Source organism: Paenibacillus sp. FSL R5-0713, assembly GCF_037973325.1.
GTDB lineage: Bacteria > Bacillota > Bacilli > Paenibacillales > Paenibacillaceae > Paenibacillus.
Map to the genome: position 1 here is coordinate 3,056,589 of NZ_CP150229.1, position 57,671 is coordinate 3,114,259.

General features: G+C 45.2%; 46 protein-coding genes (2 of these 46 cut by a window edge). 36 read left to right on the plus strand and 10 right to left on the minus strand.

What is annotated here, in order from left to right:
• Nucleotides 1-2,146 carry the 3' portion of an alpha-L-arabinofuranosidase C-terminal domain-containing protein gene (locus MKZ12_RS13765; RefSeq protein ID WP_339260918.1) on the plus strand. The gene continues 1,592 nt to the left of window position 1, outside the view, so the window shows 2,146 of its 3,738 coding nt (coding positions 1,593-3,738); its start codon lies off the left edge, out of view; its stop codon occupies nt 2,144-2,146.
• Between the two features lie 135 nt (nt 2,147-2,281).
• Here the strand turns inward: MKZ12_RS13765 and MKZ12_RS13770 are convergent, their stop codons facing one another.
• Both MKZ12_RS13770 and MKZ12_RS13775 read right to left on the minus strand, forming a co-directional pair.
• Nucleotides 2,282-3,679, minus strand: a complete 1,398-nt coding sequence (locus MKZ12_RS13770; RefSeq protein WP_339260919.1) for a TrkH family potassium uptake protein — start codon at nt 3,677-3,679, stop codon at nt 2,282-2,284.
• Nucleotides 3,663-4,328, minus strand: coding sequence for a TrkA family potassium uptake protein (locus MKZ12_RS13775; RefSeq protein ID WP_237175555.1), 666 nt, complete (start codon nt 4,326-4,328; stop codon nt 3,663-3,665). Before MKZ12_RS13775 ends, MKZ12_RS13770 begins: the two co-directional genes overlap by 17 nt.
• A gap of 311 nt (nt 4,329-4,639) precedes the next feature.
• Here MKZ12_RS13775 and MKZ12_RS13780 point away from each other — a divergent pair, with 311 nt between their 5' ends.
• The 5 genes from MKZ12_RS13780 (at nt 4,640) to MKZ12_RS13800 (ending at nt 11,743) form a co-directional block, all read left to right on the plus strand.
• Complete coding sequence (locus MKZ12_RS13780) at nt 4,640-5,545, plus strand: ABC transporter permease subunit (RefSeq protein ID WP_339260921.1); 906 nt, start codon at nt 4,640-4,642, stop codon at nt 5,543-5,545.
• 15 nt (nt 5,546-5,560) lie between these two features.
• Nucleotides 5,561-6,451 (plus strand): carbohydrate ABC transporter permease, encoded by an 891-nt coding sequence (locus MKZ12_RS13785; protein WP_339242341.1) that lies wholly within the window; start codon nt 5,561-5,563, stop codon nt 6,449-6,451.
• A gap of 96 nt (nt 6,452-6,547) precedes the next feature.
• Nucleotides 6,548-8,296, plus strand: a complete 1,749-nt coding sequence (locus MKZ12_RS13790; RefSeq protein ID WP_339260923.1) for a histidine kinase — start codon at nt 6,548-6,550, stop codon at nt 8,294-8,296.
• A 4-nt stretch (nt 8,297-8,300) separates the two neighbouring features.
• Nucleotides 8,301-9,980, plus strand: a complete 1,680-nt coding sequence (locus MKZ12_RS13795) for a response regulator (protein ID WP_339260924.1) — start codon at nt 8,301-8,303, stop codon at nt 9,978-9,980.
• A 119-nt stretch (nt 9,981-10,099) separates the two neighbouring features.
• On the plus strand, nt 10,100-11,743 hold the full coding sequence (locus MKZ12_RS13800; protein WP_339242350.1) for an extracellular solute-binding protein: 1,644 nt from the start codon (nt 10,100-10,102) through the stop codon (nt 11,741-11,743).
• Between the two features lie 81 nt (nt 11,744-11,824).
• Here MKZ12_RS13800 and MKZ12_RS13805 read toward each other — a convergent pair whose 3' ends face one another.
• Nucleotides 11,825-12,085: a hypothetical protein gene (locus tag MKZ12_RS13805; RefSeq protein ID WP_339260925.1), complete on the minus strand. Its 261-nt coding sequence runs from the start codon at nt 12,083-12,085 to the stop codon at nt 11,825-11,827.
• 95 nt (nt 12,086-12,180) lie between these two features.
• Nucleotides 12,181-12,309 carry a DUF4023 family protein gene (locus tag MKZ12_RS13810; RefSeq protein ID WP_047842809.1) on the minus strand — a complete coding sequence of 43 codons (129 nt, stop codon included), beginning with the start codon at nt 12,307-12,309 and terminating at the stop codon, nt 12,181-12,183.
• 204 nt (nt 12,310-12,513) lie between these two features.
• Here MKZ12_RS13810 and MKZ12_RS13815 point away from each other — a divergent pair, with 204 nt between their 5' ends.
• From MKZ12_RS13815 to MKZ12_RS13830, 4 genes are all read left to right on the plus strand, one after another.
• Complete coding sequence (locus MKZ12_RS13815; RefSeq protein ID WP_339260927.1) at nt 12,514-13,266, plus strand: helix-turn-helix domain-containing protein; 753 nt, start codon at nt 12,514-12,516, stop codon at nt 13,264-13,266.
• 123 nt (nt 13,267-13,389) lie between these two features.
• The gene (locus tag MKZ12_RS13820; protein WP_339260929.1) at nt 13,390-14,553 is read left to right on the plus strand and encodes an MFS transporter; all 1,164 of its coding nucleotides are present in this window, start codon (nt 13,390-13,392) and stop codon (nt 14,551-14,553) included.
• 218 nt (nt 14,554-14,771) lie between these two features.
• Complete coding sequence (locus tag MKZ12_RS13825) at nt 14,772-15,338, plus strand: sugar O-acetyltransferase (RefSeq protein ID WP_339260931.1); 567 nt, start codon at nt 14,772-14,774, stop codon at nt 15,336-15,338.
• A 38-nt stretch (nt 15,339-15,376) separates the two neighbouring features.
• Complete coding sequence (locus MKZ12_RS13830; RefSeq protein WP_339261410.1) at nt 15,377-15,964, plus strand: sugar O-acetyltransferase; 588 nt, start codon at nt 15,377-15,379, stop codon at nt 15,962-15,964.
• 199 nt (nt 15,965-16,163) lie between these two features.
• On the opposite strand, the gene MKZ12_RS13835 is transcribed toward MKZ12_RS13830, so the two are convergent.
• Nucleotides 16,164-17,597 (minus strand): glycoside hydrolase family 1 protein, encoded by a 1,434-nt coding sequence (locus tag MKZ12_RS13835; RefSeq protein ID WP_339242358.1) that lies wholly within the window; start codon nt 17,595-17,597, stop codon nt 16,164-16,166.
• 529 nt (nt 17,598-18,126) lie between these two features.
• Between MKZ12_RS13835 and MKZ12_RS13840 the strand changes: the two genes are divergently transcribed.
• On the plus strand, nt 18,127-19,095 hold the full coding sequence (locus tag MKZ12_RS13840; RefSeq protein ID WP_339260933.1) for a LacI family DNA-binding transcriptional regulator: 969 nt from the start codon (nt 18,127-18,129) through the stop codon (nt 19,093-19,095).
• Between the two features lie 211 nt (nt 19,096-19,306).
• Nucleotides 19,307-19,600 carry a DUF3817 domain-containing protein gene (locus MKZ12_RS13845; RefSeq protein ID WP_339242362.1) on the plus strand — a complete coding sequence of 98 codons (294 nt, stop codon included), beginning with the start codon at nt 19,307-19,309 and terminating at the stop codon, nt 19,598-19,600.
• A 100-nt stretch (nt 19,601-19,700) separates the two neighbouring features.
• On the opposite strand, the gene MKZ12_RS13850 is transcribed toward MKZ12_RS13845, so the two are convergent.
• Nucleotides 19,701-19,838, minus strand: a complete 138-nt coding sequence (locus MKZ12_RS13850; RefSeq protein ID WP_339242363.1) for a hypothetical protein — start codon at nt 19,836-19,838, stop codon at nt 19,701-19,703.
• A gap of 119 nt (nt 19,839-19,957) precedes the next feature.
• Between MKZ12_RS13850 and MKZ12_RS13855 the strand changes: the two genes are divergently transcribed.
• The 6 genes from MKZ12_RS13855 (at nt 19,958) to MKZ12_RS13880 (ending at nt 26,533) form a co-directional block, all read left to right on the plus strand.
• Complete coding sequence (locus tag MKZ12_RS13855; RefSeq protein ID WP_339260935.1) at nt 19,958-20,302, plus strand: thioredoxin family protein; 345 nt, start codon at nt 19,958-19,960, stop codon at nt 20,300-20,302.
• Nucleotides 20,303-20,437: 135 nt separating this feature from the next.
• Complete coding sequence (locus MKZ12_RS13860; protein ID WP_339260937.1) at nt 20,438-21,460, plus strand: LacI family DNA-binding transcriptional regulator; 1,023 nt, start codon at nt 20,438-20,440, stop codon at nt 21,458-21,460.
• A 116-nt stretch (nt 21,461-21,576) separates the two neighbouring features.
• Nucleotides 21,577-22,566, plus strand: coding sequence for an ABC transporter permease subunit (locus tag MKZ12_RS13865; RefSeq protein ID WP_339260939.1), 990 nt, complete (start codon nt 21,577-21,579; stop codon nt 22,564-22,566).
• A gap of 15 nt (nt 22,567-22,581) precedes the next feature.
• The gene (locus MKZ12_RS13870; RefSeq protein ID WP_017688674.1) at nt 22,582-23,469 is read left to right on the plus strand and encodes a carbohydrate ABC transporter permease; all 888 of its coding nucleotides are present in this window, start codon (nt 22,582-22,584) and stop codon (nt 23,467-23,469) included.
• A 37-nt stretch (nt 23,470-23,506) separates the two neighbouring features.
• Nucleotides 23,507-25,150, plus strand: coding sequence for a sugar ABC transporter substrate-binding protein (locus MKZ12_RS13875; RefSeq protein ID WP_339242370.1), 1,644 nt, complete (start codon nt 23,507-23,509; stop codon nt 25,148-25,150).
• Nucleotides 25,151-25,186: 36 nt separating this feature from the next.
• Complete coding sequence (locus MKZ12_RS13880) at nt 25,187-26,533, plus strand: glycoside hydrolase family 30 beta sandwich domain-containing protein (protein ID WP_339260941.1); 1,347 nt, start codon at nt 25,187-25,189, stop codon at nt 26,531-26,533.
• Between the two features lie 113 nt (nt 26,534-26,646).
• Here MKZ12_RS13880 and MKZ12_RS13885 read toward each other — a convergent pair whose 3' ends face one another.
• On the minus strand, nt 26,647-27,054 hold the full coding sequence (locus tag MKZ12_RS13885) for a hypothetical protein (protein WP_244660886.1): 408 nt from the start codon (nt 27,052-27,054) through the stop codon (nt 26,647-26,649).
• 307 nt (nt 27,055-27,361) lie between these two features.
• Here MKZ12_RS13885 and MKZ12_RS13890 point away from each other — a divergent pair, with 307 nt between their 5' ends.
• Nucleotides 27,362-28,351, plus strand: a complete 990-nt coding sequence (locus MKZ12_RS13890) for a hypothetical protein (RefSeq protein ID WP_339260943.1) — start codon at nt 27,362-27,364, stop codon at nt 28,349-28,351.
• 56 nt (nt 28,352-28,407) lie between these two features.
• The gene (locus MKZ12_RS13895) at nt 28,408-29,496 is read left to right on the plus strand and encodes a glycoside hydrolase family 99-like domain-containing protein (RefSeq protein ID WP_339260945.1); all 1,089 of its coding nucleotides are present in this window, start codon (nt 28,408-28,410) and stop codon (nt 29,494-29,496) included.
• A gap of 26 nt (nt 29,497-29,522) precedes the next feature.
• On the opposite strand, the gene MKZ12_RS13900 is transcribed toward MKZ12_RS13895, so the two are convergent.
• Nucleotides 29,523-30,368 (minus strand): AraC family transcriptional regulator, encoded by an 846-nt coding sequence (locus MKZ12_RS13900; protein WP_339260947.1) that lies wholly within the window; start codon nt 30,366-30,368, stop codon nt 29,523-29,525.
• Nucleotides 30,369-30,490: 122 nt separating this feature from the next.
• Between MKZ12_RS13900 and MKZ12_RS13905 the strand changes: the two genes are divergently transcribed.
• The gene (locus tag MKZ12_RS13905) at nt 30,491-31,948 is read left to right on the plus strand and encodes an alpha-L-fucosidase (RefSeq protein WP_339260949.1); all 1,458 of its coding nucleotides are present in this window, start codon (nt 30,491-30,493) and stop codon (nt 31,946-31,948) included.
• A 122-nt stretch (nt 31,949-32,070) separates the two neighbouring features.
• Here MKZ12_RS13905 and MKZ12_RS13910 read toward each other — a convergent pair whose 3' ends face one another.
• A complete protein-coding gene (locus MKZ12_RS13910) occupies nt 32,071-33,000 on the minus strand; it encodes a ChbG/HpnK family deacetylase (protein WP_339260951.1) in 930 nt (309 codons plus the stop codon).
• A gap of 360 nt (nt 33,001-33,360) precedes the next feature.
• On the opposite strand from MKZ12_RS13910, the gene MKZ12_RS13915 reads away from it, so the two are divergent.
• Complete coding sequence (locus MKZ12_RS13915; protein WP_339260953.1) at nt 33,361-34,746, plus strand: exosporium glycoprotein BclB-related protein; 1,386 nt, start codon at nt 33,361-33,363, stop codon at nt 34,744-34,746.
• Nucleotides 34,747-34,876: 130 nt separating this feature from the next.
• On the opposite strand, the gene MKZ12_RS13920 is transcribed toward MKZ12_RS13915, so the two are convergent.
• Nucleotides 34,877-35,311 (minus strand): hypothetical protein, encoded by a 435-nt coding sequence (locus tag MKZ12_RS13920; RefSeq protein ID WP_339260955.1) that lies wholly within the window; start codon nt 35,309-35,311, stop codon nt 34,877-34,879.
• 1,002 nt (nt 35,312-36,313) lie between these two features.
• Between MKZ12_RS13920 and MKZ12_RS13925 the strand changes: the two genes are divergently transcribed.
• The 14 genes from MKZ12_RS13925 to MKZ12_RS13990 all read left to right on the plus strand — a co-directional run.
• Nucleotides 36,314-41,563, plus strand: coding sequence for a S8 family serine peptidase (locus MKZ12_RS13925; protein ID WP_339260958.1), 5,250 nt, complete (start codon nt 36,314-36,316; stop codon nt 41,561-41,563).
• 201 nt (nt 41,564-41,764) lie between these two features.
• Nucleotides 41,765-42,526 (plus strand): YheC/YheD family protein, encoded by a 762-nt coding sequence (locus MKZ12_RS13930; RefSeq protein ID WP_339260960.1) that lies wholly within the window; start codon nt 41,765-41,767, stop codon nt 42,524-42,526.
• A gap of 187 nt (nt 42,527-42,713) precedes the next feature.
• Nucleotides 42,714-43,886, plus strand: a complete 1,173-nt coding sequence (locus MKZ12_RS13935) for a GntR family transcriptional regulator (protein ID WP_339261411.1) — start codon at nt 42,714-42,716, stop codon at nt 43,884-43,886.
• A 222-nt stretch (nt 43,887-44,108) separates the two neighbouring features.
• Nucleotides 44,109-45,410 (plus strand): glycoside hydrolase family 125 protein, encoded by a 1,302-nt coding sequence (locus MKZ12_RS13940; protein ID WP_339260962.1) that lies wholly within the window; start codon nt 44,109-44,111, stop codon nt 45,408-45,410.
• A 96-nt stretch (nt 45,411-45,506) separates the two neighbouring features.
• On the plus strand, nt 45,507-46,886 hold the full coding sequence (locus MKZ12_RS13945; RefSeq protein ID WP_339242392.1) for an extracellular solute-binding protein: 1,380 nt from the start codon (nt 45,507-45,509) through the stop codon (nt 46,884-46,886).
• A 67-nt stretch (nt 46,887-46,953) separates the two neighbouring features.
• A complete protein-coding gene (locus tag MKZ12_RS13950) occupies nt 46,954-47,820 on the plus strand; it encodes a sugar ABC transporter permease (RefSeq protein WP_339260964.1) in 867 nt (288 codons plus the stop codon).
• A 22-nt stretch (nt 47,821-47,842) separates the two neighbouring features.
• Nucleotides 47,843-48,667 (plus strand): carbohydrate ABC transporter permease, encoded by an 825-nt coding sequence (locus MKZ12_RS13955; RefSeq protein WP_339260966.1) that lies wholly within the window; start codon nt 47,843-47,845, stop codon nt 48,665-48,667.
• 18 nt (nt 48,668-48,685) lie between these two features.
• Complete coding sequence (locus MKZ12_RS13960; RefSeq protein ID WP_339260969.1) at nt 48,686-51,478, plus strand: alpha-mannosidase; 2,793 nt, start codon at nt 48,686-48,688, stop codon at nt 51,476-51,478.
• Between the two features lie 247 nt (nt 51,479-51,725).
• Nucleotides 51,726-52,730 (plus strand): Gfo/Idh/MocA family oxidoreductase, encoded by a 1,005-nt coding sequence (locus tag MKZ12_RS13965; protein WP_339260971.1) that lies wholly within the window; start codon nt 51,726-51,728, stop codon nt 52,728-52,730.
• A gap of 24 nt (nt 52,731-52,754) precedes the next feature.
• Complete coding sequence (locus MKZ12_RS13970) at nt 52,755-53,678, plus strand: AraC family transcriptional regulator (protein WP_339260973.1); 924 nt, start codon at nt 52,755-52,757, stop codon at nt 53,676-53,678.
• Between the two features lie 12 nt (nt 53,679-53,690).
• Nucleotides 53,691-54,788, plus strand: a complete 1,098-nt coding sequence (locus tag MKZ12_RS13975) for a Gfo/Idh/MocA family oxidoreductase (RefSeq protein WP_339260975.1) — start codon at nt 53,691-53,693, stop codon at nt 54,786-54,788.
• A 158-nt stretch (nt 54,789-54,946) separates the two neighbouring features.
• Entirely contained in the window at nt 54,947-55,660 is a 714-nt protein-coding gene (locus MKZ12_RS13980) for a glycosyltransferase family A protein (RefSeq protein ID WP_339260977.1), read from the plus strand.
• A gap of 388 nt (nt 55,661-56,048) precedes the next feature.
• On the plus strand, nt 56,049-56,801 hold the full coding sequence (locus MKZ12_RS13985) for an FCD domain-containing protein (protein WP_339242408.1): 753 nt from the start codon (nt 56,049-56,051) through the stop codon (nt 56,799-56,801).
• On the plus strand, nt 56,798-57,671 hold the 5' portion of the coding sequence (locus MKZ12_RS13990) for a M20 family metallopeptidase (RefSeq protein ID WP_339260979.1). 332 nt of this gene lie beyond the right edge of the window; only the first 874 of its 1,206 coding nucleotides appear in the window; it begins with the start codon at nt 56,798-56,800; the stop codon falls past the right edge of the window. The genes MKZ12_RS13985 and MKZ12_RS13990 overlap by 4 nt, the downstream gene beginning before the upstream one ends.

Sequence of the window (57,671 nt, forward strand, 5' to 3'; positions counted from 1 at the left end):
TATGGTGTCTTTAGTGCCTCAGAATGTATGGGGAGCTGATCCGACAGAAGAAGGAATATCCGCTACAGCACATGCCAACTACACAGGTAATCCGAACTATCGATTGAGAAAAGATCTAATTCAGGCACTCGCAGATCTGCATCCAAAGTTCCTGCGTTTTCCGGGAGGATGTATCTCGGAAGGGTCCTTCATATGGGACAACGTATACGATTGGAAGGATTCTGTAGGACCCGTTGAGCTGCGCAAAGAGAATTATAATGTCTGGGGTTACATGATGACGATGGGGCTTGGTTATATGGAGTACTTCCAGTTGGCGGAGGATCTGAATGCTGCTCCGGTTCCGGTGATGGCTTGCGGTGTGTTATGTCAGGCACGTTCGGATTATGCTCACCCTGCGGGTGGCGCATTAAGGGAATATTATATCCGCAACTTCACCGACCTGATCGACTTTGCACTCAGTACAGATGTTGAACACAACGAATGGTCGGCGGTACGAAGCCAGATGGGACATCCTGAACCGTTCGATCTTCGTTATCTGGGTGTAGGTAATGAGAACTGGGGCACTGAATTTTTTGCCAATTTCGAAGTATTCAAAAGCTCGATAGATGAGTACATGAAACGGAATTATCCGGATCATGAGCTGCACATTATCTCGACGGTTGGTGCTCAGGCGGATGATGATGCGTATCAGGAAGGATGGAAGTTCCTCAGCGGAAATCTGACCGGATCAGCCCAAGTTGCTTTTGCAGATGGTACAGAGGTCATTGAGGAGACCGTAACCTGGTATGAGAATCAGGACAATTATATGGACACCATCGCAGATGAGCACTACTATCGATCCAATGAATATTTGCTGAATAACGTGGATCGTTACAACTACTATGACCGGGCCTATCATGAAGACGGAAGTGTCGACTGGAAAGAAACATCCAAAGTGTTTGTGGGAGAGTATGCTTCCACGGACAAAAATACACTGGCAGGTGCGGTTGCGGAAGCTGCGATCATGACCGGCTTTGAAAATAATGCGGACGTTGTTCGTCTGGCTGCCTATGCGCCATTGTTCAACAAAGTACTAACGGACGGGACCTACCGCTGGACGCCGGACTGCATTTGGTTTGATGATGAAACGGTGTGGTACACACCGAATTATTATGTGCAGCAGCTTTTTGCAAAATATATAGGGGATCAGGTCCTTGCGACTTCGTTCTCCACATATAGCAAAGGCAAACCGCTGAATCTCATTCCACGTGGCGGCATCGAGATTGCGACAGGGAATGCAGACATCGTGGTGAAACGAGTCACCGTCACGTCCAATGTGGATGGCAGCTTGATATTTGAAGAAGATTTCAGGGAAGGTACAGAGCTTAGTGAGGCATGGAGCCAGATTCCCGGATCGGAAGGATACATGTTAACCGCAGGAAAAGGGCTCATCTTGAGAGCACAAACTACTGGATTAAATGGACTGTACCTGCTGAATGGCGAATGGACCAACTACAAGGTGCACGTTGAGGCGGAGAGAATTTCGGGTGAGGATGGTTTTTACATCGGCGTGGGATTGACGGATATCTCACCTGAGAACAAGGATGTCATCGAGTACGCAATCAGTTACGACGGGAACGCAACAGGCGTGAAGGTGTACAAACAAGGGGTCGAGGGTTATACACTGGGAGATTACTCATCCAGTTCAGCAGCAGGTAATCTGAGAGCGGCCAATTATGAACCAATCGAGAATGGGACCGATTATAGGATTACGGTTAACTATGGTGGGGATACAGGAAAGAATCTGATCTGCTCGTATACAGATGGTCTCCATCCCAGCAAAGTTCTGGATTACAAGCTGGAAGCCTACAACCGGGAAGTATTCCAATCCGTTACGAAGGACGCACGGCATGTGTATGTGAAGCTGGTGAATGCAGATGATGTGGATAAATCAATCCGGATTTGCCTTCAGGATCTGAATGTGGAAGCTTCAGCCAGACTGCTCACGCTTACCGGAGAAGATCATTTGGTGCATATTCCAAATGTGAATCAGAAGAATGATGAGAAAGTGGTTCCCCAAGAACAGGAGATAAAATTGAATGGTGAATCAGTGATTGTTGATTTGTCAGCTCATTCGGTAAATGTTCTTATTATGGATCTTCAGTAAGAAAATATATAAACAAAGGCCCCTTTATGTAGACATCAGTTGTCTCCGATAAGGGGGCCTTTTGCTATTGAACTTGTTTTGACATAAAAAGCAATTAACTTTCGCAATAGGATTAACATGTCGTAGTCCGGTATGTTAACCAATAAGGACATGGTCCTCTGCATAACCGATTTTGGATGTGCGTTTCTTCTGAGCCAGTGCAAAAGCCAGAGTTAATGGTCCCAATCGTCCTGCAAACATCGTAATAGAGACTATAATTTTACCGGCAACACTCAACTCACTCGTCAGACCCATCGAGAGTCCTGTGGTGCTAAATGCTGAAGTAGCTTCAAACAAAACATCCAGAAAATGATTTTCTAGAATGCCTTCGGATATGGATAGCAGAATGGAAATCCCAAGCACAAAGGCGAGAGAACTTAAGACAACAGCGAGTGCACGCATTACTGTTTCTTCTGCAATTTTACGCTCAAAAGCATGAATCTGTCCGCCGCCCCGAAATGTTTGTATGGTCGCAAGAATAAGGACCACAAAAGTATTGATTTTAATTCCTCCACCTGTTCCGCCGGAAGAAGCCCCAATGAACATTAGGATAATAATGAAAAATTGGGATGTGGCCAACATACTTCCAATGTCAATGGTATTGAATCCAGAGCTTCGAGGAGCAGTACCCTGAAACAGAGAAGCCCATATACGTTCACTGTAAGATAAATCAGCAAACGTAGAAGGGTTCCAACTCTCGAGTAAAAAAATAGTGAGAAATCCAAACAAGTACAGAGAAAAACTACCGATTAACACAATTTTTGAATGAAGGGAGAGCTTTCTCCATGAACGTTTGCGGAATACATCCACAACCACAATGTAACCCAAGCCGCCAATGATAAAGAGCGTAATGACTGTGAGATTAACAATCGGGTCACCAACAAATGGGGTAAGGCTATCACTCCAAAGAGAGAAACCCGCATTATTGAAGGCAGAGATGGAATGGAATATGGCGTAATAGAAAGCTTGTCCCCATCCCAAATCACTCTGCCAGCGCAATGTAAGAACCACCGTAGCCAGAGCTTCAAAAGCAAAGGCTATAAGTACAATATACATGGATAACTTAACCAGACCTTGAGCAGAGGAGGTGTTGGTGGCTTGTTGAATAAGAAGCCTCTGTTTTAAACCAATCCGTTTCCCCAGAATAATGGCAACCATTACACCTAGTGTCATAAACCCCAGTCCACCAACCTGAATCAAAATCATGATGATGACCTGTCCGAATGTTGAAAAGACACTCCCTGTATCCAGTACGATAAGCCCGTTTACACAGATTGCAGAAGTAGCTGTAAACAGAGCATCAATTAACCCGATTGATTTTCCGTTACTGGAAGATACCGGTAGTGCTAACAATATGGCTCCGATCCAGATAAGGGTGAAGAAGATGATCATGATCAGTTGAGGAGGGCTCATATTATTTTTTAGCTTGTTCACAATGGATTCAATCTTATCTAGCGGCGAGTTTCCATGTGTGCTTTTATTTCTTTGGTTCATAGTCACTCTCCAGATTCCGAATGTCATCGTTACTGCCTATTAACAGGAGCATATCTCCCGCACGGACTATGTCTTCTGCCATGGGTGAGATATTCAGGTTATTCCCCGTTTTGATGGCGATAACGGTACATCCATATTCTGCCCGAATGTTGAGTTCCAGAAGTGTCTTCTGATTCATACTTAAGGGTGCTTTGATTTCAACCAGATTATAATCTGAAGACAATTCAATGGAATCAATAATGTTGTCGGAGCTAAGCTGATTCCCCAGCCTTGTGGCCATGTCACGTTCAGGATAAACGATCTGATCCGCACCAATCTTGCTAAGCACACTGCCATGGTTATCATTTTTTGCTTTGGCTGTTACTTTGGGTACATTAAGTTCTTTCAATAACAGAGTGGTCAGTATGCTTGCTTGCAGATCTTCGCCAATCGCGACAATGGCGTGTGAAAAATTGCTTGCTCCAAGCTCCATAAGGACTGATTTGTCAGTGCAATCTGCTTGTACCGCATGGGTTGCCACCGTTGAAATCTCCTGAACAAGAGTTTCGCTTTTGTCTACAGCGAGCACTTCATGCCCATTTTTAATGAGTGTGTGTGTCAAGCTTGAACCGAATCGTCCAAGACCAAGTACCATAAATTGTTTTTTCATAATATCCCTCATTGTAATCAAAATAAATAACAGTTTACTCTACACCCTAATGGTAAATATTACATTACGTACGCTGGAATGTAAGGTTTCATATCGTAGTTGCAAATTCCTTCCACCATATCTATGTCTAAGCATATCTCAAAAGAGTTCATTCTAATGGCTTAACAATAGAATTGCAACTGATTCGTTTCTTTTTTGGTATGGCTATTGAACTGTGGAAAGCAGTCAACAAAAGATACCTAAAGTAAATAGCCCACACTGTTGCGGTGAAAGGGCTGCTCCTATAATAAACGTTGAAGGAGGAGTCAGCTATGCGTTCCAACTACAAACAATTCATCCGAAACGTTCCGCTTCATCTTATGATTCTACCCGGACTGCTGATTATTATTGTATTCGGTTACATTCCGATGGCGGGGCTCTCTATTGCCTTTCAGAATTTCTCTCCCATTGCCGGATTCAAAAACATGAACTGGGTGGGGTGGGATAATTTCAGGTATCTGTTCGATCTGCCCGGTTTCTCGCAAGTTGTATGGAATACGGTGTTTATATCAACGATGAAAATTGTGTCCGGCTTGTTTATTCCGGTACTTGTAGCCTTATTACTCAACGAGGTTCGCAAGACAGGTTTCAAAAGAACGATTCAGACTGTAATTTATATGCCTCACTTTTTCTCTTGGGTTATTCTGGCGGGAATCATCGTGGATGTGTTATCTCCCAGCACAGGGATCGTTAATATGTTGCTAAAAGCCCTCGGAATTGACCCAATTCAATTCCTGGCCAGTAACGAGTGGTTTCCATACATACTCGTCATCACAGACCAATGGAAAGAATTCGGATTTGGTACGATTATCTATCTTGCTGCCCTCACGAATATTGATAAGTCACTCTACGAGGCCTCTGTTATGGATGGAGCGGGAAGATGGAAACAGACATGGCATATCACACTGCCCGGCATTCGCCCAATCGTAATTTTGATGGTAACACTTAGTCTGGGGAATGTACTCAACGGCGGTTTTGATCAAGTGTTCAACCTCTATAATCCATTGGTATACGAATCAGGAGATATTCTCGATACGATGATCTATCGGATCGGATTGCAGGATGCACAGTATTCTGTATCCACAGCGTTGGGGCTGATCAAATCTGTCGTTTCGTTCATTTTTATCGGACTTGGTTATTTCTTGGCCTATCGGTTCGCGAATTATCGGATATTCTAGAAAGGAGGCAGAGTCATGCACCACGCTTCAAGAGCCTATCGGTGGTTCCTAGGGTTTAACTACGTCATCCTGACGATTCTTGCCTTGTTATGCCTGTTCCCGATTGTGAATATATTAGCGATTTCATTTAGTTCAAGTGATGCGGTCAAAGCGGGGAGCGTCACATTCTGGCCTGTGGATTTTACATTGTCCTCCTATCAATACATTCTGGAAAATCAGCAATTCCTGAACTCATTCGGCACGAGCCTGCTACGTGTCATTCTGGGGGTTACGACCAATCTGATCTTCACAATTCTGGTAGCTTATCCGCTCTCCAAAGAGGCTGCCAAATTCCGTTCAAGAACAGTCTATGCCTGGATATTCGTATTCACCATGTTATTCAGTGGAGGATTGATCCCGGGTTACCTGGTGGTTAAGGAAGCGGGCTTGTTGGATTCCATCTGGGCTCTAATTTTGCCGGGTGCTGTTCCGATCTTTAATGTACTTCTAATGCTTAATTTCTTCCGGGGATTGCCGAAGGAACTTGAAGAGGCCTCCTGGATGGATGGGGCAGGACATTTCCGCACGCTATGCAGCATCTATCTTCCTATTTCACTTCCCAGTATTGCGACCATCACGCTGTTCGCCATGGTGGGACACTGGAACGCCTGGTTCGATGGCATGATCTACATGAAAAGTCCGGAAGGTTATCCGCTTGCTACATATCTTCAGTCCATGTTACAGCAGGTGACGATGATTCAGAGCGAGATGATGACGCTGGAGGATGCGACACTCTTAAGTCAGGTATCGGATAGAACTACCCAAGCTTCCCAGATCTTTTTGTCCGTTATTCCGATTCTACTTGTGTATCCGTTCCTGCAGCGATATTTCGTTCATGGGCTTGTCGTCGGAAGTGTAAAGGGATAAGATCGGTAGGAGGAAAACCAATCGATTGAGGAGCCGATTTCTGGCTCCTTTTTTTGCTATTGAGGTGAGAAGAAAGAGGAGAGGAGAGATGGAGCATTGAGATTCATTTGGGGGAGATGGAGAGAGTCATCCATTGTCGTCAAACTGATGATTGCTTTTATACTGGTCATTCTGCCCCTGTACGGGATAAGCATTATGATTACACAACTCAGCTCCAAACAAATGCAGACGGAGGTGGAGAAGGCCCATGAGTCCAAATTGTACTTCTACCATAATCATCTGCAATTCGAATTGGAGCGGATGAGTGCGCTGGTTACTGAATTTTCATTTGATGAACCCATGTCCACGCTAAGTACAAGGGCTGCGATTATGAGTAGCTATGAAATCACGTCCAGCCTGAACAACATTCACAATAAGTTGGGTCAGATCATGGTGACGAGTCCTTATATTAGTGATGTTGTGTATTACGTTCCCGCTCTGCATAAACGAGTCAGTGCGGCGGACGGGATTCGGGATGTAGAGGATACCGAGTGGAAGAATCTGCTCGCGACAATGGGGAATCTGAATGGCGAATTATCGCATTCCAATAACGTTCTCTATTTCCTGAAAAGCAATCCGTATAACATGAACCATGAGGAGCCACCCAATTTCATATTAGGAATACGCTTGTCTGCTGAAGAACTGAAACATCGTTTGCAGCAACTGTCGGAAACGGGTGAAAGTGAGATTACACTGAGTTTTGGTGAACACCATAATGTAGTCATCTCTTCTTCAGAGCAGGCAGCACCTGTAAAACCGATTCGAACAGTTCCGCCTGAACCGTCTGAGTCCATGCAAGTTACAAAGTTCCAATCTGATTCATATCTCTATTATTCTTTACACGATAAAGATCATTCGTTCACGCTGACAGCCACTATTCCGCAGGATGTGCTGAGCGCACCACTGGAACAATATAACGTATGGTTATGGATGGTGACCTTCATGTCAGTTGTAATTATTATTGTCTTCTCTTTTTCGATCTATAGATCGATTCACCAACCTTTATCGTTGCTCATCCGAGGATTTAGAATGGCTGAACAGGGCCAGACAAGTGTATATATTCCTTCATCCAGAAGGGATGAATTCGGTTATTTGTACTCCCGATTCAACCATATGATAGAACGCTTACATATTTTGATCGATGAGAATTATGTTGCGCGCATTCGAACAAGTGAGGCGGAACTCAAACATCTGCAATCCCAGATTCAACCTCACTTTCTATACAACAGTCTGTTCAGCATCAAGCAAATGGCTGAGGTGGAGAATGTGGAGCTCATTCAGGAATTCACCGACTACCTGGGTCAATATTTCAGGTATATGTCTCGGGATTCTCATACGGAGGTATCGTTGGGGGCTGAGATTGACCATGCGCTGGTCTATGCATCCATTCAAAAAATCCGGTTTGGTTCGAGGATTCAATTGGAATTAGAGGGTCTGGACGCAAGATACAGAGTCATTTCCGTTCCCAGAGTCATGATTCAGCCGATCGTAGAGAATGTGTTTGAGCATGCACTAGCCAAACGCAGCGAAGGAGGTATCCTACAGATCTCGTACCAAAAGGGCCTGGACAATCTGTCCATTCGCATTGAGGATGATGGGGATCAGTTAAGTGATGAAACATTGATTTATCTGCAATCTGCATTTGAGGAAACAGAGCGGAAACATGGAAACGAAGAGATAACCGGGCTCATCAATGTGAATCAGCGATTAAGAATCAAATTCGGGGCTGGTTATGGTCTTACAGCGCAGCGAAGTGAGCTCGGTGGGTTGTGCATTATAGTGAAGATTCCATGGGAGGGGGAGTAACGTCATGCAGAGAATGCTCATAGTAGATGATGAACCCGTTATTCTGGACGGACTGTATGCGTTTTTTCAAAAAGCAAATCTTCAGGACATGGAGATAATCAAGGCATACTCGGCCTATGAAGCTATCGATTGGCTGAACTTGGTAAAGGTTGATATTGTACTCAGTGATATCTGTATGCCTGGCATGGACGGCATGGAATTAATTGAACAGATTATGGATCGGTGGCCACGATGCAAAGTCCTCTTGCTGACAGGTCATAACGAATTTGATTATGCACACCAAGCTATTCGGAATCCTTGCGTTGTTGATTACCTGTTAAAGACAGAGGGCATGAATCACATTCGTGCTGCGGTAGAACGGGCATTAACACAAATCTCCGAAGAGAATGATTTTCGCTACCAAGCTGCATGGTTTCGGAGTAAATTGCCCCGAGCGCTGCCCCAGTTGCAGCGTCAATTGCTGCTGGATGTGCTTAAGCGAACGGAAAGCCATGATAACATTTCACTTCAGGAAGAACTTGATGCTGTACAGCTACCTTTCGAATCCGATCAACTCGTTATTCCAGTAATCATCCGGGTAGAAGAATGGAACAACTATCAGTCCCAGGCCGATCGCAGCCTAATCCGCTATGCCGTTGCCAATGTTGCAGAGGAACTGCTGCAGGACAAGGCCAAGGTGAAGGCAATTGATCTGGACACTCAGGTCATCGCTTGCTTTATTCAATCGCAGGGGGTGCATCCGCCCCACGTATCTAATACTGAAGGGGAGCGAGGAAGTCAGCTGGATAACTGGCAACAAACTCTTCGTTTTGTCTATGGCACACTGGAGTCTGTGCAGCAATCCTGTGCGGACTGTTTGAACCTGTCCGTATCCATCATGGTTAGTGAGCAGGCGGTAGAATGGAACAGGGTTAATCAGGCTATTGCGCAGTTGCGTCTATCGATTCATGAGAGTCCGGGGCTGGGGATGGAGAAGCTGCTGCGTGTCAAAATCCAGGATAAATTGCCTTACACTCCTAGCATGATGAATCAACAGGGTGTCGTAGTTCTGCATCTGGAGCACATCAAACAGCGAATAACAGCAGGTGACCGGGAGTGGATGGAGTCCTTCCATAAATGGACCGAGGCTGCGAAGAAAGGACTTCAAGATCCGTTCTTTCGAATGAAAACCTATACTGGCGCAGCCAATGTGTTCATTGAAGTCCTGCACGAATTAGGGCTGTATGAATCGGCAATGGAAGAGATAGCGCTGTCCCGAATGCTGCATTTTGACATCCATACCGCATGGTCCGAACTGGTTATCTTTTATCAATCTGCATACGAATGGATGATCTCCAAACGAAGCAATGCTCGTCTGAATGACCAATCACAGATTCTGATCACGATCCATCATTATATCAAGCACCATCTGGAGGACGACCTCTCACTCACACGGATCGCACAGGAAGTCTCTCTTAACCCTTCTTATCTGTCACGTTGGTACAAACGGATTACAGGCAAAGGCATATCCGACTACATCCATGACCTTAGAGTGGAGCGAAGCAAAGAGTTGCTTCTGGGTTCGACCTGTAAGATGCATGAAATATCTGCGAGGGTTGGGTTTAGCGATCAGCATTATTTTTATCGTTTCTTCAAAAAAGCGACAGGCTGCACCCCTCAAGAGTATCGGGATCAGAAAAGTTAGAGGATTTCTCAAAGGGTAAATCAAAGATACTAGATGTAAACGGGGTACACTCGAAGTGATAGCGCTTCCTTTGTAATATAAAATTATACCTCACGGGAGGAGAAAAAAGGGGGATTCGCATGAATATATCATTCAAGAAGTTCTCATTATTAACATTAACCATGGTACTAGCCACCACACTTGCAGCCTGTTCGTCCGGTGCGGGAAGTGCCGAGAATGAAGCTGAGCCAAACACACAGCAGGATGCGGGAGGACCACTTACGAAATACGACCCACCCATTAAATTAACTTCTACCATGAATGAAACGGGGAAAGAATCGCTAGCCGAAGGAGATACACACGCCAATAACATCTGGACCAGAGGGTATAAGGATGAACTCGGTATTGATGTATCGTACGAATGGATTGTTCCGGATGCCAATTATAACGATAAGATGAATGTTACGCTCGCGAGTGGTGATCTGCCGGATGTACTGAAAGTGAGCGCTGTGCAATTCGAACAACTGCATGAAGCGGGAATGCTGGAGGATCTGACCGAAGTATATGACAAGTATGCATCCGAACTGGTGAAGGAGTTCATGTCTGCTGAAGATGGAGCAGGTTTGAAGCCGGTAACCAAGGATGGAAAAATATACGCCATGGTTAGCTTCCCAGGTTCGTTGGATTCCTCGGATATGATCTGGATTCGTCAGGATTGGCTGAAAAAGGTTGGGCTTGAGGCACCTAAAACCATGCAGGATGTCATCCAAATTGCGGAAGCCTTTACCTTCGAAGATCCAGACGGAAATGGCAAAGATGATACGTACGGCATTGCCTTAAACAAGGATTTACCTATCAACGCGTTCTTGCTCGGCTATCATGGTTATCTCGAAACCTGGATTAAGGATGCTTCAGGTCAAGTCGTGAATGGAACGATCCAACCGGAAGTGAAAGAAGGATTGCGTGAGCTCCAGACTCTGTATCAGAAGGGCGTTCTTGATCCCGAATTTGGCGTTAAAGATTTTGCTAAAATGATGGAGGATGTGAATGCTGGCAAGTCAGGCATGTTCTTCCTGCCACAATGGGCACCTTTCCAGGTTAGCAGTATGATTAAGAAAGACAAGAACATCGACTGGATGCCTTACCCGGTTCAATCGATTGATGATCAGCCAGCAAAAACACAGAACCATCTTAGTCTGGGCGGCATATTTGCTGTTCGCAAAGGTTACGAGCATCCCGAAGCGTTAATTAAATTGCTCAATTTCCAGGCTGAAAAAATGTTTGGTGAGTCTGCGCAGGAAGAACGGGCTGCTTACTTAAATGGACTGACAGGTCTTGGTTTTCATAATGCGACGGTTTCTAACCTGCCAGCCAACAAAAATGTGAAGGCGCAGGACGAAGTGGAGCAGGCGCTTCAAACAGGAGATACGTCCGGATTGGAACTCGAAGCGAAGCTGTTCTATGATGATATTATGGATTATCGGAATGGTAATCTCGACAAGTGGCATATGGAGCGGATATTTGGCCCAGAGAGTTCGCAAGGTGTGATTAAATATTATCGGGATAATGACCTGATTGTCATGAATGAATTCATCTATGCACCAACGAGAACAATGAATACCAAGCAAGCTACGCTGGATAAATTGAGAGCCGAGACGTTCCTGAAAATCATCTATGGTAACCTGTCGATTGACGAGTTCGATAACTTTGTTGCCAATTGGAAGAAACTCGGCGGTGATGAGATTACACAGGAAGTGAATGAAACAATCGCTGCTAATCAATAAAGGATTAATTGTTATAATCCAAGAATGAAAAATGAGAAAATGGTGCTCTCCTAAAGGGAGCACCATTTTTTTCGGGTCTGATTATCTGTGTTTCAATAACAGAACTCCACTGATGGCTGATGTTTTCTGGCGGTATACCACTTTGAATCCAATATCGTTGTCCAACAAACAGTTTAATGCATTGATCAATAATGCCCCGGGAACTAATGTAAATGTACACGGAGCGGTGTTTCCAATCACACGTACGCTTTGAATTCTGCGCGCAGAACCAGGCACGAGCGGATTTCTGGACCAATAGATTAACACCAGATCTGGTTGTCGAACAGCATTGACACGAGCCATACTAATCATCTCTTTTCTATTAAAGGTTCTTAATAGTAGATGAAAAGTAGAGGAAAAGGTGCTAGACAGAAGTCATGCTGTTCAATAAATAGACTCTACTTATTCGTAGAATGCTGTTTCGATGGTAACTTGTCTCCAGGTGTTCCCTTGCCATTGTTTTTATTGTGACGCGCTTTTTCGGCATTTTCATTAACTTTCTTCACAAAATCTTGCGTGCTTTCCATTAAAAATTACAGCTCCTTCCACAAGCAAAATGGGTATCCGATTCTTAATATAACCACTGGAAAGTGATTTTATTTTGGGGACAACGCTTAATTTAATTTTGATTCAAACAATCCCACGTTAGGTGGGACATACTGGACATGGGAAGTATAGCCGTCTAAACTAGATAGACCAGACATAATAAGAAGGGATGCGCCGATCCAAATATGTTGCAGAAATTCGGTTTTACACAATATGAGAGCCAGGTATACGAGGCTATATTTGCACAAGATGAACCGCTTGATGCCACATCCATTGTTAATTACTCGAACGTTCCCAAAGCCAAAATATATGAAGTGCTTAATCGACTGATCGACAAGGGAACGGTGCTGACCACGATGGATGGAAAGAAAAAATTATATATGGCCGTAGATATTCAGTCCGTTATTCATAAGATCAAGGCAGATTTTGATAAAGATATCGAGGAACTGAAGAGTTACAAAATCAAACGTACATTCACGGATGAACATATCTGGACGTTAAAAGATGAATCATCCATTGGATCAAACATTGAACAACTTATCGAGGAAGCGGAATCATCAATTCTTTTCCTGGCATGGAATGAGCGAATGGAGAAATATCGTGAACTGCTGGAGCAGAAGGAAAAGCAGGGAGTGTACGTTGAAGTGTTAGCCGTAGGGGGAATGGAGACCTCCTTAACGCGTAAATACTCGTTGATTCCATTACTTGACGCGCCGGAGCCATCACAACTGCTCATTGTGGATCATGCTTATCTGTTGTTTGCCGGTGTGGAACACGATTCATGGCGAGCCATCAAGACGATGTCCAAACCGATTGTTAAAGCCATGACTGATTATTTCTACCATGATGTTGCCCTTACTCAAATTACAAAAAAATATGGTGACCAACTGTTGCAGGATGCTGAAATCGAGCGATTGCTCACCAGGTTGATCTATTAAACTATTCTCCAAGAGAATAGTTTTTTTGTTATAACTTTATTTGAAAAAACAATGAAAATAACTATTGAAACTTTCATTCCTATGAGTTACTATCGTAGTTGTAACTTTTGAGGAGGATTCAACATGAATAAGAAAGTATATGTGCTTGCTATCGCAGCATTTGTGGTCGGAACCGTTGAACTGATCTTGGGCGGCATTCTGGACCTGATTGCTACGGATCTTCATCTATCCCTGGCTAAGGCCGGATATTTAATTTCTATTTTCTCACTTGTCTATGCGTTATCTGCGCCGATTTTATTAAATATGACGGCTAGATTCGAGCGTAAAAAGGTATATATGTGTACGCTATTTGTATTTCTGATCAGTAATCTCATCTCTGCGTTCAGCACCAGCTTCTACATGCTGATGGCGGGTAGAGCTCTCGGAGCCGCGACGGGTTCACTTATTTTTGTGCTCTCCCTGACGCTTGCAGCGCGCATTGTGGAACCACAGTATAAAGGACGCGCGGTGGGGACCATTACCATGGGAGGCAGTGCCTCACTTATCCTTGGTGTACCACTCGGTATTTTTGTAGGGAACTTGGCTGGCTGGCGTGAAGTGTTTATGTTGATTGCCATACTGACCGCAGTGGTTATGGTAGCTATCTGGATTGCGATGGATCGAGTGCAGCCGATTCCTGCTGTATCCCTGAAGAAACAGCTTACAGCGCTGTGGAATCCGAAAATGTTGGCAATCCATGCGACGACTTTGCTTGTACTTGCGGGTCATTTGACTTTATATGCGTATTTCACACCATTTCTGCAAGAAACCCTGGGTGCCAGCGCAACGATGGTTACCTTTATCTATATGATGTTTGGGATCGCTGCTGTTGCAGGTGGAGGCATTGGGGGCATGTTATCGGATCGTCTGCATCCTGCTAAAGCGATCGTCATTGTGCTGATTCCCTTTATCGTGAGTATGGCTATCATCCCGTTTAGTGTTCAATTTCCTTTGATTGCCTTCTTGATATTGTTAAGCATCTGGAGTGCACTGAGCTGGACGGTCACACCTGTACAGAATAGTCTGATTATCAAAACGTCACCGGAAACAGCTGAAACACTAATCAGCACCAATTCTGGTATAGCACATGCAGGTATTGCACTCGGTACCTATATCGGTGGCATGGTGATCGATCATTCATCGATTCTGCACACCGGATGGGTCGGCTCTGTACTCATTTTGCTTGGTTTGGTGTCTGCCATCTACGCCATTAGCGTGAAGGAAAAAACCATTCAGGCGGTTGCTTAGAATAAAGAACATAGACAAAAAATTTGAACCTCTGCAATCCCCTAGTCAATGGGGTGTAGAGGTTTTTGGCTACCTTACGAGATTGTGCGTGAGTAGAATATACTGTTTTTATATCAAGCAAGACTTGTTTTATTCATTGTAATCTATATAATTAAAATAGTTTTAAAAAGTATTATCTAATGTTGAATTATATGATGTGTACCAAGGGAGCAGTGATCATGACCACAAAGACGGAAAAACAAAAAATGCTGGATGGCGAGCTGTACATGGCTTCTGATCTCGAATTGTCTAAGGATCGAGAATATGCACGCAGAATGACGCGCACATTCAATCAAACGACAGAAACGGACGGAGAGCTTAGAACCAAGTTACTGAAGGAACTGTTTGGATCTACAGGTGAACATCTGGGCATGGAACCTAATATTCATGTGGATTATGGATATAACATTCATGTGGGCAATCATTTTTATGCCAACTTTAATTGTACGATATTAGATGTGTGTGAAGTTCGTATTGGAGACTATTGTTTAATGGGGCCAGATGTACATATCTATACAGCTACTCATCCACTCCATCCGCATGAACGCAATACGGGGGCAGAGTATGGCAAGCCAGTCACGATAGGGAATAATGTCTGGATAGGGGGAAGAGCCGTCATAAATCCGGGTGTTACCATAGGGGATAACGTTGTTGTTGCTTCAGGCGCTGTGGTTACGAAGGATGTTCCGGATAATATGATCGTGGGCGGCAATCCTGCCAGAATCATTAGAGAGATAGAGCTTTAACAAATGTATAGATAGAAGATGGGAAGTGCCAGGATATGATGACTGAAAAAGAGAAATCTCAATTAGGGCTCTTATATAATGCCAATTATGATCAAGAGTTGATTGAAGAGCGTTTGTATGCCAAAGGACTTTGTTACGATTATAACCAGCTCCATCCAGGCAAGATCCATGAACGAGAAGCGTTAATTAAGAAACTGCTCGGGAGAACGACTGATCGTTTCCTGATTGAACAGCCCTTTGTATGTGATTATGGTTATAATATTGAAATTGGTGAGAACTTCTATAGCAATCATAATATTGTCATGTTGGATGGAGGCAAAATCAGTTTTGGAGATAACGTTTTTATTGCTCCAAATTGTGGTTTTTATACTGCTGGCCACCCTTTTGATGTAGAGCAGCGCAATGAAGGTCTGGAGATTGTTGGACCCATCACGGTAGGGAATAATGTGTGGATCGGTGGCGGTGTGACCGTTCTTGCCGGAGTTACCATCGGAGACAATACGATCATTGGAGCAGGGAGCGTAGTGACCAAGAGTATACCGTCTGGGGTGATTGCAGCGGGCAACCCTTGCCGGGTCATTCGCGAGATAACGGAAGATGACAAAACAAAGTACAGCAGGATGTAGTGAAGAACATATAGTAAAGAATAGGATAACAGCCAATGAGAATGCCCGATGTTTATCGTTTAACATCGGGCATTCATAATAAAATCCCCCAGACAGTAAACACGTCAAGGTATCGTATAACCGACACTTTTTCACGTAATTTGTTGGGGGCTAGACGAATGTATCTGTTACATTTGCTTAAACATTTGCTTGAGAAACTTTATCGCTGCAAACTTTTCCCGTTACTGCTGATCACTTCTTTGTACCAATGGAAGGATTTTTTACGGTAACGTTCGAGTGTTCCTGAACCATCGTCATGACGATCAACATAGATGTAGCCATAACGTTTTTTCAACTGGGCAGAAGACGCACTGACCACATCAATGCAACCCCATGATGTATAACCCATAATTTCAACGCCATCTTCAATGGCTTCGCCAACCTGAACCAGATGATCATTCAGATACTGGATTCGGTAATCATCTTCTACTGTTTTCTCACCGTCAGCACCCGTGATTAACTCATCGACAGCGCCAAGACCATTCTCTACAATAAACAGTGGTTTCTGATAACGGTCATAGAACATGTTAAGCACATAACGTAAACCTTGCGGGTCAATCTGCCATCCCCATTCACTTGCTGGTAGATAAGGGTTAGGTACGCCGCCAAGCAGGTTACCTTCACCTGCGATTTGTTTCTCCGGGTCTGCCGTCTGACAGATACTCATGTAATAACTGAAAGAGATAAAGTCTACCGTATGAAGCAACATTTCCTCGTCGCCAGGTTCCATATGAATCTCGATTCCATTCTCCCGGAAGTAACGTTTCATATAACCAGGGTAGCGGCCTCTTACATGCACATCACCGAAGAAATAGTTGCTGTGTTCGAATTCCATGACTTTAATCATATCGTCTGGGTTCGGTGTCAGCGGGTAGGTAGGCATACTGAGCATCATACAACCAATCTGTGCCGTAGGAATAATCTCATGACAGAGTTTCACAGCAGAAGCACTCGCTACAAATTCATGATGGATTGCCTGATACAGATCTTGCTTGCTGAGCTTCTCCTTTGGCGTGTAGATGCCTCCACTCATGAAGGGAGCTTCCAGAATCGAATTGATTTCGTTAAAGGTAAGCCAGTATTTTACTTTGTTTTTGTAACGGTTGAAGACAGTGGTTGCATAACGCTCGTAGAATCCAACCATTTTCCGGTTAACCCAGCCGTCGTATTCTTTGGACAAGTGAAGAGGTGTCTCATAGTGGGATAACGTTACGAGTGGTTCGATCCCGTATTTGTGACACTCGTCAAACAGATCGTCGTAGAACTGCAGACCTTCTTCATTCGGTTCCAGCTCGTCCCCTTTTGGGAAAATCCGGGACCAGGCGATGGAAGTACGGAATACTTTGAAGCCCATCTCTGCAAACAGTTTTACATCTTCCTTGTAACGATGATACAGATCGATACCGATCAGTTTCATGTTATCTTCGGTTGGTTCTTCCGTGATCGGGCCCATGATGCCTTTGGGAGCTACATCCTGAGTAGATAATCCTTTGCCACCTTGATTGTATGCACCTTCAGCCTGATTGGCTGCAATTGCGCCACCCCACAGGAAATTTTCCGGGAATTGATAGGTTTGATTTTGAGAGTTGCTCATGTGTATCGCTCCATTCATCAAATTTTATTTAAGAGGTTGTTCAAAAAGCCCGCTTTTGATTACAAAAGATGCCTAACGGCATCATCAGCATCGAATATGGAATTCAGCCGAAATGTCCGTTGCTCACGTAGTTTTCCCTACGCTCTGCTACTCCATTTCTATCTTCATCCCATCTTCTCGGTACTGAAAACCGATCTTTTTGAACACGCACTTTAAGGTGATCCATGTATGACATAAAAAAGCTTAAACGTTGTAACGGGTTACACGTCAAGTTTTACTTTTGATCCCAATCTGAGGCATACTATTATTCGAAGTAAGTTCAACTAAAATTTACACGAAAACGGAGAGGACAGAAATAACCAGAAGAAGCGAAGCGGTCGCCTTTATCCCCGGATTTTCCCGTTTAGATAAGGGGAATTAAAAAAAATCTGGGGATAACAGCGATCGGAAGGTTGTTCTGTCATCGAAGTTCCAGTGTAAATAATCTTGGTTGAACTAATATCGTTCGTTAGCAAGAAAGGAGTCTCCGATGTCCAAGTTTGATGAAATTATGAAGCGGTCCGGTTACTCAAAAGCGACAGTGTCACGCGTGATTAATCATTCTCCGCATGTTAGTGATAAAGCAAGGCAGATCATCACGGATATTATGAAACAGTTGAATTATATTCCCAACCGAAATGCGATATCGTTATCAACAGGGCAAACGAAGCAGATTGGAATTGTGACCTCTACCACAGGAGAGATCATTCTTACATTCATGAATCAATTCATTGATACAGCTATGGATTTTGGATTTCAGACGATTATCTATACATCCCGTGGAGATCCGGAGATTGAATTGCAAGCGTTCGAAGATCTGCGCAGTAAACGAGTCGATGGGCTGGTGATTATCGCTTGTGTCAATGACCCTCGCAAGTTGAAAGCATATTGTGAGTATGGTCCCATTGTCTCCTGGCAGCGAATGGGGAATGACGAGATTCCGTCTGTCGCGATGGATCAGGCAGAAGGGTATACGTTAGCTCTGGAGCATCTGGTTTCGAGAGGATACACTCGAATTGCAAATGCATTTGGCAGGGCTGAAAGTTTGAATACCCAGAGCCGCCGTGAAGCTTATGAATCTTATATGAAGAGCAAAGGGTTACCTGTGTGGTCTGAAGCGTATCAATATTCTGTATTCAGCTCCACAGATGGCGAAGAAGCGATGTGCAGAATGGCAGAGGGGCCAGAACTTCCACAAGCTGTATTATGTTCGAATGATTATGCAGCCATCGGCATTCTGAGTGAAGCACGTAGACGAAATATCCAGGTACCGGAACAACTCGCCATTGTGGGGTTTGATGATATTGAGCTTTCCCGTGTTCTCGGAATCACGACCATACACAATCCGATCGCAGAGCAAGCCACCCAAGCATTTCACCAATTATGGGCTGTATTGGGTAAAACAGAGCTGAAAACCGAGAAGCTGACATACCAGCTGATTGAGCGTGAGACAACTTGAATCCGTAAGACCTGAACCTGATGGGGGAATCGGGTTTTGTGGATTCAATAATTATTCAAATTTGAAGCATTTTCGAATTAACCTCATACGTTATACTGAGGATAAGCTTCAGAACAACATATCTGTACGGAGATGTGGCGTGAAGTTTTCGTATCATGTTACAAGTTACATATTTCACAAACGATTAGCGGGAAAGGTGAGAATGGACCTTATGAAAACAGTGACAGGCCGATTCAGAATTGCGGGCATATGGGAGGGTGTATCATTACTGCTATTAATTTTTATTGCTATGCCTCTGAAATATTTTGCAGATATCTCTTCCGCTGTAGCCGTAATGGGCATGATTCATGGTATTTTGTTTCCTTTGTACCTTATTGCGCTAGTGCATCTGGCTGTGGTCAAAAAGTGGAAGATTACGCGCTGGCTGATGGGTGGAGTGGCCGGTCTTCTGCCATTTGGAACTTTTGTATTTGAATCTTATCTTCGAAAGAGAGATTGGAATTAATATGTAATAAAAGAGGCAAAATCAATAAAATACAAATCAAAGCAGGCGACCCAGTTACGGATGTTATCCGAAGAGGTCGCCTGCTGAGTTCTATCGAGTTTTATTTCACTACACCTGTTTGACGATCGGACAACAGGCTTACTCCAACATCGCCAGAGGCATTGGACACAGGTGCATAGGCCGAGAAGGAAGTAACAACAACTAGGGCAGTGAACAGAAATAAGAATGATTTTTTCATACCATAACCTCTTTCTTATGGGGATATATTCCATTTAATTGTAACGCACATAGGCTATACTTGAAAAGAAAAAATTTTAACTAAGAAAGCCATTGAATGATGGAAAGGGTTGAGTTTCTGTGAAAGATATTCATGAATTAACATCCATAGAAATGGTTGAAGAGGCTATTCAGCAACATGAATTCGTTTTTTTGTATGTATCTCGTCCGGAGTGCAATGTATGTCACGCTTTACTTCCGAAGATCAGGGCGTTGCTTGAACCTTATCCATCCATATATTTGGGGCACATTGATGCTAACGTAGTGGAAGAAGTCGCTTCCAGGTTTCTTATTTTTACCGTTCCAACAATGATCATGATTGTGGAGCAGAAGGAATATATTCGAGCGGATCGTTTTGTGCGCTTGGAACGTCTGGAAGAGCAGCTGCAACAGATTTACTCCATGTATAACCAGGATGGGGAATAGAAAGCGAAAGCTTCAGGAACGGCGGCTCATACGTGAGCCGTTTTTTGTGCTCGAAAATTAAAGTGTTGCCATGAAAACGGTTTTATGATAATTTAAACATTATAAAAACGTTTTTATAGCAAAGGAACAAAAATTATGGCAAAAATAACGATTAAAGATGTAGCAAGGGAAGCTGGCGTATCCATATCTACCGTCTCCAACGCTTTAAATGGTGTAGATGTCTTAAACCCGGAGACGAAATCACATGTCCTCAAAGTGGCAGAGCGATTGAATTATGTGCCCAACCTGAATGGCAAGCTGTTGAAGTCCGGCCAAACCAAAATGCTCGGTTTTTTCACTACAAGTGTATCGGGCCCGTATTTCTATAAGCTGGTTGAATCGATGTCTCGCGAATGTGATCGTCTTGGGTATGGTTTGAATGTATTTGTGACCAAGGATAAACACGTTATTATGAGTAATATTCTGGGTCGGCGGGTGGATGGTGTCATTATATACGAAGAGCTTCGGAACGATGAGCAAGATATTATCGCCATGGAGAAAGACAAGATCAAGGCTGTTTTTCTGGATCGGGTCTATCAGAGCGATACGATGGGAAGTGTCATTTTTGACTCGTATGTGGCTGCTTACGAAGCAACCAAGTATTTGATTGGGCTGGGGCACAAGAAAATTGCTTATATATCCGGTGTGGACACGATGTTCGATAGTGTGCAACGTAGAGATGGCTATCTGGCTGCTCTGCATGAATACCAGCTTCCAATCGATGAAGATTACATTATACAGGGGTATTTTGAAGAGGATAGCACATATAGTGCTATAAAATCTTTTCTTCATTTGCATCCCGGCAAGCGGCCGGATGCATTTCTTGCAGGGAATGACTTGAGTGCAATTGGCTGTATGCATGCGTTGAAGTCCGAGGGCTTTGAAGTGCCTCAGGATGTTAGTGTCGTAGGTTTCGATGATATTGATATCGCACAGTATTTTTCTCCACCGCTCACAACGGTAAGAAATCAGATTGCAAGACAGGGTATCCTGGCCATCAATCAACTGGTAGGCATGATCAAGGAGAAAGAACAAGGGGCAGCGCAAAAATTGGCGGGTGAACTGGTGGTTAGAGGTTCAAGTCATGTGAAGATCGACCGGAAAGACTATCGTACATAAGTTGACTCAGCTGCTTCTCCGGTCTTTTTTTACATAAATACAAACAAAGGGGGTTTTTATGGCGAAAAATAAAAACGTTTTTATAATAAACGTAAGGCGGAGGGGAGAACAAAAACGTGGATAAATTAGCCGTAGAAACTTCAACCGGTAAACAAACGATCGGTCCTAACGGAAAGAAGCCCATCGGGCAACGGATCAAAGAATTCATAGTGGATTATCGAAGACAATGGGAGATTCAATCCATGATTATCCCTGGCATTATATTTATGATTATTTTCTGTTATATCCCGATCTACGGATTGACGATTGCCTTCAAAAATTACACGGTCATTGATACGCTTGCTACGGCTCCATGGGTAGGACTGGATAACTTCAGAATCATTTTGTCTGACAAATATTTCTGGGATGCAGTTGTGAATACACTGGGGATCAGCTTTTTGAAACTGGGGATCGGCTTTGTCATTCCGATTATTCTTGCGATCATGATCTATGAGTTAAACAGCGGACGCTTCAAAAAGTTTGTGCAAACGGTTTCATATTTACCCCACTTTTTGTCCTGGATCGTACTCGGGGGAATGCTGATCACCTGGTTTTCAACAACGGGCTTATTTAACCAGTTGTTGCTTAGTCTTGGAGTGATATCGCAACCGCAGAACATTTTGCTGGATGCAGGCAAGTATTGGTGGATTGCTACCTTATCGGATATTTGGAAAGAGGCAGGCTGGGGAACGATTCTGTATCTGGCGATTATGGCGAAGATTGATCCTACGTATTATGAAGCTGCCAAAATCGATGGTGCAAGCCGTCTCAGACAGATATGGAATATCACTTTACCTAATATGAGATCCATTATCAGCCTGAATCTGATTCTAACTGTAAGCGGTTTATTGGGGTCGAATCTGGATCAGACTCTGGTTCTCATGAACTCCCAAAACCGCGATAAAGCGGAAGTCATCAATTCATACGTGTATCGTATGGGGATGTCTCAGGGTGACTTTTCATATGCCACGGCCGTTGGCTTGGGTGTCTCAATCATCTCTGTCATTCTGCTCGTCACGGCGAACAAAATTACCAGCAAATTAAATGATAATCAATCTGTGTTGTAGAAGGAGGCATCCCACGTGAATGGAAAGGTGGCAAAAGAAGATCTCGATAGTCGGATCTTTGATACCTTAAATATGATTTTGTTAATCATCTGTACGATCGTTATTTTGGTTCCGCTCTGGAATGTCATTATCTCTTCCTTTAGCTCAGGCAAAGCGTTGGCGGAAGGTGGATTCATCTTCTGGTCACCGGAATTCTCGCTAGAGAATTACAGAGCAGTATTCAACGATCAAGGCATATGGCAGGCTTTCTTCATATCGGTGTCCAAAACAACGATTGGTGTTGTTACACATGTGTTCTTCTGTGCCATGGTTGGTTACGGTCTGAGCAAAAAGTACATAAGAGGCCGTAAATTATACGTTGCCATGGGTGTTATTACAATGTTCTTCTCGGGCGGCATGATCCCGACATACCTATTAATCAAATCCCTTGGATTGTTAAACAGCTTCTGGGTGTACATTATTCCGGCGTTATTCAGTTTCTATGATGTCGTGATTCTGATGAATTTCTTCCGAAATGTCCCGGATTCTCTGGAGGAGTCGGCTAAGATTGACGGCGCAGGGGATTGGCATATTTTCCTGAAAATATTCATTCCACTCTCCATGCCTGCCATGGCTACAATTGCGCTATTTAATGGGGTGGGGCAATGGAACGACTTCATGACAACCAAGTTATACATTACCGATCAGTCACTGTATCCACTTCAGATGATGCTGTATGAGATTATCGTTCAGTCCCAGACCCAATCCATGCAAAATGTTGGGGGTTCGGCTGTGATCGAAACAACGACCAAAGGCGTGCAGTTGGCTACCATTGTCATAACTACATTACCTATCGTACTGATCTATCCCATTGTTCAGAGATACTTTATCTCGGGAATGATGCTGGGTGCGGTCAAGGAATAGAAGAAACAAATACCCCAATATGAGGAGGAACAAAAACATGTTGAAGTTGAACAAGGCATCAGGAAAAAAAGGGATTACATTGTTCGCGACATTACTTGCAGCAGTGATTATGATAACAGGTTGCAGCGGTGGATCTGGGGGCTCAAGTGAAGGGAATTGGGTATCCATTGAAGATCGGTATACGGTAGACCCGGAAAAGCCGGCTTGGCAGTTGGATAAAAAGGAAGAAGCTACAGACCTGACGTGGTACGTCAATGCGGACTGGTGGAACACCGATTTTGGCAAGGACATTGTCACGAAGAAAATTAAAGAGGATCTGAACATCAATATTAAATTCATCACGGGTGATGATACCAAGTTAAATACCTTTTTCGCCGGCGGAGATATGCCTGACCTGCTAACGGTATTTGACTCCAATTCTCCAGTGGTACAAAAAGCCGCTACCTGGGCTATGCCGCTGAACGATCTGGCGGAGAAATATGATCCTTATTTTAATAAAGTTGCGGCTGCCGATACATTGAACTGGTTCCAATTGGCGGATGGCAAAACCTATGGTTATCCGAACTATTCCAATACACAGGAGGATTATGATAGCGGTAACATTCCTGCCAAAACGGCATTTATCATTCGTAAGGATGTTTACGAAGCTTTGGGTAGTCCGGTCATTGGAACGCCAGAGGAATTCCAGAGTGTGATGAAACGAATTAAGCAGGAGTTTCCTGCGCTGATTCCGTTTGGATTCAACTCCATTGGTGAAGGAACAGGTTCACTCGGGGATACATTGCAAGATTTCATCGGCGTCCCGCTGGAGACCGAATCGGGAGAATTCTACGATCGTAATCTGGATGAAGATTACCTCACGTGGTTGAAGACATTGAACACCGTGTACAGAGATGGCAATATCAGTGATGACAGTTTTGCTGATGATGGAACGGCTTTTGAGGAAAAAGTAAAGTCTGGTAAATACGCGACCATGCTGCTTGACGGTACACCTCAACAAGGAGGAAACCTGCAAATATACATGAGTGCCAACCCGGGCAAAGAATATATTGCAATTGATGGTCCGCAGAGCACCAAAGGCAATGCCCCGACATTGAATCAATCCGGGATAACCGGGTGGATGATCAATTACATCTCCAAGGATTGTAAAGATCCGGCCAAGGCGATTCAAATTTTCACATATTTGCTCAGTGAAGAAGGACAGACACTTATGAATTACGGGATCGAAGGGGAGACCTTCCAAACCAAAGCCGACGGTAGTGTCGAATTACTGCCAGCAGTGAAAGACATGCAACTGAATAACGCAGATCAATTCAAAAAGGATTATCGGATGGGTGAGTTTATGTTCTTCGGCCATGATCGTCACAAAGCACTCAGTGCAGATGCTTTTCCGGAAGCGATTAAACAGATGCAGGAGTGGGGCAAAGGCAAGCTGAAACCACACTTTATTCTGGAAAACATTAGTCCGGACCAAGGTACTCCTGAAGCTCGTGCGTTGTCAGCAATCAATACGAAATGGAATACGACACTGGTCAGCATGGTGCGGTCCAAGGATGATGCGTCGTATGACAATGCATTGGCTGCTTACAAGTCATTTTTGGGTGAAAACCGCTGGGAAGAGATTGTGAAGGTACGAAGTGAAAAGATGAAATTGAACAAAGAGAAACTAGGTATTCAATAATAGAAAAATGAAATATGAAATATGAAGGAGAATCTTATGACTACATTCAAAATGTACAAATCCACAGGAGAAGATGAATTATTTGTATCCGTGTCCTCGGATCAATGGCAACCTCTTGCCCCTGAACTGGAGACAACCACCATCCATCTGAATGATCAGCTAACGTATCAGGAGATGGACGGATTTGGTGCTTCTTTTACGGATTCATCTGCCTATTTGATCAACCAGATCTTGAGTGAGGAGCAGCGGGAAGAGGTTATGACCCGGCTGTTCCATCCTGAGAAAGGTATTGGGCTCTCGGTCATACGTAACCCGATGGGCGCTTCGGACTATGCGAGAACGGTATACAGTTATAACGATATGCCAGAACAGCAGACAGATCCAGAATTAACCCGGTTCAGTATTATGCATGATGAAGAGGACGTTATTCCGTTAACGCAAAAGGCGTTGGCATTGAATCCTGAACTGAAACTGTTTGCTTCACCATGGAGTGCTCCCGGCTGGATGAAAACGAGCGGATCGATGATTACCGGACAATTGAATACGGAATGGTATCCTGTTTATGCCGAATATTTCGTGAAATACATTCAAGGGTATAGAGAGCATGGATTACCGATCCATGCCATCACGCCACAGAATGAGGCGCTTTATGAACCAGGGCATTATCCCGGTATGTTGATGCCAGCCGAAGCGCAAGCGGATTTTATCAAAAACCATCTCAAACCAGCCTTTGTTCGTAACGATATTCAAACCAAAATTCTCTGTTACGATCATAACTGGGATCAACCGGACTATCCACTTACTGTGCTGGAACAAGTGGGAGAGGCAGTGGACGGCGTAGCCTGGCACTGGTATGGGGGTGATGCATCTGCTCAAACAAAGGTATACGAAGCCTTTGCAGGCAAAGAAGTACATTTCACCGAAGGCTCAGGAGGGGAGTGGATCCCGCCATTTGAACAAGCCTTCTCGAATGTGATGAGAACGGGGATTCAGATTCTGCGCAATTACAGCAAGTCGTTGGTACTTTGGAATATGGCTCTGGACGAGAACAATGGGCCTACGGTTCCTGGTTTTGGCCGCAGTACGTGCCGTGGTATCGTGCAAGTGAATCAGCAGACGAAGGAGCTTACGTATACACTCGATTATTATGCCCTGGCACACTTTAGTGCCTTGATTCGTCCAAAGGCTGTTCGCATTGAATCAACGTCCAGTGATCATGCGATCTGTTCCGTGGCTTTCAAAAATGTAGACGGTTCCGTCGCACTAGTCCTCTTCAATGATGGAGATGGGACGGGTAACGTACAGGTTAAGCTGCGCGACGATACATTGATGAAGTTTCAGCTGGAAAGCAAGAGTGCCTTGTCTGTATTAATCAAAGGTTGATAAATGGATGAAGTTATAAATAGGTTTCATCAGAAACGAAAGCAAAAGAAGCGACGTCCGGAGAATACATGGACATCGCTTCTTTTGCTGACATTACCTGTGGATGGATCACCTTATAAAGGTTGAATGGCAAGATTGGGCGTTCCACTACTCTCATCAACGAACAGAATATATTGATTGCCAGCGGTCCCCGTTAAGACTAGACCGGGTTGACCTGCAACACCAGGATTGTAATACCTGAGCTGCTGTACAATCGGCAGAGCTACTGGAAGCACTGGTTGATTAAGTGCCATTAATTGTGTAGTAGCCTTGACGCTGTCTCCAGCTTCAATAACACCGCCTACACCCAGATTATTAACGATAGAGGAGCTGGCATTGATTTGGAGGCTGCCTGCTACGGTCTGGCTACCATTGACCTGTAGATCAACGCCAATGGTTTCATTACCATTGACTTGCAGATCCTGATTAATGGTCTGATTACCGGTGACAAGGATACTATCAAATGTTGGCAATGAGATCATCTCCTATATAGTATTCTTATATTCTATGAGGACAAGATTTGAACCGACCCGGGTGACTACACATTATATGTACGAGATAAAGCCCGTTTTACATGATGAGCCAGTGAAGCCATTAATAGAAGAAACCATGCCACTATTTCGTGCATATTGTAGCCAGAGAATGTTTTCGTACGGAACGGGAGGGTTTGCTATCCGAAAGAAGTCCAAAATGCAGGTTAAGTCTATAAAGAAGAATCGTTCAGTTCACGATGCAAACCAGTTATTTCTGAGACAGATGCATGCAGTACTGAACAGAAAACTCAAATCCATGCGCAAACATATGGCAGTACAGCAGTTGGATCTCAAGCAACAATGGTTGAAAATGATGCAGGAGGAACATGCAACTAATCGAGTAAAGTCCAAAGTGATCTATAAGGAGTTAAATGTGCTTCTGATTACACCGTGTAATGACCGGGAAATGTCATCACATTGTGTACTGATTGAACATAGCCTTAAACATCTCGTGAGGCATGTAAATGAGATTAAATATATAGAATCCGTTTCAGCCAGTCTGTCTGCTATGGAGGTTGACCTGATTCTGATTGTTGGAAGTGATGAACAATTGCCGAATGAGAATATCACAGCTTTAAAAGAATCAACCGCCAAAAAAGCAATTTGGTTGTCCCCGAATCAAAATGGAAGTCAGAGCGAAGCCATATTGCCATGGTTTGATCACGTGTTTGTGCAGCATTCATGGTCAATAAGCGACCCGTTGCATCTGGCAGGCTCTGCTCTTAATGAACTATTAATGCCCCCTGATCCCCATATTTTCTGTCCGCAAGCTGTTCCCCCGGAGTATGAATCGGATGTTTATATCATCGGGGATGCAGAACCGGATGGCATCATCACAACTTTTGCCAAATCGGGTCTTCTGGATAACAAAAACGTTCGGGTGGACGGGAAGGGGTGGACTCCGCTTGGGGATTTCTATCCCGTTCAAAGACATGAAGCTCGTCAGATGTTGTATAACGGAAGCAAACTGGTCATTCATAGTGGAGAATCAATCAAATATTTGATGGAAATTGCCACATGCGGGACGTTTCAGCTCATAGGGCCATCGCTGAATCAGAGTAACATGGTAGACCTTGGTATCTTTCAGCAATACACTTCCGGTGAAGAACTCATTCAGAAGTTTGAATATTACTGGCAGAATATTGATGCAAGAAGACTGGCCGCTAGCCATGCTCTGGCATACATGAAATACAATCAATCCCATCTGCAAAAAACACTGCGACTATTGGATATCATTTTTATATAACCATCAAGAATCTCGGGTATATGCTGTATCATGTTGCTCCATTGGAGGCGTTCTGATTGAAGGTAATTGCTCTGCATCTACCCCAGTTTCACCGGATTGAGGAGAATGACCGTTGGTGGGGGGAAGGTTTTACTGAATGGACCAATGTAAAAAAAGCCACTCCCCTATATTCGGGTCATCATCAGCCGAACCAGCCATTTCAGGGGAAATATTATGATCTTTCCGATCCGGATGTGCGAAAGTGGCAAGCAGAAACAGCCAACCAGCATGGCATTTATGGATTTTGTTATTATCATTACTGGTTCAAAGGCAAACGATTGCTGGAAAAACCGGTGAATGAAATACTGAGCAGTGGAGAGCCTGATTTTCCATTTTGTTTGTCTTGGGCCAATGAAACATGGACGAGAAAATGGGATGGCCAGGAATCGGACATTCTCATGGCCCAGAATTATGGGGATCAAGATGATTGGGAAGAGCATTTTAATTATCTGGTAAACGTATTTAAGGATAAACGATATATTCGAGTCGAAGATAAACCGCTATTTCTGATCTATCGGCCAGCAAGCATTCCTCGATGTGAGGAAATGATACAGTTTTGGCGTGAATTGGCTCTGGAGCATGGCCTGAAAGGGATCCATTTTGTGCAGACCATTGGCGGGTTCCCTACATTTAATCATCAGATCTTTGATGCAAGTATGGAATTTGAACCACATTACACGTTTGCACATGGACATATGAATGGAATCTGGATCGAAATGAACATTGAGGGTCGGCAGCATATTGCTGTGAATTACGACAAAGTATGGTCCTCCATTCTGGAACGAACGCCACATCGTAACGGAGAACTGATCTATCCAGGTGCTTTTGTCAATTGGGATAATACACCGCGAAGAGGCGTTGACGGCCAGAGTACGCTAGGGTCAACCCCAGAGAAATTTGGGATATATCTGGCGAGGCAGATGGAGAGAGCGAGGACAGTGTACAATAGTGAATATCTCTTTGTTAACGCCTGGAATGAATGGGCGGAAGGGGCATATCTTGAGCCGGATCAAAAATATGGTTGCGCTTATTTGAGAGAACTCAAAAAAGTAATCCAGCAAGAGTTGTTGAACAGAAACAAGTCTGTGGGAGGGAGTTCCGAATGAGGGAACTCTCTCTTAATTGCGCTTGTTCATAAACCCTGTTTTGTAGTCAGTACTGTTGTTTGTCTACGGTACTCCGTAGGTGTGAGCCCTGTATGCTTTTTGAACTGTCTGGAGAAATAGTACAAATCACTGAAACCGAGATGCTCTGCGATGGCGGTGATTGTGTTCGGGGTGCAGGTCAGTAATTCCTTGGCTTTATCGATTTTTTTGCCAGTAATGTAGAGGATCGGAGGAAGGCCAATCTGCTGCTTGAAGAATCGAATGAAATAATTCGGATGCATGTAGGCAATCTGGGCCAGATCCTGAACTGAAATATTCTCTTCAATGTTGGAATCAATGTAAGCCAGAATGGTGGATAGCTTCTCCATAACCGGCACGTTAATAAAAGAGATCTGATCCAGATCGAGATTCATTATATAGTGGGACAGTAACTCGGTCAGTTTGCTCTTGGCCATCATATGGGCATAGACTGAGTCGGATTTTGCATATGCAAGGATACTGCTGAAAATCCCCTGAATCAACTCAGGTTGATCCAACGTGCAGCTATTCGGAAATTTCAGAATTTGGAACAAATTGATTCCTCCAACCTTTGCACTAAAGTGACACCAATATTTGAGAAAAGGACGGTCATTAATGGCAGAGTAGGATTGTTTGATTCCTTCCGGCATTAAAATAAGCTGATTAGGCGCAGGGTAAAACTCTTCGTTCCCAATCTTGAGCCAGCCTTCACCTTCACATATGAAATAAAACTTGCTGTAATCGGGTGTATAATCCAGATCTCTCCAATCGATGTCGCAACGATTATAGTTGACCATGAATAATTCAACTTGCAGATTGGACAGATAGTTTGTAAGCAACGTTTGGTGGTTCATGTTATTCATCTCCATACAAGGTTAGTATTGTCCATCTAAAAGTTAGTGTTCTGCATGTTTAACCTGTGGCCTTAACACTACAATACAAGTGCAGACGATAACGGAGGGAATGAGAACAGTTCATGGACAAAAAGGAATATTTGCAACAGATCGAAGCAACAATTGCGAACGGTAAATTTAAGGACAACTGGAGTTCGCTCAGCGCTTTCCAAGTTCCAGAATGGTACCCAAAAGCGAAATTCGGTATATTCATCCACTGGGGGCTGTATTCCGTCCCGGCTTATGATAGCGAATGGTATTCGCGAAATATGTATATTCAAGGCTCCAAGGCTTATGAACATCACCTTGCGGTGTATGGACCTCATAAAGACTTTGGCTATAAAGACTTCATCCCGATGTTTCGTGCAGAGAAGTTTTATGCCGATGAATGGGCAACTTTATTTAAACAGGCCGGAGCCAAATATGTTATGCCTGTAGCTGAGCACCATGATGGTTTTCAGATGTACAAGAGCTCTATCTCTCACTATAACACATATGAAATGGGCCCCAAACGAGATATTCTGGGCGAGATGAAGGTTGCATATGAGAAGCAGGGATTAACCTTATGTGTATCGTCCCACCGTGCGGAGCATTGGTTCTTCATGTCTCACGGGAAGGAATTCGAGTCAGATATTCAAGAGCCCCTGAAACGTGGTGATTTCTATTGGCCTGCCATGCCAGAACCGGATCATCATGATCTGTATGGTTCTCCTCCGACCGAGGAGTATCTGGAAGACTGGTTGATTCGTTGCTGTGAACTGGTAGATCAATATCAGCCGAAGGTATTCTATTTCGATTGGTGGATTCAAACGGTTGCATTCAAACCCTATTTGAAGAAATTTGCGGCCTATTATTATAACAAAGGTGAAGAATGGGGCGAGCCTGTTGCGATCAATTATAAACATGAGGCCTATATGTTTGGCAGTGCCGTTCCGGATGTGGAGCGCGGACAGTTCGCTGATCTCAAGCCTTATTTCTGGCAAACGGATACGGCTGTCGCTAAAAACTCATGGTGTTATACGGAAAATAATAACTATAAAACGGCCGAGGAGATCATTCGGGATCTCGTTGATATTGTAAGCAAGAATGGAAATCTTCTGCTGAACATTGGCCCCAAAGCAGACGGCAGTATACCCGATGAAGATCGCGACATTTTGCTGAGCATCGGCAAGTGGCTTGAAGTGAATGGAGAAGCGATCTATGACACGACATTCTGGCGTACGTTTGGAGAGGGTCCAACCGAGGTGAAGGAAGGGCAATTTACGGATGGGGATACCAAGGCGTTTACGAGTGAAGATATACGGTTTACGATAAAAGAAAGCAGTCTGTATGCCACGGTTCTTGCCTACCCGGATAACGGAGTGATTCACATTAAATCGCTGAAGGAAGGTTCTCATCATTTCCAAGGCGTTATTCAAGACATTCAGGTACTTGGATACGAAGAAAAACCGCAATGGGAGAGAACTACGGACGCACTGACAATCACAACGACAACTGTGAAGAGTAATGCACCGATTGTTTTCAAAATTGAATTGGATTAATCTCAAAGATCATTCTCAATACGGTTATTATTAAAAGGGCGCATCCAGGAGTATTGTTCTCATTGGATAGCGCTCTTTGGGTTGTTTAACTTTTGCAGTAATAATCAATATTCTGCAATGACTTACACTCTTCTCCGGGTTCGAGCGGTAGACAGGCGAGACTTGATACCTCGTTTTTTGAATAATCGAGGTGTTTTTCGTTTGCGTTTAACTGCACGATTCGGGTTGTGACGGGAAGTTTTCTTATTTATGGGTTCTGGTGTTGATGGACGTATGGGGAGTTCACATGGTTCCTCCGGTGATTTTTTCAACGCTGTGTAGTTAACAGGCAAGATATTCAATGCCCGCATCGTACGGGGAATTTCCTCGTTCATGAACACGGCAAGTTCCCGCTCACGAATGTCCGTCCATTCCGAAATCCCAAGCAGAATATCATCCACATAGCCGGGGTGACATACAATCTCAGTGGTTCCTTCTTGCAGCGTAAACAAATGATGAAGCAGTCGCTGCAAGCCTTCATTGTCTCCATAAGTATCCAACAATATCATCTCGGTCATTCGGGGGACAGGCGCTTGGGGAATGGAATGAACGATCTGAGATTTGCGGAGTGGTACATTTTCCCGAATGGCTTTTTCTGCCATAATTTGATATATCATGGGATCGTTCTGATGCAGCAAATGATGGGCATCCAAATGTGTAGGGTAACGGAAAGCTTCTATAAACCGATTCCATTGTGCATCAAGTTCTTTGATGATATCAGCGGGATCTCGTACATATACACTATTTCCGTTATGAAAAGAACCATCTTTTTTCACTAAAGAAGATACGCTTCCCGGATCGCAAACAGGGCATCCGTAGGTGAGGTTGAAATGCAAACCGATCCCGAAATCAGGTAGCGACTGTGCAGCATGCACTGCATGATCAAAGCCAGGCATATTGACCATCATCGAAGTACTCGTAATTCCTCCTGATTGATAAGCTTTAATAATGCCTTCGTTAATGGCAGGTGACAATCCAAAGTCGTCTGCATTAATAATTACTTGCCTGCTCATGTCCAGTGATCCCCCTCCCTCGGATTGAAAAAATCGAATAGTATCTAGCTAATATATTAAAGGAACAAACAAGGGGATCGTACATTCGCACAGGTTTGCTAAAAATCTTGCTCTTATCAAATCAATACATGACCGTTTCGTCGAATGTGTCAAATTCAGTCTAAACACTGCAAAGTAAGGATGTATGTCCATCCCTGGGGAGAGATATTCAGTTCATATTGCGAATATAATTCACGTAAGTGCTGTCAGTATGGCTCAAACAGACTTGGTATGAAGTAATCTCAGCTGCACAATATCGCGGAAGCACAATGGCGTTATGGGTATGTTTACTCGGACTCACTAAGGAGGCGATTCCGTCAGATGAAGCCAAAAAAACGTATAAAATTTGGTGGAAACATATTTAAGAAAAATAGAGGAGGAGAGGAACATCACAAGTGCTTTGAAATCGAAGCTGAATTGCTTTTCAAGCTGATTGGCGAGTTGAAAGGAGCCATTGTACAGGTTTTTGCCAATCCGACTTCACACAATGTTTCGCTTCTGATCGAGGTGTTGCGTAAATTACTGGCCCTGATTCATCACTCGGATTTGAAAAAGGGAACCCGCGCAGACCTCGAAGCAGTCTTGGAGCTCACAATTGTATCTGCAGAGGCTGTTCCATTCTCTCCAATTAGTGTGGCGACCAATTTGCAACAATTGCTGGATGTGCTGCTCTCTGTTATTTTACAGGGGAATATCGATTCGGCTGAAAAAGATCAACTGGTCATTTTGATTCGGGCAACTGAATTGGCTATTACTACAGGGCTAAGAAACATTGGGAGTCAAGGTCCGGCTGGACCTGCAGGGCCTGCGGGTCCTCAAGGCGTACCTGGACCACAAGGCCCGGCAGGCGCTGCCGGACCTCAAGGTAGTGCAGGACCTGCTGGTACACCGGGAACAGCAGGTGTCACGGGAGCTACCGGCGCAACGGGTGTGGCAGGCCCTGCGGGTGGTGCAACAGGAGCGACAGGTGCAACGGGGAGTACTGGAGCTGTTGGTGCAGCAGGTGTTACAGGAGCAACAGGTGATCCTGGTGTAGCGGGTGCCACGGGAGTGACAGGTGATACGGGTGCAGCCGGAATTGCGGGAGTAACCGGGGCTACAGGTGCCACAGGTGATACGGGACTGACCGGCGCAACCGGGATTACGGGAGTAACTGGCAGCACTGGCGTAACAGGCGCTACGGGTTCTGGAGCTATTATACCGTTTGCTTCTGGCGGACCTGCCATATTGACAACCATTGCTGGTGGACTGGTAGGAACGACAAGTCTCATCGGTTTCGGAAGCTCGGCAACCGGAGTCAGCATTCTGGGTGGCACGATTGATTTGACGGGGACGGTTGTCGGCCCACTCATTAACTTTGCGTTCTCTGCCCCACGTGATGGCGTGATCACTTCCATCGCGGCCTATTTTAGTACCACAGCAGCCTTGGCCTTGGTCGGTTCAACGGTGACCATCACCGCGCAATTATTCAGTTCACCTACTCCGGATAATGCATTCACTGCGGTACCAGGGGCCATCGTTACACTGGCGCCGCCACTCACAGGTATTATTGCTTTGGGAAGCATCTCCAATGGCATAACAACCGGATTGGCGATACCGGTGACAGCAGAGACACGTCTTCTGCTCGTATTCTCCGCGACGGCAACTGGACTCAGCCTTGTGAATACCGTTGTTGGTTATGCTAGTGGTGGCGTAAACATTACATGATGCGATATACATTTTGATCTGGGGCCGACTCAATCGTTTCTTTCAAAATTATAAAATAACCCCATGACTCATGAGAGCCATGGGGTTTGAACTTTTTATACATAGCTGTGATATCTGTTACTATCAAGCATTAGTAGTAAATGTCATAGCTTCCACCATAACTATTTGGTGAGTAAGCTACAATTTTATGATAACCATACAAGTTACCAAGTGTAATGCTTTTCGTTCCAAAATCAGACACGATTACTCTTCCACTTCCCTTCAGATTTCCACTCATATCTTCAACATTAAACACATATTCCCCTGTTGTAAGAGGATTAAATCTAAAGGTGACACTTCCACTCAAGTATATATCGGTACTGTATCCTCCATTGAAATATTCTCTTATGGGATTTTGAACAAAAATATTAATATCTTGTGCTTGGGACTGTTGTTGTGTCTGAACTTCCTGGGAGGAAGGGGGAGTTACCGTATGAGCTTCATCAGCGAATACCGCTGGAACAGATGCTAAAAGCATCGCCATGGAAGAAAGAGCTGCAATTGCTGTTTTTTGATATTTTTTCACAATCAAACATCTCCTTATGGTATATAAAATTTAAAATAGAGTAGAGTTCGTACTTGTCACAAAGACAAAAGATCAATAGAGCAGTAGCTTTCCTCACAGTCATTTCCTAGGATGAGAGTAAGGTTGATCTGGCGCCAAATGTATGTTACAAGATAATCGTACATTTTATTCCAAATATATACAATAACGTTTGCAGGATTTTCTATGCTGTTTTTGTTAAATATATACTTTATTCATATATAGTTCACAAATTAACATTTATTAGATCGAATGATTACGGAGAAGAGCCCCGCGATTCAAACGCACGATGAACGAAAAAGGTAACAGCAGGATAGATGTCTACTTGACCTCTTGGTTTGAATAGTAACCTTGACCTTCAAAAAGTAGTTTCATAGAACTACTAAATTTGATCATTTAGCAGAATGGAATGCATAATTACGAAAAAATAGTATGAACGCGTAAGCGACATGAGACACATAAAAGCATTTAATAGGCTTATTTTCTATATTTTTCAATAAAAGTGCTTGTATATATCGAATAATGATTCTATACTATACCAATAAAATCCAATTAAATTCCTAATTGACTATTATATGTAATTTAAATATTTGCACACTCACTCGAATCACGATCGAAAGTCATATTCACCACTCCTTAGAAAGCGTTCTGCTAACGCTCCTGATTACCCTTCCATATGAATGCTTATAGACATTCACTCTCGTCGCATAACTCAAACATCCAACCTATTACACTCGCGTCTTAACCCTTGAGGTATCAAATCTCCTAAACTTCCAAGTGAAAAAACATAGATGAATCGGTGTGTCTCTTCTGACTCATATTGTCCCTAATTCCCTAACCAAACCTGTAAAGGAGGTGAGGCTTTATGTGAAATCCAGGGCGTTTATTCCGTCCGCAATCAAGGTTAGTCTACCGTTTTATTCTGCAGAGAAGGGCATATGTACCAGACTAAATTACAAAACCGGGTAAAGGGAGTGGAAAAGTTTGATAAAGATTAATCGGTTACGCAAGCCCATCTCTATAGGGCTCTCGCTTCTCCTTGCATTTTCGATCATTCATCCGGTTTCAGCTGAAAACTCCACATCATCCAAATTGGATATGAAATCTGGACTTGCCAAAGTTTCGGAGGTCAAAGTAAACGCCAAGTTGACCAAAGAATTTGAAGGTAGTGAATATGTTACCTATCTGGTGAAAATGAAGGAACAGGTGGATACAGCAGCAGTCTCCAAGCAGGCCCTCGAAAAGGCGACTATCGCCAAACAAACGCCTTCAGCCACAAAGCTGTCCGTTCGGAATTCAGTCGTCAGTTCTCTGCGAGAAACGGCCTCACGTACACAATATCCATTGGAAACTTATCTGGAAAAGGAAGTTGACCTGGGCAAGGTCAAAGAATATAAAAGCTATTTTATTGTCAATTCACTGGCAGTGACGAGTACCAAAGAAGTCATGGAACAGATTGCGCTGCTGCCTGAGGTAGAGAAGATTCTACCGAATGAGACACGATACTTACAGAAAGCCGAAGTGAGTAAAGAACCGGCGAGTGCGGCACCAGCCAAAGATGCTGTGCAAACGCCAGCTAAAGACGCTTCAGTCGGAGTCAAAGATAAAGAGCCTGCTGCAAAGGACAAGCTTGCAACAGAGAACGTGGAATGGAACCTGGATTACATCAATGCGCCAGCCGTATGGGATCGGGGCATCGATGGAACGGGGATTGTCGTTGCCAATCTCGACAGCGGTGTGGACTATACCCACCCTGCGCTTCGCAGCAAATGGCGGGGACTGGATGCTTCGGGCAATATTGTTGATCCCGAACTGAGCTGGTATGATCCGCACAGCAATGCTTCGCTTCCTGCGGACGGAGACGGACATGGTACTCATACCATGGGTACGATGGTTGGCTCGGAACCAGATGGTACCAATCAGATCGGGGTTGCTCCCGGTGCGAAGTGGATAGGTGTACGGATATTTAATCCGGAAACAACAGATGCCATTATTCTGGATGGCGGACAATGGTTGATCGCACCGGTGGATGCAGAAGGTAATCTGCACCCTGAACTTGCACCGGATGTCGTCAACAACTCATGGGGCGGAGGCGCAGGACTGGATGAATGGTTCCGGCCGATGGTGCAAGCCTGGCGTGATGCTCAGATTTTCCCGGAATTCTCTGCAGGAAATGTGAGACTGGGTAACCCGGGCGGACCTGGTTCTGTTGCTAACCCGGCCAACTATCCTGAAAGTTTTGCTACAGGAGCAACGGATATCAACGGAAATCTGGCTTCGTTCTCCCTGCTGGGTCCATCTCCGTATGGCGAGATCAAACCGGAAGTATCTGCCCCTGGTGTCAATATCCGTTCAGCAGTTCCGGGTGGTGTCTATGAGGGAGGCTGGAACGGAACGTCAATGGCAGGCCCGCATACCACTGCACTTGCTGCACTCCTGCTTCAGGCCAACCATTCCCTTACGGTGGATCAGCTGGAGCAGATCATTACAGATACGGCCACACCGAGAACAGATAGTCAGTATCCGACATCTCCTAATAACGGCTACGGTCACGGCATTATTAATGCGCTTGATGCGGTGGGTTCTGTACTCGAAGGAATCGGCACAGTATCCGGCAGAGTCGTTACAGCCGGAGATGATCTGGAAGAGCCGGTACTGGAACACACACCTGTCAATTCAGCCTTTACAGGCATTGATATTCCATTAACGGCTCATGTGACAGATAACGTCGCGGTAGTCTCCGTCGAGGCTTTTGCCAAAACGACAGGTACCAACCAGTACGTCTATCTGCCGATGAATCGGATTGCCGGAGATAGTAAAGATGGAACTTACACAGCAACCATTCCTGCCTTTCTCATTGAGCCACAAGGTGTGGAGTATTATATCCGCGTGAATGACTATGGCAATAACGGATTCGATAGTCAGGTATACAAGGTGGCTGTCTCCAATGGTGTTCAACCCGGATATCTTCAGGATTTTGAAGAAGATCAGCTGGGCTTCACCACTGGCGGTACGGGAAGTACATGGGTATGGGGAGCACCAAGCAGTGGTCCTGGAAGTGCATACTCCGGTGACAAGGTGATTGCAACCAACCTGCAAGGTACTTATCTGGCGAACAGCAATGCATATCTGCTTGCGCCGCCAATTGATCTTACTGAGAGCCCGGAAGGCGCGTTATTGTCTTTCAAACACTGGTATGATCTGGAGAATAACATCGACTTTGGCAAGGTATATATCGCTTCCGAGGATAGCGATTATGTGTTCGAAGAGTTGTTAAGCTTCACGGGTACGGGTGGTAACTGGAAGAAACAATATGTGGACCTTCGCGCATACGCGGGTCAGCAGGTATTTGTCAAATTCAATCTGACCAGTGATAACTCGGTGCAGAAGGCTGGTTGGTATATTGATGATTTTGCAGTTGAAGAATTGGATGAGCTTGCACCGGGAGCTCCTGCTGGATTGACTGCAACTGCTGATATTCTCGGCAACGTAGCCTTGAACTGGACTGGAGCGAGTGATGAGGATCTCGAATCCTATGTCGTATATCGTTCCACAACCGCAGGTACAAGTTATGAAGCTATTGGAAGCACGACAGGAACAACGTTTACGGATACAACTACAGTTACGGATTCGACCTATTACTATGCCGTTGCTGCACTGGATTATAGTGGCAATGAAAGTGACAAGTCGAATGAGGTCTCCATTACAGTGGAGGTGCCTGAGGATATCTACATCGATCACTTCGACGGCAGTGATGATAATGGCTGGACTCATTCGGGAACCAAAGATGAGTGGGAACGCGGCATTCCGGTAACGGGACCTGCCAGCGCCGTTTCTCCGCCGAATGTGTGGGCAACTGATCTCGACAATACGTATGAGAATGGCTCCAACTATTCGCTCGTATCCCCAGTTATTGATTTGACGGATGTATCCGAAGGAACACTCACGTTTAATCATTGGTACGAGATTGAGAGTGGATACGATTATGGATATGTGGAAGTCACCAAAGATGGTGGAACAACATGGTCAGAACTGGGCAAATTCTCACATAGTACAAACGGTAAACAATGGACACCGGTATTTTATGATCTGGATACACTTACAGGCAATGAAGTACAATTCCGGTTCCGTCTGACTTCAGACAACAGTGTTGTGAAAACAGGTTGGTTCATTGATGATTTCCGTGTACTGGGTGTTGCGGTGGAGACGGTTACAGAGGACAATGCGGTTGTGCTTAACAGTGACAAACCGAAACCGTCCTATGATAACCCATGGTACAAAATTACGCGGACAGACAAAGCGGAATTCAACAAAACGAAACAGCAACAACCGGAAGTCGAAAAACCAGGCACAGGTTCGGTTAATCCACAAAGCCTGCCTGCAAGTGCAACGGTTACCGTACTGGAAACCGGACGTTCGGTGAAAACGGATTCGGCTACAGGCAAGTACAGCTTCACACACGTAGCAGGTGATTACACGTTAAAAGCTGAGGCATATGGATATTATCCTCGTACCCAGCAGGTGACAATCACCGATGGCAGTGGAGCCAAAGCCAACTTTAATCTGGAGGCAATCCCGCATGGACAGATTGAAGGTGTAGTAACGGATGAGCGGACAGGACAACCACTGGCTGATGCTTCCGTTCTCGTGGTGGAAGATGCGAATGTAGGTGAAGTTCACACAGGTTCAGATGGCAGCTTCGTTATTCAGGTATTGGAAGGAAGCTACACTCTATCCATCCGGGCTGCGGATTATTACAGTAAGACGGTTACTGTGACTGTACCTGGTAATGGTACGGCAGAGGCGAATGTTGCCTTGAAGCCGTTCATCGGTTTTCCAGGGGAAATTGCTTATGATGATGGAACAGCAGAGAACGCACGAGCTTTTAACGCTGCGGATAACGCTTGGGCAGTTCGAATGACACCAGAGCTGGAGACCGCACAACTGACGGGTGCATCGTTCCGCTTCTGGAACACCGAATGGCCTGTACCTGGAGGTACAGCGTTCCAATATGCCGTCTATGATGCATCGGGTGCTGGCGGAGCTCCGGGACGACAACTAGCTGGACCATTTGACGGTACTGCACTTCGTAACGATCAATGGACAACCGTTGAATTCCCGGAACCGGTCATTGTAACGGGTGATTTCTATATCGTGTATGTACAGAGCTTAGCTGGAACTAGCGCTCCGGGACTCGCTACCGATGAGGATGGTCCAAATGCAGGTCGAAGCTGGCAGCGAGTAGGTGGGGCGTGGAGCACTTCACCTGCAGAAGAAGGTAACTACATGATTCGTGCAGTTGTGAGATATCCGGTAAATGCACCTGTGCTCACAGCACCTGCGAACACATATACGAATCAATCAACTTTCACCGTGTCGGGAACCTCTCCGGCATCCGGCGCTCAGATTAAGATCTACAACGGCAAAGATCTGGCTGGTACAACAACTGTCGCAAATGGGAAGTTCTCATACGGTGTGAAACTACGTTCTGGGATTAATGCGATTACGGCCGAGGCTGTGGTGGACGGAAAAACAACCGATCGTTCACTGCCCGTTGTCATCATTTTGGATCAAACCAAACCACAGTTGACCATCACGAGCCCGACGGAAGGAAGCCGGATCAACACGGAAGTTGTTCATGTAACAGGTAATATCGTGGAACAATTCCTCGATAAGTTGACTGTTAACGGACAAACCGTACAAGTGGGCAAAGACAGAAGCTTCAGTCATCGCGTATTGGTTAACGAAGGCGAGAACACGATAACCATTACAGCAACCGATCTTGCTGGCAACAAAACAACGGTAACCCGCACCGTATACGTGGAAACGGCGTTGCCAGAACTTACGAATATTACGCCAGCTGAAGATGTTCGAATCACATCAGGGGAGAGTGTCACCGTATCGTTTGACAGTAAACCTGGACTTCAAGCATCTTTCCGGATTCAGTTACCGCTGAATCTAAATGCCCCAGGGGCAGGAGAGATTCCATTGGTGGAGACTGAGCCAGGTCGTTACACGGGTACGTACACAACACCTTCATCCCTTACTCTTGAGGGTGGAGTCATTGTAATTCGTGCTCAGGATGCAGCTGGCAACAAAGTAGAAGCCGAAGCAGCTGGACGATTGTTCGTCAGCGCAGCACAGGAACAATCCAATCCAGAACCAGATTCGAGTCCTGAAGTGGACGAATCCAATGAACCTGCTCCATCGTCTGCTGAGGGTCTTCAACCTTAATTATTTCAAAGTATGTCATGGAAGATAACTGTATTTAGCACATTGAAGCAAGAAGCCGATAAGCCGAGGTATCCTGGCTTGTCGGCTTTTTGTTATATCCTCTTTTCATAGCTGACGCCTAAGATTAGTTCGAGCAAAATGCATATACTGCATGGTTTGCAGCATTAGGATTAACAAATACGATGACAGGAGGAGTGAACTGTGGGAGTTGATGCAGTACAACGATCCCAACCGTTACGAAGTAAATGGCTCAAAACCAAAATGTTGCTGAATAACTCGGCGATCAAACCATTTATCCCTGATACACAACGATATAGCCAATCCAACTTGAAGACCATGCTGGAGAAATATAGGATGGTATATGTCAAACCCGAGATAGGCACCTTTGGAATGGGAGTCATTAAAGCTGAAATGCACAATCAGCACCACTTCGCTTACCAGATTGGTCAAAAGCGTCTGACGTTCAACAGCTTTGAGTCATTCTATCGAAGCCTGACCCATCGAATTAAGCAAAAAAGCTATCTTATTCAACGAGGTATCCATCTGCTGCAACATAATAACAGGCGCTTTGACATTCGGGTAATGGTTCAATTAAATCCCGGGCAGGCGTGGGAAGCGACAGGGGTCATAGGCCGACTGGGTCATCCAAAGAAAATTGTGACCAACTACCATAGCGGTGCGAAGCCAATGAGCATTCATACGTTGTTGAGATCCCATGCCTCTGACAAGCGGATTAACGAATTGATCCAGGAGATGAATCACCTGGGCATCCATATCGCTCGGCACATGCGGAAGAAATACACGCGTTTGAAAAGCATTGGGGTGGATATCGGGCTTGATCGAAGTCTGACTCCATGGATTATTGAGGTAAACGCGAAGCCAGATCCCTATATATTCAATCAGTTAAAGGACAAGACAATGTATCGCAAGGTGATTCGATATTATCGTCAGAACGCACTATAATGAATGACCATGTCAAAGCGAATCCAGAAAATCATGTGAAAATAAATATGTGAAAATGAAGCATCCATCGGGATGCTTTTTCTTTTGCTTGCATATGACAGCAGGGAAGTATTCTCCTTTCTTCACATTAATGATATAACATGATATATTAGGATGTAGAACATGAGAAGTATGGGTATTTATGGAGGTGCTTGTATTGGGGAAAGACTCGGCATCCAAGCCGATGTATGAACAGATCTTTGAATCCTTGCGCGAACGGATACAGCTTCATCAATATCAAGTGGGTGAGCGTGTTCCTTCGGAGAAGGAATTATGTGATGAATTTGGAGTTAGCCGGATTACGACGAAAAAAGCGCTTGAGATGTTGGCGAGTGAACAATTGATTGTACGTCAGCCGGGACGGGGTTCTTTTGTAGCCGACACGGCAGAGGGTATGCAGGAAAGACCTAACAGACCTGCTCCGCATGGTGCGGTGAAAGATCCAGAGAAGAAGCTGCTCATTGGTCTGGTCATTACCAACTTCAGTGATATGTATGGTACAGAACTGTTATATGGCATGGAAGAAGCTTCACGAGAGCATGATTGTTTTCTCGTACTTAGACGATCCTTCGGGATTCCCGAGCAGGAGGAACGCAGCATTCAGGAACTGCTGGAACTGGGTGTGGACGGATTGATCATTTTCCCTGCACAGGGTGAATATTTCAGCGATGAGATTCTTAAACTGGTCGTGAACAAATTCCCGTTTGTTCTGATTGACCGGTATCTGAAAGGCATTCCAGCTTCTTCGGTCAGTACAGATAACGTAGGCGCGGCGAGAGAAGGGATGAATTATCTGTTCCACCTGGGTCATCGACACATTGCTTTTCTTACACAGCCTCCGGCCAACACCACACCGATTGAAGAACGAATTGAAGGGATTATTGAGGCACATCATGATCAAGGTGTGCTGGTGAACAGAGAATTGTGGTTGGAATCTTTTCTTTCGACATTGCCTAGTGTGTTCGATCCTCAGGTCGAGGTCCGCGATGTGGAGACACTGGTAGAACATTTGCAGAAATATCCGGAGATTACTGCACTCTTTGCTGCGGAATACCATATTGCTTTACTTGCAGAACAAGCAGCTGCTCGGCTGGGTCTGAAGATTCCGGAAGATTTGTCCATCATTTGTTTTGACAGTCCAAACGCTGCCGAAGGAAGCCGTGTAACACATATGCGACAGAGTCAGTTTGATATGGGGAAACAAGCATTCGAGATGGTGCTCCAAAATATGCAGAACAACGAAATGGCAGTGAACAGGGTTGTTTTGCCTGCCCGATTGGTGAAGGGGAAATCAACGAGTATAGTGAAACAAAAGGGTTAATTTTAGCGGCCTATATTCATTGGGTTTAATCAGAGACTTCGTGAAAACGAGGTCTCTTTTTGGTATGGATAAAAAGGGGAACATCACCTAGATTGGTATATTATTTAGATTAAAAAAATGATAATAACATGCTAATATACAAATAAATATATTGACATAACATTATATTCGTTTTAGGATGATGAAAGCGGTTAATAAACTGGATTACATAAGGAGGACAACATGCTGACACCCAGAGAAGATCAAGACATTTCCCCCTCGATATACGACATGATTGATCGAGTTAACAAACGTATGCCGGATTATCCGGAACTTAACCAAATGTTTAAAACCTGTTTTACCAATACGATGGCGACTACCATTCAGCGCAAAGAAGATGGAACAACTTTTGTGATTACGGGAGATATCCCTGCCATGTGGTTACGTGATTCTGCTGCACAGGTCAGACCGTATCTGGTTCTCGCTTCAGAGGATGAAGATATCGCCGACATGATCGCTGGACTGGTTGAACGGCAACTGAATTATATTCTCCTAGACCCTTATGCAAACGCTTTTAATGAGACAGAGAGTGGGAAAGGACATCAGGAAGATCTAACGCAGATGAATGATTGGATCTGGGAACGGAAGTATGAGATTGACTCTCTGGCTTATCCAATTCAGCTCAGTTATCTCCTGTGGAAGAACACGGGAAGAACAACTCAATTCAATGATACGTTCCGCAAAGCAACCCAGATTATCATGCAGTTATGGCAAGTGGAGCAGCATCATGAGACGAAATCACCCTACACGTTCCAACGTCTGGATGCGCCCGAAACCGATACGCTCAGCCGAGATGGACGAGGTACTGAAACAGCCTATACAGGCATGACATGGTCGGGATTCCGTCCCAGCGATGATCGCTGTGAATATGGCTATCTTATACCATCCAATATGTTCGCTGTTGTGGCGCTGAGATATCTACAGGAAATTGCCGAAGTCGTGTTCGAGGATAAAGGGCTGTTAGCAACTGCTCAGCAGTTGGAGGAACAGATCAACCAAGGTATTCAGGATTATGGTACTGTCGAACATCCGGAATATGGCACCATATATGCGTACGAAACCGACGGGAAAGGCAATCACAATCTGATGGATGATGCCAATGTACCAAGCCTGCTGTCTTTACCTTATCTCGGATATGTTGATGAGAACGACGAGGTGTATCAGAATACACGCCGATTCATTCTATCCTCACACAACCCGTATTTCTATGAGGGAACAGCAGCAGCTGGAATCGGTAGTCCACATACACCGGATGGGTACATCTGGCATATCGCTTTATCGATGCAGGGGCTGACTACAACGGATCGCAACGAAAAACTGCGATTGCTCCAGCTTATCCAACAGACGGATGCGGGCACCGGCCTTACCCATGAAGGCTTTTCGGCTAACGATCCACATGAGTATACCCGCCCATGGTTTTCATGGTCCAACATGCTCTTTAGTGAACTGATGATGGATTATTGCGGATTCCGCGTAGAGAAATAGGATTACGCACAGAAATAGATAGGAAAGCAAGAGAGAACCTGCGAGTACATCATAACGTTCGGAGTTCGTTGAATTCCGACAAGAGGAGAGCGAACCATGAGAAAAATATCTTTGAAAATGCCGGTAGCAGCAGTTATGACATCCTTGCTCATTCTAACGACAGCCTGTTCAGGCGGAAGTTCAAGTACAGGCACAACCAGTGATGGCAAGAAGGAAGTAACCGTATCGTTCCGTTCTTCAGGATCTGAAGATACACTTACGAAGTTTTTCCAATCCGGATTGGTGGATCAATTCGAGAAAGAAAATCCAGATATCAAAATCAACATTGCTCCTGTATTGGCAAGTGAAGGTGATTATACGTCCAAAATGGTTTTGCAGATGAAATCGCCTGACACGGCGCCTGATGTTATTGCCGAAGATACATCTATTATCAAATCCGATGCTGCTGCGGGATATCTGGAGCCGCTGGATACACAGGTTCAGGGCTGGTCCGATTGGGAAGAACACATCATCGACAACCTGAAGGCAGGGGTTACGGGTGAAGATGGCAAGGTATACGGTGTTCCGGCTACCTCGGATACACGCGGGATCTGGTACAACAAGGAATTGTTTCAACAGGCAGGTCTGGAAGTTCCATTCAAACCTGCAAGCTGGGCAGAAGTACTCGAAGCAGCACGTACCATCAAGCAAAAACTGCCAGGTGTGACACCGCTTAATATGATCGTGGGCAAAGCAAACGGTGAAGGGGTTACCATGCAGACGCTGGAAATGCTGCTCTATGGTACGGCAGACACATTGTATGACGATACCAGCAAGAAATGGGTCGTGAACAGCCCGGGCCTTCTGGATTCTTTCAAATTCATAGATCAAGTGTTCAACACGGATAAAACAGGTCCGACCATGCAGGTCGCCTTGAATGGACAAGCTGGCAGTATTGCATTCCAGCAACAGTTCCCGCAAGACAAACTGGCGATGGCTGTAGATGGTAGCTGGGCAGGTTCGACATGGGCCGAGAACGGTGCTGCTCCAATTGCCAACGTCGAAGAGAAAATAGGTTTTGCGCCATTCCCGACACAAAATGGGGAAGCACCTGGAGCAACGACGATGTCTGGAGGATGGGCTTGGTCTGTTCCTGCACAAGCGAAGAACAAGGAAGAAGCTTGGAAATTTATCGAGTTTCTGATGAATAAGGAAAATGCGACTGCACGCGTAATAGCGGAAGGCAGCCTCAGTCCACGTAATGATTCCACAGAAGTTGAAGGGTATACGGATCGTCCATATACCAAAGAAGCACAGGAACTCTTGAATGTGGCTCACTTCCGTCCGGCGAACGATCAGTATGCAACGGTATCCGCACAATTGCAAAGTATCGTAGAGAGTATTGCCTCTGGCAAGCTGACGCCGGAAGACGGAATTACGCAATTGAAGGACAACGTATCCCGCTCCCTTGGCGCGGACAGCATCGAAGAGAAATAAGGATATCGATATATTCGGAGGGGGAGGAACAATCTCCCCTTTTTCCGGTTCGAATGGAGAGTGACTTATGAAAAGGAAAGCACCAGGCTCATTTCTGTTTCTCATGCCTTCCGTACTGTTATTACTCGTGTTTTTCATTGTTCCCATCATTCTGACGATCTGCTTTGCCTTTACGAATATGGCTCTGACCGGGGCGGCAGCCAAGAGTCTGGAGTTCGTCGGATTTCAGAATTTCATTAATATGTTCCATGATCCGGACTTCCGCATTAGTGTCTGGCGTACGCTGGTCTTTCTCATCTTCTCCGCAGTGATTGGTCAGGTATTGCTTGGGTTCATTCTGGCTTTTCTAATGAAGGAAAAAAATGTGACGTTCCGCCGGGTCATTGGCATCATCGTCATTGCTGGCTGGGTGACACCCGAGATTGTGGTGGCATTCTGTATGGTTGCCTTTTTCAGTGACAATGGTTCATTGAATCAGATTCTTGGCTGGTTTGGGGCGAATCCGATCTCCTGGTTGTTCAGTTTCCCAATGGTGAGTGTCATTATCGCGAATATTTGGCACGGCACAGCCTTTTCGATGATGGTCTACCAATCGGCTCTGGATGATATTCCGAAGGAAGTCGAAGAAGCTGCCATTATTGACAGTGCTACAGGGTTCCAGATCGTCAGACACATTACAATTCCAATGGTAAAAGGGTCGATCGTGACCAACATGATGTTGGTTACCCTACAGACACTGGGTGTGTTCACGCTGATCTATACGATGACCGGTGGTGGCCCGGGTACTTCGACACAAACCTTGCCAATCTTCATGTACAACCAGGCCTTTGTGAATTATCAGTTTGGATACGGTACAGCCATATCGCTGGTTCTGCTGTTCATCGGTATCATCGCCAGCCTGTTCTACATGCGATCCATGAAAGTGAAAGTGTAACCATGAAGGAGGTTCGATCCCTATGGTCAAACATGGGCTTCAACGTAAAATCCAGTACGGGATTCTAGTCTTTCTAGGGCTCTGTTTTTTATTGCCGCTGCTCTGGATTATCTTGGCTTCATTTGATCCGAACGCACAGCAGGGCATCAAAATGCCCAGTACCTGGACCATTCAAAATTTCAAGGATGTACTGGGGGATGCGAGCAATCTTCGTTCATTCGGTGTCGGCCTGATTCTGTCGGGAGGGCAAGCGATATTGGTTGTGTTGGTATCGGTTCTTGCTGCCTATCCATTATCCCGATACGAGATGAGATTTAAAAAGAGCTTCCTGTTATCCATTCTGTTCATGACAGCTCTTCCGATTACGGCCGTGATGGTTCCGGTATTTCAAATGTTTCTGTTCTTCAAAATGCAAAATAGCATCATTGCCACCATGCTGTTCCTGACCGCATCTTCACTTCCTTACGGTATCTGGATGATGAAAAACTTCATGGATTCGGTGCCCATTGATCTGGAAGAATCGGCATGGATTGATGGCGCGTCCGTCTGGAATGGCTTGAGACGAATCGTAGCACCATTGATGTTGCCAGGTATTGCAACGATAGCGATATTAACCTTTTCGGGAAGTTGGGGCAACTTCTTCGTGCCCTACATCCTGCTCCAGACACCGGAGAAACTTCCGGCATCGGTCACGATCTATCAATTCTTCGGCAGCCACGGCATGGTTGAATACGGCAGATTGGCTGCATTTTCACTACTTTATACGATGCCTTCGGTTGTGCTATATATCTTCTCCCAGCGTTACATGTCCAAAGGCTTCAGCATGGGCGGGGCAACCAAAGGTTAATGACAGGAGGTACGCAACATGACAACCAAAAAGACGGCACATCTCATCTCGCATACCCATTGGGACCGGGAATGGTATATGCCTTATGAACATCATCATGTTCTTCTCATTGAGCTGATGGATAAACTGCTGGATACGCTCGATCAGGACCCGGAATATCGTTATTTCCATCTGGATGGGCAGACGATTATTCGTGAGGATTATTTGCAGGTTCGGCCTGAACAACAGGAGAGACTTGACCGCTATATTCGTGAAGGACGCATTCATTTTGGCCCATGGTATGTGTTACAGGATGAGTTTCTGACCAGCAGCGAGGCCAACTTGCGAAATCTGCTCATCGGTCATCGTGATGCTCGTCCATTCGGTGTGATATCCAAGACGGGGTACTTCCCTGACTCATTCGGAAATATGGGACAGGCACCGCAGATTCTGCAACAGGCGGACATTCATAACGCGATCTTCGGGCGCGGGGTAAAGCCTACCGGATTCAATAATGCCGTGGTTGATGCGGATAGTTACGAGTCTCCCTATTCCGAGATGATCTGGCGTTCGCCGGATGGCTCGGAAGTGCTCGGTATTTTGTTCGCGAATTGGTACTGCAATGGGATGGAAGTTCCGGTTGATCCTGAGAAAGCTCAAGTATACTGGGATAAAAATCTGGAGGATGCCGAGAAATTCGCCTCTACTCCACATCTGTTGTTCATGAATGGTTGTGATCATCAGCCGATCCAGACGGATCTTCCTGAGGCTTTACGCACGGCGGCCGCGTTGTATCCGGATGTGGAATTTATTCAATCCAATTTTGACGATTACATTGAGGCGGTTACGAAAGATGTCCCTGAAAATCTGGCGACCATTGAAGGTGAACTTCGCAGTCAGCATACGGATGGTTGGGGAACACTGGTGAACACGGCATCCGCACGGGTTTATCTGAAACAGTTGAATCAGCAGGGGCAGACGTTGCTCGAAAAAGTAGCTGAACCACTGGCCGCCATGGCCCATGTAGCCGGGGTTAAAGATTATCCGCATCATCTGTTAACACATGCTTGGAAGATGCTGATGCAGAACCACCCGCATGATAGCATCTGCGGATGCAGTGTGGATGAGGTTCACCGTGAGATGGTGACCCGCTTCGCCAAGAGCAGACAGCTTGCAGAGAAATTGGTTTCCCAGAGCGCGCAAGCGATTGCTGAATCCATTCGTGCGCAACCTGCTGAGGCTTGGGGAGAGGAAGCGGTGCCGTTCACTGTGTTCAACACGAGTGGATGGAATCGAAATGGAATCATAGAGATGGATCTCATTGTGGACAAAGCCTTTTTCCCGGAAGGGCCTAATCCTCAGGCGCTTGCACAGAAGGTGGAAAAAGATGCATTGCCAGCATATCAACTGGTCGATTCGGATGGACACACGTACTCGGCTGAAATCAAGGATCTGGGTGCACATTTCGGTTATGAACTTCCGAAGGATCGCTTCCGACAGCCTTATATGGCTCGTAAAGTTAGAGTGACTTTCCAGGCGGTGGATGTACCTTCGCTAGGTTATAAGACGTATGCTCTTATTCCAGTTCAGAAGCAAACAGAGATTGCTGAAGTGCCCGCTACGAGCGAACTCGTTCAGGTTCAGGGAATGATGATGGAAAACGGTCATTTGCGGGTGACGATTGAAGAGAATGGTACGGCAACGATTGAAGATAAGGTCTCCGGTGCTGTATACAGGGGCTTGAATTCATATGAAAATACCGGTGATATCGGCAATGAATACGTCTATCGTCAGCCTGACGGAGAGATGACGCTGACCACGAAGCATCTGGAGGCAGACCTGCGGATCGTGGAGCAATCTCCGTATCGTGCAGTCATGGAGAGTGTATTACACTGGGACATTCCTGCTGGAGCAGATGAACTGTTCGAGCTGGAGAAGCGCCAAATGGTTCCTTTTACAGAACGGAAGGCACAGCGGGTGAAGAACACGGTTCCGCTGGTAATTACGACAACGTATACGCTGGAAGCAGGCAGTAATATGGTCAAAGTAAAATCTGAATTTAACAATCAGGCCAAGGATCATCGGCTGCGTGCACTCTTTCCATCCGGACTGGTGACAGAGGAACATTATGCAGATTCCATCTTTGAGGTTGCCAAACGTTCGAACACGCCGGCCAAGGAATGGGTGAATCCGAGTAATGCGCAGCATCAGCAAGCGTTTGTACATGTGACGGATGGTGATCATGGCTTGATGATTGCAAACAAAGGGCTGAATGAATACGAGATTTTACAACATGAAGAGGGCAGTACGATTGCGGTTACGCTACTGCGTGCCTCTTCGGAGCTGGGAGACTGGGGCGTGTTCGAGACACCGGAAGCCCAATGTCTGGGACAACAGAGTGTGGAATATGCGATTATTCCATTTGCAGGGGATGCTGCACAGTCAGGCGCATGTGCTTCAGCATATATGTATCCCATTCCGTGGACGACTGTGCAGCTAGGGTCATTAGCACGCACTTTTGAGTGGGAAGGTCATGCTGGAGCTGATGGGCAGAAGGTGGAGTTGCCTCTGTCGAAGCAATGGTTAGCGTGGAATACACAAAGTTCGTCACTAGCCTTCTCCACATTGAAGATCGCGGAGGAAACGGGAGACGTGATCGCTCGCTGGTATAATCTGAACTCCGAAGCCGCTGAATTGAACGTTCAGCCTGGATTCGAATGCGCCTCCGTATATGAGAGTGATGTGCTGGAACGGGTCAAGGATACGTTGGAAGAGGACAGTCAGACGATATCCGGGTTCAAGATTGTTACACAAGGGTATGCGTTACGTTGAGTTAATGTTTGAACATTATTATCTTAGGAACCTCCTGTTCGCGGTAGCGTGGACAGGAGGTTTTGTCATGTGTCCCGTTAAATGCACCCACACCCAAAGTAATATGGGAAAACCGCATACATACATAATGATATACGTGTCGTGATTTTATACATTTATTGTCGTGAGTTTCTATTAAAAATACATTAACTCTGTGATAACTTATAGATAAATGTCAGAATATTATATAAGATGGAGGTAAGATACATTGACCATTCGAATTGGGAAAATTAGCTTGTGGCACGTTCACGCATGGGATTACATCAAGCAGGCACAGGAACATGAAGATACAGTCATCGCAGCGGTGTGGGATGAAGATGCCAAGCGGGGACAGGAAGCGGCTGAACGTTTAAACGTACCTTTCTATGCTTCACTCGAAGATATGCTGGCTAAGGATGACATCGATGCCGTTATTGTAGATGCGCCAACCCGCATCCATGAAGAAGTGATCACCGCTGCTGCAAAAGCAGGGAAACACATCTTTACGGAGAAAGTTATTGCAGCTACACAAGCGGAATCCAACAGAATCCTTGGTGAGGTAGAGGCAAACAAAGTCAAGATGACAGTCTCCTTACCACGTCTGAATGCAGGGTATACACTCACGATTCAGGATGTACTTAACCAGGGATTGCTTGGCAAAGTGACTTATGTTAGAGCACGTTTATCGCATGATGGAGCGATTTCGAACTGGTTACCTGAACACTTCTATGATCTGAAGGATTGTCAGGGCGGTGCACTGATTGATCTGGGCTGCCATCCAATGTATCTGGCCAAATTGTTTCTGGGTCAGGAAGTAACAGCGGTTAATGCGAACTTCGGATACATTACAGGCAAAGAAGTGGAAGATAATGCAGTTGCAACCTTGTTTACGGATTCCGGAGCAGTTGGTGTTGTTGAAGCTGGTTTTGTAAATAGCCATTCTCCGTTTACAATTGAGGTTCATGGTACGGAAGGCACCCTTCTCTACGGGACACCTGATGATAAGCTGTTGATTCGTACAAAAGCAGCACAGGGTCAGTATGAAGAATGGACTGAACTTCCTTTGGCAGACAAAAGGGAAAGCGCATTCAATCAATGGGTTGCACATATACAAAATGATACGGATGCAACGGAAAACGTGCAGATCGCTATGGAGCTGACCCGGTTGATGGAAGCTGCGAATCTCTCTAACAAGGAAGGGCGCAGAATCACTCTGAGTGAGTTGAAGGGTTAGGTTTTATGAAGGAGGTATGCAAACTTGAGCCTGTATCCTTATGAGAAAATGCTTGAACGGCAGGATCTCCTAGAGAGACTGGATATTGCAATGGTGTGGGGACATTATGAGATTCGCGTAATGCGATTTCATCTGACTTCTTTTCCAGCGGGCCGAGTTGTGGATTTCCATAATCATGCGGAGTTTGAATTTCATTTTATCCCGAGAGGCAAAGGTAAGGTTATTCTCGATGAACAGACACATGCACTCTCGGAAGGTATGCTGTATTTGACCGGTCCGGGTGTCGTTCATTATCAGGAGGCGGACGCCAAAGAGGATATGGATGAACTCTGTCTTCATGTGGATATCGTTCACAAGCCAAGAGAGCATGTCGATCCTTGGGAAGCCGCTGAATCTGAGGAGACGATTGAAAAGCTGAGAACGCTTCCGCATACTCCGGTGAATGATTATCATCGCGCGATGCATTGTTTTTTGGAAGCCTATGAGGCATGTGATCAGAAATTATTAGGTTATTATACATCAATCAAGCAGCTGGTCATTAGCATATTACTCAAAACCGTGCGAGCATACGACACCGGTGGGAATCGACCGGAAGCCCCTGTTCGGGATATGTCGGCGTATCGTTATGAGTATGCAGTGCAGTATATGGAGGCGAATCATCCTACAGTAGTCACGCTGGAGCATGTAGCTGAGAAACTTCATATCAGCAGCAGACAATTGCAGAGAATCTTCTATCAAGTACAGCCTGAGATGCCGTTCAGCCGCGTGTTGGAGGATATTCGTCTGCGCGCCGTGTGCCGTAATCTGGAGGAAAGTAACATATCCATCGAACAGATCGCTCTCGCTTCAGGCTTCAATAATGCCAACTATTTGCATGCTGTATTTCGTAAACGTCTGGGGATGACCCCGTCGGCTTTTCGTAAAATGAAACAACCAATACTTAAGTGAGGGTGAATATATATGAGTAAAGTATATCGTATCGGAATTATTGGCTGTGGTGGAATCGCGAATGGTAAACATCTGCCAAGTCTGAGTAAACTGGATAATGTTGAACTGGTGGCTTTCTGCGATATTGTTCAGGAACGTGCAGATGAAGCCAAGCAAAAATATGGCTCTACAGATGCTGAGGTCTACACAGATTATCAGGAACTGCTCAAGGATGAGTCTCTGGATATTGTGCATGTGCTTACCCCGAATATTTCCCATGCCGAGATTTCCATTGCTGCCCTGGAAGCAGGCAAACATGTCATGTGTGAGAAGCCAATGGCGAAGACGTCTGCTGAAGCACAACTCATGTTGGAAGCGGCAGAACGTACCGGTAAGAAACTGACGATTGGATACAACAACCGTTTCAGAGAAGACAGTCAATATTTGAAGAAGGTGTGCGAAGCGGGTGATCTGGGGAATATCTATTTTGCCAAAGCACATGCCATTAGACGGAGAGCAGTACCAACCTGGGGTGTTTTCCTGGATGAGGAGAAACAAGGTGGCGGTCCGCTGATTGATATTGGTACGCACGCACTTGATCTGACGCTCTGGATGATGGATAACTATCAACCAAAGGTTGTACTCGGCACGACCTACCATGAACTCTCGCAACGTGAAAATGCGGCCAACGCCTGGGGCCCATGGGACCCGAAAAAATTCTCGGTAGAGGACTCGGCCTTTGGCATGATTGTAATGGAGAATGGTGCAACGATCATGCTGGAATCCAGCTGGGCGCTTAACTCACTGGACGTGGATGAAGCCAAATGCAGCTTGAGCGGAAGCGAAGCTGGTGCGGATATGAAGAACGGACTGCGCATCAATGGCGAGAAATTCAGCCGTCTATACACCAACGAGATTGAACTGAGTGCAGGCGGGGTAGCATTCTATGATGGCAAGAGTGAGAGCGCACCGGATGTGGAGATGAGAAAGTGGATCGAAGCGATTGAGAACGATCAGGATCCGGTCGTTACACCAAAACAAGCGCTCGTTGTATCTCAGATCCTGGAAGCACTCTATGAATCTGCTCGTACAGGCAAGGCTGTATACTTGAATAACGCTAACAAAGCATAGAACAGAACGAAATACAGAAAGAACAGATTACAGAACCCTTTGTCCCGTTATTGTGGACAGAGGGTTTTTGGGTGTTGTGGTTACTAGCTATTGGTCCATACCAGACACTATTTCGGCACATATGCTGAGAGAAAACGGAGTTGAAAAGAGGGTATGTCTTGACTAAACATAAAACGAGTCATGGTGTTTCCATTGTTGTATGTACCAATCGGCCGCAATTTTTTGAGAACATCCTACAGAATTACAGTCGGCAGCATTATCAAAGCAAAGAGCTGATCATTGTTCTGAACCATGACCGTATGAATCTGTCATTATATCAGAAACGCGTTCGAAATCTTGCCAATGTTCATGTATACCAAGTTCCCGAGAGCATATCGCTAGGACAAAGCTTAAACGCCGGAATAACAAGGACTCGCTTTTCGTTGATCGCCAAATTTGATGATGATGACTACTATTCACCACATTATTTGACAGAACAGGTGAGAGAACTCAGACGAACCCAAAGTGATATTGTGGGCAAACATTCCTGTCTGGTCTACCTGGGTGCTTCTAAGACACTATTGGTCAGAACACCTACTGAGAAAAATAAACCGGTTGAATTTGTACAGGGCGGCACGATTTTATTCAAAAGGGAGATCTTGAAAAAAGTCCGCTTCACGGACCGTTCAATAGGGGAAGACGTAACCTTCCTGAGACAATGCAGAAAAAGAGGATTCAAAGCGTACGCGACCTCACCTTTCAATTATGTGTATCACCGGAGAAAAAACAAAAAAAGCCATACGTGGAGAGCGGATGATAACTTCTACTTGGAGGGAAGCACCAAACTTGCAGTTACGGACGATTTCAGACCTTTTGCTAACAAGAAACTATAGAGGACAGGAACTAAACATTTACACAAAACGGAGAGGACAGAAAGAACCTGAAGAAGCGGAGCGTTCGCCTACAAGCTTTCTGAAAGAAAGCTACATCGGAAGCATACGCTATCCCTGGATTTCCCCCTTTCAAAAGGGCTTTCAAAGAAATCCGGGGATAACAGCGATCGGAAGGTTGTTCTGTCATCGTAGTGAACGGTGTAAATCAACTAAGGGGAAGATGCTTCTGCCCAATGCGGATGCGTCTTTTTTGTGGCCAAAATGGCTCAATTGGGAAGGTGGTAAGAAAAAAATATGAATTTAATTGAAAAAAAGTATTGCATATAAGTTTAGTCGGAATTATATTAATGGTATAAGGTCTAGACCATATACAGATCGGAGTGTTTAGATGTCCAGTACGTTTTCATTTCGTTTTGAGAAAGTATCTACCAAAAAGGTTAGTGAGTTCATTAGAGAACAACTGGAAGAAGCCATTATTCTGAAGGAATTAATGAGTGAAGAACAGCTTCCAGCCGAGCGAGATCTGGCAGAGATTTTTAATGTAAGTCGCATTACCGTTCGTGAGGCACTCTCTTCACTGGAAGAGAAAGGTTTGATTGAGAAAAGGGTGGGTGCCAAAGGTGGAACATTTGTATTGCCTCTGACAGCCAATTCGCATAAACGGACCAGAGAAGAGATTAAACGGGATTGGGCACAGATGCTCAAGGTGTTTGAATATCGAACCATCATCGAGCCGGAGGGAGCTTTTCTCGCTGCTGAGCGGATCACCGCAGGCGAACTGGAGCTTCTGGAGAGCTATATGGAGCAAAGTATAGAGCCAGACTGTACAAGGGAATGGTTCAGAGCGCTGGATGTGAAATTTCATCTGACCATCGCCAAAGCTTCCGGGAATCCCTATTGCGAGAAGGCTGTCAGACAGATTCGGACCAAAATTAATCCGGCGCTCGACTTGATGCCTTATGATGACCGGATACGTACGGTCAACCATGGTGTACATATGGAGATTCTTGAAGCACTGAAGGCACATGACCAATTCAAGTCCCGAGAGATGATGAAAAAACATATCGAATTCTCGGCGGATGCAATCTATGCCCGTTTGGTTTCTGAATCGGATGAAAATGAAGGGAATGACAGCGAATGAATCGTTCAGAACTAATACAGCTGGCTCAGCCACTACAAGCCCAGTTAACTGCTTGGCGCAGAGATTTACATCGCCATCCGGAAATCGGTTACGAGGAGCATCGTACTTCCGCTATCGTAGCTGAACATCTGGAGAGCCTGGGTCTGGAAGTTACACGTAATGTGGGACAGACCGGGGTTACAGGCCTGCTTCGCGGAGAGACCGACGGACCAACCTTTGCCTTGCGAGCAGACATGGATGCTCTGCCAATCCAAGATCAGAAAGCAGTGGAGTACCGCTCGCAAGTGGAAGGCAAAGCGCATCTGTGTGGACATGACGCTCACACCTCCATCCTGATGGGAGCAGCTCAACTACTTACTGGACTTGGGAGACCGAAATCAGGCAACATCAAATTCATTTTCCAGCCAGCGGAAGAAGGACTTGCAGGAGCAAGAGCCATGATCCAAGACGGTGTTCTGGAGAACCCGAAGGTTGATGCCATTGCAGGGTTACACATGACCCCAGGACAGGACACGGGAACCTTGGGCGTAAGTCAGGGCGTTGCATTTGCATCAGCTGATCCATTGGTTATCAAGGTGTTTGGCAAGGGTGGACATGCAGCTCGTCCGCATGAGGGCATTGACGCGATTGCGGTATCTGCACAGGTTATCACCGCCTTGCAAAATATCGTCAGTCGGATGGTAGATCCGCTTGAACCCGCTGTAATCACCATTGGCAAAATTACCGGAGGTTATATGGGAACAGCCATCGCCCCGGAAGTGGAGATGATTGGTACGGTTCGTACACTCTCACCTGCCATTCGTGAACAGATGCCAGCTTTGATCGAGCAGGTTGTTAAAGGGGTCTGTGATTCTTTCGGAGCAGGATGCG

Bases quoted from the DNA above. Each gene is read 5' to 3' on its own strand.
- MKZ12_RS13770 (WP_339260919.1), bottom strand. From the start codon at position 3,679: ATGAACCAAAGAAATAAAAGCACACATGGAAACTCGCCGCTAGATAAG.
- MKZ12_RS13775 (WP_237175555.1), bottom strand. From the start codon at position 4,328: ATGAAAAAACAATTTATGGTACTTGGTCTTGGACGATTCGGTTCAAGC.
- MKZ12_RS13780 (WP_339260921.1), top strand. From the start codon at position 4,640: ATGCGTTCCAACTACAAACAATTCATCCGAAACGTTCCGCTTCATCTT.
- MKZ12_RS13785 (WP_339242341.1), top strand. From the start codon at position 5,561: ATGCACCACGCTTCAAGAGCCTATCGGTGGTTCCTAGGGTTTAACTAC.
- MKZ12_RS13795 (WP_339260924.1), top strand. From the start codon at position 8,301: ATGCAGAGAATGCTCATAGTAGATGATGAACCCGTTATTCTGGACGGA.
- MKZ12_RS13800 (WP_339242350.1), top strand. From the start codon at position 10,100: ATGAATATATCATTCAAGAAGTTCTCATTATTAACATTAACCATGGTA.
- MKZ12_RS13805 (WP_339260925.1), bottom strand. From the start codon at position 12,085: ATGGCTCGTGTCAATGCTGTTCGACAACCAGATCTGGTGTTAATCTAT.
- MKZ12_RS13810 (WP_047842809.1), bottom strand. From the start codon at position 12,309: ATGGAAAGCACGCAAGATTTTGTGAAGAAAGTTAATGAAAATGCCGAA.
- MKZ12_RS13815 (WP_339260927.1), top strand. From the start codon at position 12,514: ATGTTGCAGAAATTCGGTTTTACACAATATGAGAGCCAGGTATACGAG.
- MKZ12_RS13820 (WP_339260929.1), top strand. From the start codon at position 13,390: ATGAATAAGAAAGTATATGTGCTTGCTATCGCAGCATTTGTGGTCGGA.
- MKZ12_RS13825 (WP_339260931.1), top strand. From the start codon at position 14,772: ATGACCACAAAGACGGAAAAACAAAAAATGCTGGATGGCGAGCTGTAC.
- MKZ12_RS13830 (WP_339261410.1), top strand. From the start codon at position 15,377: ATGACTGAAAAAGAGAAATCTCAATTAGGGCTCTTATATAATGCCAAT.
- MKZ12_RS13835 (WP_339242358.1), bottom strand. From the start codon at position 17,597: ATGAGCAACTCTCAAAATCAAACCTATCAATTCCCGGAAAATTTCCTG.
- MKZ12_RS13840 (WP_339260933.1), top strand. From the start codon at position 18,127: ATGTCCAAGTTTGATGAAATTATGAAGCGGTCCGGTTACTCAAAAGCG.
- MKZ12_RS13845 (WP_339242362.1), top strand. From the start codon at position 19,307: ATGAAAACAGTGACAGGCCGATTCAGAATTGCGGGCATATGGGAGGGT.
- MKZ12_RS13850 (WP_339242363.1), bottom strand. From the start codon at position 19,838: ATGAAAAAATCATTCTTATTTCTGTTCACTGCCCTAGTTGTTGTTACT.
- MKZ12_RS13860 (WP_339260937.1), top strand. From the start codon at position 20,438: ATGGCAAAAATAACGATTAAAGATGTAGCAAGGGAAGCTGGCGTATCC.
- MKZ12_RS13875 (WP_339242370.1), top strand. From the start codon at position 23,507: ATGTTGAAGTTGAACAAGGCATCAGGAAAAAAAGGGATTACATTGTTC.
- MKZ12_RS13880 (WP_339260941.1), top strand. From the start codon at position 25,187: ATGACTACATTCAAAATGTACAAATCCACAGGAGAAGATGAATTATTT.
- MKZ12_RS13885 (WP_244660886.1), bottom strand. From the start codon at position 27,054: ATGATCTCATTGCCAACATTTGATAGTATCCTTGTCACCGGTAATCAG.
- MKZ12_RS13890 (WP_339260943.1), top strand. From the start codon at position 27,362: ATGCGCAAACATATGGCAGTACAGCAGTTGGATCTCAAGCAACAATGG.
- MKZ12_RS13900 (WP_339260947.1), bottom strand. From the start codon at position 30,368: ATGAACCACCAAACGTTGCTTACAAACTATCTGTCCAATCTGCAAGTT.
- MKZ12_RS13905 (WP_339260949.1), top strand. From the start codon at position 30,491: ATGGACAAAAAGGAATATTTGCAACAGATCGAAGCAACAATTGCGAAC.
- MKZ12_RS13910 (WP_339260951.1), bottom strand. From the start codon at position 33,000: ATGAGCAGGCAAGTAATTATTAATGCAGACGACTTTGGATTGTCACCT.
- MKZ12_RS13915 (WP_339260953.1), top strand. From the start codon at position 33,361: ATGAAGCCAAAAAAACGTATAAAATTTGGTGGAAACATATTTAAGAAA.
- MKZ12_RS13940 (WP_339260962.1), top strand. From the start codon at position 44,109: ATGCTGACACCCAGAGAAGATCAAGACATTTCCCCCTCGATATACGAC.
- MKZ12_RS13945 (WP_339242392.1), top strand. From the start codon at position 45,507: ATGAGAAAAATATCTTTGAAAATGCCGGTAGCAGCAGTTATGACATCC.
- MKZ12_RS13950 (WP_339260964.1), top strand. From the start codon at position 46,954: ATGAAAAGGAAAGCACCAGGCTCATTTCTGTTTCTCATGCCTTCCGTA.
- MKZ12_RS13955 (WP_339260966.1), top strand. From the start codon at position 47,843: ATGGTCAAACATGGGCTTCAACGTAAAATCCAGTACGGGATTCTAGTC.
- MKZ12_RS13960 (WP_339260969.1), top strand. From the start codon at position 48,686: ATGACAACCAAAAAGACGGCACATCTCATCTCGCATACCCATTGGGAC.
- MKZ12_RS13975 (WP_339260975.1), top strand. From the start codon at position 53,691: ATGAGTAAAGTATATCGTATCGGAATTATTGGCTGTGGTGGAATCGCG.
- MKZ12_RS13985 (WP_339242408.1), top strand. From the start codon at position 56,049: ATGTCCAGTACGTTTTCATTTCGTTTTGAGAAAGTATCTACCAAAAAG.